The sequence below is a fragment of the Campylobacter concisus genome (assembly GCF_902460845.1).
GTDB classification, from domain to species: domain Bacteria; phylum Campylobacterota; class Campylobacteria; order Campylobacterales; family Campylobacteraceae; genus Campylobacter_A; species Campylobacter_A concisus_X.
The window spans coordinates 115,343-171,145 of record NZ_CABPVS010000001.1; the positions used below are offsets into that span (position 1 = coordinate 115,343).

A 55,803-nucleotide genomic window follows, 5' to 3' on the forward strand; every position below is an offset into this window, starting at 1 on the left:
CCACACCAAGAAGCAAAAGCGCCCTAAAGTGCTTGCCTCCAGCCTTTAGCATAACGCCAAGAGCCTCCTCGTAGTAAGGGTGAAAGCTAGGCGCTTTTGGCAAATTTGTATTTAGAAATTTTACAAAGTTCTCAAGTAGGCTCATTTTGGCACTCTTGCAAAAAACTGAAAGTCATTTCTAGTAAATAGCAGCGTAAAATTTTTTAACTCACCAAGCTTCTCTAAAAGCTCTTCACGACTACTCACGCTTTGTTTATCAAAACCCAAAATTTTATCGCCGGTCTTGATGCCAAAAATTTCTGCATTCGACTTTGGCTCGACCTTGGTAACGACTAAATTTTTATCCACCGTGATACCATAATCCACCAAAATCTTATCATCAAGCATTGTTTGTGGCTCTTTTGGCATGATATTAAAATTTGGTATATCAAGGCTTGAAGGGGCGTCTACATCGAGGCTTTGGTTAAATTTCACATCCCCGCTTACTGGCACTTGAAAGAGCATTTCTTGCTTATCGCGCTTCACAATGATGTCAAGCTTTGCGCCCTTTGGAGCAAAAAGCACCATCTCATTTAGCTCTCTTAGGCTCTTTGGCTTGATACCATTTACACTCACTAGCTCGTCATCAACCATCATCATCTTGCCACGGCCCAAAGGGTCAACAAGACCCACAAAAAATTTATCCTCTTTTTGTAAAAATTTCACGCCGATATCACCGTAATAGACGTCATCATAAGATACAAAGTGCTTTAGATAGCGATTTGGTATAAATTTATCAGCTCCAACAGCTATGCCTATCATTTTGCAACAAGGTGTGTTTATCTCGCCAGTCGCGTTATACTCGAAGCTTAGCGTATCAAAGTCGCCTAAATTTTGCCCCAAAGACTTGATGTGACCCATGACGGTGTTGTTTGCGTCATTTAAGATGCCAACCCAAGTGCTCTTTTTGATGCGCTCCTCGTTGGTTTCATCAGCCATCACAACAGGGCTTAGCTCCTTGCTAGAGCGGACCAAAAAGAGCTGCAAATATGGGTCAAATTTGACATATTCGCCAAGTGGAGCTCCCTCACTTTTTGGTACTGCGATCAAATTTTTAGTGATAGCCACACCAAAGTGTTTATTTACCGAGACGATTGAGTTTTTGTTCTTTTCAAAGCAGGCGTTAAAATCTTCTTGAGTTGGCCTAGGATCGGCGTTTAAGAAAAGAGATGATAGTAAAAAAGCAAGGGCAAATTTATGATCTAGTCTCATTTTATCCCCATCGAAGCAAGGTCACCAAGCATCCTTGAAGCGGTGTTTTTCTTATCGGCCTCAACTGATTTTAGCACATCATTTACGGCGCTTATTAGTAAAATTTGCATACTCTCTTTATCTTCAAGCAAGCTATCATCTATGCTGATATCAAGTATCTCGCCGCTGCCGTTTGCTCTCACGCTTACAAGTCCGCCACCACTTTTTGCGCCAAATTCTTTATTTTTACTCTCTTCTTCCATCTGCTTGGCCTGCTTTTGTACATCCTCAAGCATCTGCCCCATCTTTGAAAAGTCAAATCCCTCAAACATCGCCTACTCCTTTATGATCTCGTTTTTGTTATTTACGTGCACGATGGTTGGCTTAAATTTCTTAGCCTTTTTAAATTTCATGCTAGCGTAAGCCACGATGATGACCACGTCGCCCACGCAGACCTTTCTAGCAGCTGCGCCGTTTAGGCAAATTTCGCCTTTTTTGCCTTTTATCACGTAGGTGGCAAATCTCTCGCCGTTGTTTACATCTAAAATTTCAACCTTTTGATTTTCTATCAAATTTGCAGCCTTTATAAGCTCCTCGCCGATGCTGATCGAGCCAACATAGTTTAAATTTGCGTCTGTTACGACGGCTCTGTGGATCTTGCTAGCTAAAATTTCTATATTCATTTTTACCTCTTTAAAAGCTCTTTTACTACTTCTTTGTCGCTAAATTGGTGTTTGACGCCCTTTATCTCTTGATATGGCTCGTCGCCTTTGCCAAGTATGACAAGCGCCCAGCCAGGCTCAAGCTTGCTAATGGCCAGTGCGATCGCCTCTTTGCGGTTGGCATTTCGTATCAAATTTTCATTTTGGCTCATGCCAGCGCAAATTTCATCTATTATGCTCTCTGGCTCTTCGCTTCTTGGATTGTCACTTGTGACGATACAAATTCTTGCGTATTTTTGGGCTATCGCTCCCATTTTAGGGCGTTTTGTCCTATCCCTGTCACCGCCTGCGCCAAAGACTGCGATCAAATTTAGATGTCTAAGCGAGTTTAGCACCTTTTCGATACCATCTGGCGTATGGGCAAAATCCACGATGACTAGCGGATCGGTACTAACCACCTCCATTCTGCCACTAACCCCTTTAAATTTGCTTATCGCCTTTGAAAGCACGGTCGCCTCTGGACGCTCTAGCAGGCAAACGGCGCCAAGAGCTGCAATTAGGTTGTAAAGATTAAACTCGCCTTGAAGGCTTGAGTCTATCTCCACATCACCATTTGGCGTCTTGATAACCGCGTCTATGCCGTCCTTTAACCCATAAACTATCGGCGCAAAGCTGGCTGGCTTTTTAAGCGAATACGTATAAGCGTTTTTTGGATTAAATTTAATGCCATTATCATCAGCATTTATAAGCTTCATGCAATCATCGTCAAAAAAGCTTGATTTTACCCTAGCGTACTCCTCCATGCTCTTATGGTAGTCGAGGTGGTCTTGAGTCAAATTTGTAAAAATTTTAAGAGCAAATTTTAAGCTCTCGATGCGTTTTTGAGCGATAGCGTGTGAGCTAACCTCCATCACGAAGTACTCGCAGCCTTGCTCGCTGGCTGCTTTGAGGTAAGAAAGCGTCTTTAAAATGGCACTCGTCGTAAGCGCCTTGTCATCTATCTGCTTGCCCTCTACAAATGCCCCTCTAGTACCACTTAGGCCACATTTTTTGCCTAAATTTCGCAAAGTCTCATAGATAGCAGCAGCCGTTGTGGTCTTGCCATTCGTACCTGTGATGCCAACTATCTTTAAGTTTTCGTCTATTTTTAAAAGCTTTTTGCACTCTTCAAGAGTAATTATCTTTGCGCCATTTTTTACCGCAGCCTCTGCAAATCTCGCATTTGCAGCAGTTTGCACAAAAAATGAGCCTTTTTCGCACTCGTTTGAGTCATCTGTTATGAAGCTATTTTCTACTGATATTTTCATCGTTTTGTCTTTTTTGTATCTCTTTAAAAAGCTGATCTATACGCTCGTCACCGCCAAACATCACCGCCGCACTCTCAAGATAGTTTATACTCATTTCGATGAAGTCATTTTTTATCAAATTTCCCAAAAATTCTAAAAAATCATCTTTGTTTGAGATCATAACCTTGGTTGAGAACATGATGTTTTCAAAGACCTTTTTGAAGCTCCCGTCCTTATAAACAGCCTTTTTAAAGTCCTCGTAGCTGATCGCGTCTTGCTCTTCAAAATACTCATCGCTAGCCAATCTTGATTCTAAAATTTTTAAAATTTCATCCATTCCTTCATCATCTTCGCCAGCTCTTAGTTTATCCATAAAATAGTCAAATAAAAGTTTTGCTTCCTCTGCATTTTTCTCGCCAAGGGAGCAAATTTGTATCAAAAATAGTAAATTTTTATCCTGTGTCTTTTCGTAAGCTAGAGAGAAGTAAAAGATCGCTTCTTTAAATTTTGAGCGTTTAAAGTGTTTAATGCCTATTTTTTTATAATCTATCAATGTCAAATTCCTCGCCAATCGGGATATTTACGATCTCAAGCTCTGGGTGAATATCCATACGAAGTTGTCTTTCGAGTCCATATTTTAGTGTAGTTGTGCTAGCCGCACATCCATGACAATGCCCTGTGAGTCTTACGTAAATTTTGCCGTTTTTTATGCCAAGTAGCTCCATGCCACCGCCATCATTTTCAAGCATCGGTAATACCTTTTGCAAACTCGCACTGACTGGTTTTAAAAGTTCTTCATCGCTAAATGGGATCATATCTTTTTCCTATTAATTTTTTGGGCTATTATAGCAAAATAAAAATGCAAAAAATAATGGCTATATTTTTGCTTAGCGCTAATTTTGCTTTGTAATGTAAACCTTTTTGATACGCCTAGTCAGCTTTAGTTTTTAAATATTTGAGCTAAAATTTAGTAAATTTTTGATTATAAGTTTTAGGATAAAAGGGCAAATTTCGCCCTTTTTGTTTAATCTATTAGAAGCGATTTTATATCTACTTTTTGCTCGATCATCTTGCTCTCAAGCATAAATTCTTGCGTAGCCTCAAGTGCTTTTATATCTTCAGGCGTGATCTTTGGACTAAAGTCATACTGCGGATACATACTCTTTACCGCCTCTATGCTAAGCCCGGTCTCTTCAGCTGTAAATTTTAATGCCTCTTCCTCATTTGCTTTCATAAAAGCTAAAATTTCATCTTGAGCCTTTTTAAATTTTTCAACTAGATCTTTATGCTTTTTGTAAAATTCTCCGCTTGTAGCAGTGACGATGACTGGAGTGATGACACCCTTGCCTGTTGTTACGACACTAAGTCCTGATTTTTTAGCATTATAAGCAGCTGGTCCAGCAAGAAGTGCTGCATCGACACTGCCATTTTCAAGTGCAGCTTGTGCAGATGGGATGCCCATAGAAACGAACTCTACGTCATTTATACCAAGTCCGCTAAGAGCAAGATACCTAACCAAAAGCTCATTTAATATCGTACCTTTTGGCCCTGCTATTTTTTTACCTTTTAAGTCTTTAGCGGTTTTTATGCCTTTATCTTTAGCAAATATCGCAAAAGCTTCAGGTGCTCTTGAATAGGCACTTATGATCTTTATGTCAGCTTTGTTCGCTGCGGCAAGTATGACTGAGGTTCCGCCAACACAGTTTAGAAACTGGAGCGAATTTGAAGCTAGAGCTTGAGTCTGCTTTGCACCTGATGTTATCTCAGAGTACTCGACTGGCACGCCAAAAGATTTAGCATAAAAGCCTTTAAATTTATCAACGATTGAGGGGACGTTTAGCGGCGATTTGACATAGGTCATACCGATCTTATCTAGCTCACTTGCGTTTGCTACTAGACAAAGCAAAGAGGCTGCACACAAAATCTTAAAAAACTTTCTCATATTTGCTCCTTTAAAAATTTTTCCAAATTATATAACTTTTTGCTTCGTTTTGGTTTTAATTATCATTTTATAAAATGCTAAATTTCACTTAAAATTTTACGCTTTAAATTTATTAGTTCATCGCAAAGCAAATCTCTTGGCTTAGCTAGATTTGACAGATCATAATTTGATTTTGTCCCACCTTTTTCAAGCAAAATGATCTCATCTGCTAAATATAGAGCTTCATCGACATTATGAGTGACAAAAATGATGGTTTTACCGGCTTGGAGCTTTAAAATTTCAGCCTGCATGCTGGCTCTCGTAAAAGCATCAAGTGCCGCAAATGGCTCATCCATAAGGATCAAATTTGCTTCATATGCAAGCACTCTAGCAAGAGAAACGCGCGAACTCATGCCGCCAGATAGCTGCGAAACAGCGGCAAATTTAAAGTCGCTAAGCCCTATCATCGATATGAGCCTATCTATCTTTACCTCGTCTATCTCATGCTTTTTAAGCGCAAATACGATATTTTCATAGACATTTAAAAAAGGCATGAGCCTAGGCTCTTGAAAGACAAAGCCAATCTTTGCTTGCTCTTTAAATTTTATCTCGCCTAGACTTACACCCTCAAGTCCAGCAATAAGCCTTAAAAGCGTAGTTTTACCGCATCCACTTCTGCCAAGTATAACAGTGATCTTATCTTTTTTTATACTTAAATTTAGCTCTTTTAAAACGTCGATACGCTTGTCATGGATAAAAAAATGCTTTGATAAATTTAAAATTTCTATCATTTTTCACCTCGCAAAAGGCTAAATTTAGCTATCAAAAACAAAAACAGCCTATCTATGAGCACGCCGCAAATGCCGATCGTAAAAATGCCCACAAATATCCTATCTGCGCGTGAAAGCTCCTCAGCGTCAAGTATGAGATAGCCTAGCCCGCTAGAAGCTGCGATCATCTCCGCTCCCACAATCGCTCGCATCGCGTAGCCAAAACCTATGCGCATACCTACAAAAATATCTTTTATGGCATTTTTTAGGATGATTTTGTAAAAAATTTCAAATTTACTAAAACAAAAAATTTTACCAACCTCAATAAGCTTCACATCGCAGCTAGTTAGCCCTTTTGAAATACTTAAAAACATTGGGAAAAACGATGCTAGTATGATAATAATAATTTTTGGTGTTTCGTTTATACCAAACCAAAGTACCAAAATAGCAATAAGGCTAAGTGGCGGAACATTTCTAAAAAATTCTAAAATCCACTCATAATAAATGCTAGCTTTTGGAAATAGCGCCGCCACTCCGCCAAAAGCAAATGCCAAAACAAAAGCCAAAATATAACCAATAAATATGCGCTTAAAGCTAATCATCACATGCGTTATTAACTCGCCACTTAAGCTCATATCAAACATTGTTTTAAGTGTCGTAATAGGACTTGGTAAGATATAAGGTGTGAAAATTTCTAGCTCGCAAACGACCTGCCAAAGGGCAAAGATCGCTAGGATCAAAACGCTCTTTTTAAAAATTTCTATCACAGCCCATCTCCATTGTGACAGCCATTTTCGCAGTATAAAAGCTCGATGATCTGATAGTTTTTAAGCTCGCTAAATTTATATGAAAATGCGTTTTGTATCTTTTTTTTACTGCATAAGCTTAGTGTTTTTATGCCTAAATTTTCAAAAAATCCAGGAGGAATCGGACTTGATTCTATTTTGTTTATTTGTAAATTTATATCGTTTAGCTCTTTAAATTTTTTCCATGTTAAAAATGTAGTTCGCTCTAATTTTAAAGAATTTCCAAGCTCAGCCAAGTCATCGCAAGGCGTTGTTATATAAAGCCACTCATCTTCTTTTAGCTTTGAGCTAAGCTCGATGGCGCTTTCAATTAAAATGGGATTTAAGCTTGAAATATTATTTGAAAATTCTTTGAAATTTGATCTTATAAAATTTACAGCTCTTGGACATCGACTATCTAAAACCATGCCTTTAGAGCATAAATTTTTATATGAATTTTTGACATCACGAACATGATCTTTTTCGCACTCTACTATGTTAAAGCCCTTATTTTGCAAAAGCTCTTTTAGCGTAGAGAAGTCATACATATTTTTTACAACGGGATTTAGCCAAAGTAGCTTTCTCACGAGTTCTCCGTAATTTTAATAATAGAAATCAAGATTCTATCATTTAAAAATTTAAACCAAGTAAAAAGAGCCTCTTATGACTAAAATCATAAAAGATAGGCGGTACAAAAAGCTAAACTTAGCCTACACTTTTATATCTAGTTTATGTTTTTGCTCCACTTTTTCCATTAGTTTTAGTATATCAACTCCGTTTTTCTCAAGCTGCATTAGCTCCTTAAGATAGGCAAATTTCTCATCTTTATTGATGTCGTAAGTAGCCAGTTTCTCACTTCGTCCGATCACTGAAGCATAGACTTTGTTGCCATCGAGTTTGTCCGTATTTTGCACATTATAAAGCGAGAGCACGCCCTCTACCACCTCTTTAAAATCCGCCCCACTCTTCATGCCAGCTTTCATGAGCGTAAGAAATCTCTGTCTGCTCTCTTCATCAGTAAAATTTATACTTTGTAGCGTCTGGTACTCGATTGGCGGCTTATTAGTGCTAGTTAGCATAGAGATGGCCTTTTTGCCTATCGTAATGCTTTCTACGCCGACTCTTTCGCCAAGATACTGCCTAAGTGCATAATCAATCCACTTATCTTTAAACTCATCTATGCTTAGGTCCTTATCAAGTATCTCAAACCCTTCCACGTGGCTCTTGTGACCAAGCCCAAGAAGTGTGTTATCAAGCTTTGATGTATACTCTTTTGCAAAGAGATCGACATCTGTTGGATAATATCCTATGATCTCTTCGTGAGCTCTGCCAAAGCCAAGTGCTTTGGTCTGGTTGATAAAATTTTTGAGATCATTTATCTCATCTTGGCTGACTTGTTTGTCATATCCCATGAGCTTGCCCCAGATGCTTATCTTGCCATTAGCAGCTATGCCTGATAGCGAGAAATTGCTAGCAAATGTTAGATTCTCACTATTTTTTTGAAATTTTGTCGTATTTGTTTCATTTAAATTTATTGGCTCACCTCTAGTATCGGTATGACTTTTTTGCTCATCAACCAAACCGCTAGATAAATTATTTAAAGAATTTTTGTCTATATTGGATTTAGTATTTTTAGTATCAAGCTCTTGCGCTCTACTACTTTGCGAGCCAATATAAAAATTTGTCCCAACTCCATTTACACTACCTATCATCTCAAATCCTTTGAAATTTATTAGATGCCTGAAACAAATATCGTCTTAATAAAATAAAATTTTAGCATAGAGTTCAAAGGTAAAAATTTAAAATATATGATTTTAGATTAAAGGATTTACAACTTTTAACTATTAAATTTATGATTTTTTGGTTAATAAAATTTGATAAATAATTAAAGAAATTTATACTTTAGAAAGCTTTTGAAAGAAGGATTTTATTTTAAAGGTAAGAGAATTTTATATTCAAGAAATTAAAAAAAGAGAGCCGAAGCTCTCTAATAATTATTCAGCTACTAGCTCTATATAAGCCATCTCTGCTGCGTCGCCTCTGCGAACACGAGTTTTGATGATTCTTGTATAGCCGCCATTGCGCTCTTTAAATTTTGGAGCTACTTCAGTAACTAATTTATTTGTTGTTTCTTTATCTTGTAAAGAAGCAAATACTGCTCTGTGAGCGTTAGAGTCACCTTTTCTGGCTCTTGTAATTAGCTTCTCAACATAGCTTCTAAGCTCTTTTGCTTTTGGTAAAGTCGTCTCTATCTTTTCGCTTTTGATGATAGCTATCGCCAAATTTTTAAGCAATGCAGATCTATGAGATGACGTTCTACCAAGTTTGCGATATCCGTGTTTATGTCTCATCTATTGTCCTTTTATTCTTTTACACTCATTTGTGCTTTAAGCTCGGTTATTTTCTTTCTTAGTTGCTCTTTGCCATCTTTTAACACATCGGCACCAACTGGATAGCCTATCTCTTCCATAACCGCTTTAATCTCTTCAAGAGATTTTTTACCTAAATTTTTAAGCTCTTTAAGCTCATTTTCGTCCATTAATGCAAGCTCGCCGATAAATCTAATATCAGCTTTGTCAAGGCAGTTGAAACTTCTAGCACTTAAATTTAGATCTTCTACGCTAGAAAGTAGCTTTGAAAACTCGCCACCTGCACTTGAGCTAGCAACTGGAGTACTAACATCAATATCTAAAATTCCTTTAAATACTGACATTTGTTGATACATAGCTTCTAAACAATTTTTAAAAGCCTCTATCGGACTAACTTGACCATCAGTTGTTATAGTAAATACGATCTTTTCATAGTCTGGATCATCCTCAACCAAGACATTTTGTATATCATAAACTGCTTTTTTAACAGGTGTAAAAAAAGCATCAAGTGCGATATAGTCGTCTTCAATCTCTTCTCTGATCTCTTCACTAGGAACATATCCGATACCTTTTTGAATGATAACTGAAAAATTTAACTCAGCATCTTCGTTTATTGTAGCAAGGTATGCATCTGGGTTAACGATCTCAACTAGATCATTATTTAGATCAGCCCCAGTTATCTCTTTTGGTCCTTTAAAGCTATACTCTATAACTTCGCGCTCACTGGTACTTTTTAATTTAAATCTGATCTTTTTCAAATTTATAATAAAAAAAGCTACGTCTTCTAGCATACCACGCATACTATCAAATTCATGGCTAACGCCTTTTATCTTTACACCAATAGGAGCAAAACCTACTGTGCTTGTGTAAAGAAGACGACGCAATGGGTGAGCCAAGGTAACAGCATAACCCGCCTCAAAAGGATATGCTGTAATGTTAGCAACATTTTCACTAACACTTTTAACTTCAATTTCAGTTGGCATATAAGCTGATGTAGTAATCTTTCTCATCTTTATACCCTCTATTATTTTGAATAAAGCTCTACTATAAATCTTTCCTCAATAGGAATGATAACCTCTTCTCTTTCTGGATTTCTAGTGAAAATTCCAAATTTTTTCTCTTTTTCAACATCTACCCAAGCAACAATACCAGTTTGTGCTGTAAGATCTATTGCACGAACAATTTGTGGATTGTTTTTAGATTTTTCAACAATCTCTACTTTTGCACCTGGCTCAACTCTATAAGATGGTATATCTACTCTTTTGCCATTTACTAAAATATGTCCATGAGTTACTAGCTGACGAGCAAAACGACGAGTTGTTGCAAAGCCCATTCTATAAACAACATTATCTAATCTTTGCTCTAATAGTTGAACCAAAAGAGCACCGGTATTACCTTCGCGGCGTGCTGCTTCTTGAAATAATCTTCTAAATTGTTTCTCAGAAACACCATACATAAATTTAGCTTTTTGCTTCTCGCGAAGTTGTAAGCCATATTCGCTTATTTTTGCTCTTCTTTGTCCATGTTGTCCTGGTGCATAAGGTCTTTTTTCAAAAGCACTTTTACCAGCAAGTCTTCTTTCGCCTTTTAACGCAAGAGACACACCAAGACGTCTTTCTAATTTTTCAACAGGTCCTGTATATCTAGCCATAATAATTTCTCCTATTTTTCTCTAATTATACGCGGCGGCGTTTTGGCGGTCTACAACCATTGTGTGGTAAAGGTGTAATGTCTTTAAAGAAAGATACCTTAATTCCTTCAACAGTTCCTACACTTTTAACAGCCGTTTCACGTCCGCTACCTGGACCTTGAACCTTAATACCAACTTCTTTTATACCATGCTCTTTTGCTTTATTTAGAGCATCTTCAACTGCCTGTTGAGCTGCATAAGGAGTTGATTTTTTACTACCTTTAAAGCCTAAGCCACCTGCACTACTCCATGCAATAGCATTTCCCATTTCATCAGTTACAGTTACCATAGTATTGTTAAATGTTGCACTGATATAAACGATACCTTTGGCTATACTTTTTCTAACTACCTTTTTCTTAACTATTTTTCTTTTTGCCATTTATTATCCTTTAACCCTTGCCTTACTTAGTGGCCGCACCGACAGTTTTACGTCTGCCTTTTCTGGTTCTAGCATTAGTTTTAGTCTTTTGACCACGAACAGGAAGACCTTTTCTGTGGCGAAGACCTCTATAACTTCCAAGATCCATAAGAGCTTTGATATCCATAGCAACTTGTTTTCTCAAATCACCCTCAACGACGTGGTGCTCTTGAATTTCTTTACGGATAGCTGCCGCTTCGTCTTCACTAAGCTCGTAAACTCTCTTATCGTAAGAAATTCCAGCTGCGTCAAGGATTTGACGAGATTTATAAAGACCTATACCATAGATATAAGTCAAACCATACTCAATTCTCTTTTTGTTTGGTAAATCTACACCTGCAATACGTGCCATGCCTTATCCTTGTCTTTGTTTATGTTTTGGATTTTCGCAGATAACACGAATTATGCCACTACGTTTGACAATTTTACATTTGTCACACATCTTCTTTACAGAAGGACGAACTTTCATTTTAGTCTCCTAAAAATTTATTCCACTTTTTTAGGGGCTGCATCAGGTCTAAAGAAAGAATTTAGACCAACTATTTTCAAAATAAGTGGGGAACTTTGAAAATAATTCTTCATACAGCTTTTCGCAAAGCTTGGATTTTATCCAAAACCAGCTTTAAATTTACTTAGCATATTTGCCAAAAGGCTAAATTTACTTATATCTATAAGTGATCCTGCCCTTATCTAGGCTATATGGCGTAAGTTCTACTTTTACGCGGTCGCCAGGCATTATCTTTATATAATGCATTCTCATTTTTCCAGCGATATGACATAAAATTATATGTTTGTTGTCAAGCTCAACTTTAAAAGTTGCATTTGGTAGTGCTTCAACAACATTTCCATCAATCTCAATGACATCGTCTTTTGCCACAAACTCTCCTTTCTTTAAATTTTTGCTATAAATTTTATGCTTGGCTTAAAATTTCGGCTTTACCATTAACTATTGCCATGCAATGCTCATAATGGCTAGTTCTTAAACCATCTTTTGAGGTTACTTTCCAGTTATCGCTTCCTAAAACTGGCGTGCCGTCTTTTTGGCAGATCATTGGCTCTATACAAAATACCATTCCTTCTTTTATCTTTGGTCCAGCTTTTGGGTTATGCCCCTCAAGATAGTTTGGAATTTCTGGCTCTTCGTGTGGCCTTTTTCCTATACCGTGACCGCAATATCCACGTAAAGGCACATAACCTCTACCAAGAATAAATTTCTCAAGCTCATAGCAAATTTCTTTAAAATGCATACCAGCTCTTATATAGTCAATCGCAAAATATAGTGCATCTTTTGAGCAAGCAATCAAAGCCTCATCTTCTTTTGAAATTTTACCAACTCCAAATGTCCTAGCCGAATCACCAAAATAACCATCTAAATTTGAGCCGATATCAACGCTAACGATATCACCCTCTTTTAGTTTGTATTCATTTGGGATTCCGTGGATCACCACTTCATTGACACTTATGCAAGCCGCATTTGGAAAGCCATAAAGACCTTTAAAAGCAGGTTTTGCCCCAGCAGCCCTTATCATATCTTCACAAATTTTATCTATCTCAAGAAGTGAAATTCCAGGTTTTATGATCGTAGAAACGTGATCAAGAGTTCGAGCGACGATCTTGTTCGCCGCTCTCATTTTCTCTATCTCAGCTGGTCTTTTTAGCATGATAGCCATTTTATAGACCTACTGCGCTTAAAGTTTGGTATTTATTTGTATAAGACTGAGCTTCTATACGCCTCATCGTATCAAGTGCTACTGAAACCACAATAAGCACTGATGTGCCACCAAAATAAAATGGAACACCCATAGTCTTTACAAGTACCCAAGGTAGTGTTGAAATGATACCCAAGTACAAAGCTCCACCTAAAGTTAGCCTGCCAGCTACTTCATTTAGATAGCTAGCTGTACTCTCACCTGGTCTAACGCCTGGGATAAATCCGCCTTGTTTCTTTAAATTTTCACTTATATCTTTTGTGTTAAATACGATCGATGCGTAGAAAAACGCAAAGAAGATGATAAATAAAAATGTTAAAAAGTTAAACATATAGCCATTTGGACTCAAAAAGTCATTGATAGCTTGGATGATTGGATTTGTACTAGCCTGTAAAATCGTACTAGGAAACATCAAAATCGCACTAGCAAATATCGGTGGGATAACGCCACTTAAATTTACTTTGATCGGTATATAGTTCATTATACGTTTGTTTTGATTTTCCATTATCACTTTTCTTGAGTAAGAAATAGGAATACGCCTTTCACCCATCTCAACAAATATAATAGCACCGATGGTAGCTAAGATAATCGCCAAAATAGCGATAACTGTTAGGAAATTCATCTCAGAGGTGTTTACTAAATTTACAGTTCCACCGATCGCACTAGGTATGCCAGAGACGATGCCTGCAAAGATGATAAGACTTATACCATTGCCTATGCCACGTTGTGTTATTTGCTCGCCTATCCACATAAGTAGCATAGTTCCAGTTAGCATAGACACAGCAGAGATCGCGATAAATAAATTTATATCTATCATGATAGCTTGTTCGCCACCGCGTCCGCTTAAGCTTTGAAGTCCGATAGAAACACCGATTGATTGCACAAGAGTGATAACAATGGTTGCATAGCGTATGATTTGCATATATTTTTGCATACCGTCACGCTCTTTTTTCATCTGACCTAATTTCGGAAATGTTGCTGCTAAAAGCTCCATAATGATCGAAGCTGTAATGTAAGGCATGATACCTAAAGAGATGATACTTAAACGCTCAGCAGCTTTACCACTAAACATATTAAATAGACCCAAGGCATTGCTGTTGTTTGAATTAAAAAATTCTTTAATTACGTCGACATTAACACCAGGAACTGGCACATAAGCCAGTATCCTGTATGCGAACAAAAATGCCAACGTGATTAAAATCTTGTTGGTCAGTGTTTTATCCATTATTTTGTTCCGCTAACGCTAACGTTCTCGTCTTTAATCTTAGAAGCAAGAGCTTTTGCGCTTGTACCGATTAGTTTTATCTTAGTAACGCTCTTTGAAATTTTATGAACGCTAGCTATTGTTGCTATTGAAATTTCAGCAAGCTCTTTTATAGCTACAATTTTCTCGACATTAATAACATAAGGTTTTTCAAATTTAGAAGTAAAGCCTACTTTTGGAAGACGTCTTTGAAGTGGTTGCTGTCCGCCCTCAAAACCTCTTTTCTCATTGTAGCCTTTTCTTGCTCTTTGACCTTTGTTACCTTTGCCAGCAGTTTTGCCATTGCCACTACCTTGACCACGACCTATTCTTTTAGTTGCATGAGTTGAACCTGCAGCAGGTGTTAATTTTTCTAATGCCATCTTAACTCCTTTCTCTTAGCTTTTTAGCAAACTAAGTGCTTTTATAGTAGCACGAACGACGTTTGCTGAGTTATTTGAGCCAAGTGATTTAGTAAGGATATCCTTAATACCTGCAAGCTCGATAATAGGACGTGCACTACCACCAGCGATAACACCAGTACCCTCGCTAGCTGGGCGAAGTAGCATTCTACTTGCGTTGTATTTTACCTCTACATCGTGAGGGATAGTTGTGCCTTTGATCTTAACGTGGATAATATTTTTAAATGCGTCGTCAATCGCTTTTCTCATCGCATCTGGTACCTCTTTAGCTTTACCATAACCAAAGCCAACTAGACCATTTCTATTACCAACAACAACTAAAGCTGTAAATCTAAATCTACGACCACCTTTAACAACCTTTGTAACCCGACCGATATCGACGATTACTTCTTCAAATTCTTCTCTATTATATTTTTCCATCGATTTTCCTTTGGGTTATAGCTTGATGCCATTTTCTCTTAAAGCTTCAGCAAATGCTGCGATGACGCCATGATACAAATAACCATTTCTATCAAAAACTGCAATATCTATCTTCTTAGCTTTTAAAGCCTTAGCAAATTCTTTAGCTAAAGTGACCGCACCTTCTTTATTTGCTTTTATGCCTATCTTTCTACCATCTACTGCAGCTAGTGTAGTAGCTGTAACGTCGTCAATCGCTTGAACATAAAGAGTTCTGTTTGATTTGAAAATAGAAACTCTTGGGCAAGATGCAACACCAGAAATTTTACCTCTGATTCTTCTTTTTCTCTTAATTCTAAGAGCGATTTTTCTTTTTAGTACTTTTGCTGTCATTTACCGCTCCTTACTTCTTAGATGTCTTGCCCGCTTTGCGGATGATGCGTTCTTCTAGATATTTAACGCCTTTGCCTTTATATGGCTCAGGTGGTCTAAATCCTCTAACTTGAGCAGCCACTTGGCCTACTACTTGTTTGTCATCGCCTTTGATAGTAATAACGTTTTTCTCAACACTAGCTTCAACACCTGCTGGTAGCTCATAGTTGATAAGGTGTGAAAAACCAAGAGAAAGCTCTAAAATTTTACCTTTTGCAGCTGCTTTGTAACCAACGCCGTTGATCTCAAGCTGGCGAGTAAAGCCTGCTGTGATACCAGTTACGATGTTATTAGCAAGTGCTCTATATGTTCCCCAGTAAGCTCTACTTTGGCGATCTTCGCCTTTTGGAGCAAAAACTATATGACCATTTTCTATCTTGACATCAACATGACCTTTTGTGTCAAGCTCTTTTATATGATTGCCCTTTTTAAATTTTAGGACATTATTTTCAACGCTAACGTCTACACCACTTGGGATAGCGATAGGCTGTTTTCCAATACGTGACATTTTTTTCCTTTACTTGTCTAGGGTGTTCCTACATTTACGAATAAACACCACAATGCCGTAAATTTGATCGTCAAATTTGACGAAACCTTCATTTGAATTTCTAAATTTAGCTTTGGCAAAATCTAAAATTTTACCAAGCTAAAAAATTTAACCTTAAAATCATAAGGTTAAATAGCGTTTAATGCAGTTTATTACCAAACCGTACAAAGAACCTCGCCGCCAACGCCAGCTTTACTTGCTTCGATACCGCTCATAACGCCTTTGCTTGTACTAACGATAACCGTTCCGTAACCATTTTTAAAACGCTTAATGTCGTCTTTGCCTTGATAAACACGGCGACCAGGCTTTGAAACCCTTTTAAGCTCGTTTATAACGCTTCTGCCGTACTCATCATACTTTAAAACTACATTTATAAATTTCTTGTTACCTTCTTCGATAACGTTGTAGCTCTCGATATAGCCTTTTGCTGCAAGGATAGAAAGAGTAGCCTCAACAACCTTAGAATGAAGCAATTTCGCAGTTTCAAGCTTTCTCATACTTGCATTTCTAATGCGTGTTAATCCATCTGATATTAAATCGTTTAACATTTCTCTTCCTTACCAACTTGCTTTTTTAAGACCAGGTATCAGGCCTTCGTTAGCCATTTTTCTTAGGCAAACACGGCAAATTCCAAAATCTTTATAAACAGAGTGCGGACGACCGCAAATTTGGCATCTAGTATAGCCACGAACCGCAAATTTTGGCTTGCGTGCAGCTTTTGCTATCATTGATTTCTTTGCCATTTTACTTTCCTTTTGCAAACGGCACACCAAATAGCTCTAGCAATTTGAATGCCTCTTTATCATTTTTAGCCGTAGTAGCAATCGTAATATTCATACCATGAGTTCGTAAAATTTTATCATACTCAACCTCTGGAAACATTAGCTGCTCACTAAGACCGAAGTTATAGTTTCCACGTCCATCAAAACCATTTTTTGGAAGACCACGGAAGTCTTTAACTCTTGGGAGAGCAACGCTGATTAGCTTATCTAAGAAAGCATACATTTGCTCTTTTCTCAAAGTTACTTTGATACCAACAGGAAAACCTTCGCGAACTTTAAAGCCAGCAACTGATTTTTTAGCATCAGTGATAACTGCTTTTTGTCCGGCGATAAGTGAAATGGTATCAGCCATATTTTGAAGCACTTTCTGATCTTTCGCAGAGTCTCCTGCACCTACACTGATCACAATTTTCTCAAGCGCAGGGATAAGCATTGGATTTTTGATGTCAAATTCTTTTACGAGAGCTGGCTTGATAGTTTCGTTAAATTTATCTTTTAATCTACTCATATCTCTTATCCTTCAACTTTCGTGACATTTGATATGTCAATTGGCATCTCTTTATTTACGTGACCACCATTTGGAGTTTTTTCGCTTGGTTTGATAGCTTTTTTAGCTATTTTGCATCCCTCAACTATAACCTGACCTTTTTTTGCAAGAACTGCTAAAATCTTACCAGTTTTGCCTTTATCGTCACCAGCGATGATCTTAACGGTATCGCCTTTTTTGACTTTAAATTTTACATTAGCCATTATAAAACCTCCGGAGCTAGCGAAACAATTTTCATAAAGTTAGCATATCTAACTTCACGTCCAACTGGTCCAAAAATACGAGTGCCGACTGGCTCTTTTTTGCTATCAAGTATAACAGCTGCGTTCTCATCAAAGCGGATTAGCGAACCATTATCTCTTTGAACCTCTTTTTTAGTTCTTACGACAACAGCTTTTACAACCTGTCCTTTTTTGATCTTACCATTTGGAAGAGCTTTTTTAACAGAGCAAACTATGATATCGCCAAGTGTAGCGTATCTTCTTTTGCTGCCGCCAAGAACTTTTATACACATTAACTCTTTTGCACCACTATTATCAGCAACTGCAAGTCTTGTAAAACTTTGAATCATTACTCAACTCCCTTTGCCAATACAGCTTTTAAGCGAAAATTCTTGCGAGCTGAAAGTGGTCTGCACTCAATTGCAACAACTGTATCGCCTGCTCTTGTCTCATTTTTTTCATCATGAACTAAATACTTTTTAAAGCGTTTTACAAATTTATGGTATCTTGGGTGCATAACGCGTCTTTCTACCAAAATAGTAGCTGTTTTATCTCCAGCTTTTTGTAAAACAACACCTTGAATTTCTCTTTTTAATGCCATTTTACGCCCCTTGTCTTGTTGCACTAATTGCAGTGTTGATCTGAGCTATCTCTTTGCGAACAGCACTAATCTCATTAGGGTTGCTTAACTGCATAGTTTTTAGCTTTTGTCTTAAAGTAAATAAAAGCACCTTTTTCTCTTTTAGCAACGCGTTTAATTCTGCAACGCTCTTATCTTTTAACTCAGTATATTTCATTTTCACTCTCTCGCGTTACAAATTTTGATTTGAAAGGAAGTTTGTGTAAAGCCAAAGTTAGAGCTTCACGAGCCAACTCTTCGCTAACACCAGCCATTTCAAATATTATACGACCAGGTTTGATATTCATAACCCACTCTTCAACTCCAGCCTTACCTTTACCCATACGAGTTTGTAGAGGTTTTTTAGTAAGTGGCTTATCAGGGAAAACCCTAATCCAAATTTTAGCCTGTCTTTTTACGTGACGAGTTAGAGCTTGACGAGCAGCTTCTATTTGGCGAGAATTTATTCTGCCAGCTTCAACAGCTTTAAGTGCAAATTCGCCAGTTGCTAAAGATGCTCCACGAGTCGCATAACCACGGTTGCGACCTTTCATTTGCTTACGAAATTTCGTTCTTTTAGGCATCAACATAATTATTTACCTCTTCTTGCTCTACGTGTTTTCTTAGGTGCCTCTTCTTCAGTTTTCTCAGGTTGAACACCTTTTTGAAGAACCTCACCTTTAAAAATCCATACTTTAATACCTATGTTTCCATAAGTCGTATGAGCCTCAGCTACACCGTAATCTATCTTTGCTCTAAGAGTATGAAGCGGAACGCGACCTTCTAGATACCACTCGGTTCTTGCCATCTCAGCACCACCTAAACGACCAGCAACTGAAATTTTAATACCTTTAGCGCCTGATTTTTGAGCACCTTGGATAACTTTTTTCATAGCACGTCTAAATGCGACACGCTTTTCAAGTTGCATAGCTACGTTTTCAGCAGCAAGTTGAGCTGAAGCTTGAGCTTTTCTTTCTTCTTTGATATTTACATTTACTTCTTTACCGATAAGTTTGCTAACTTCGTTCTTTAGGTTTTCAACATCTTGACCTTTTTTGCCGATGATGATACCAGGACGAGCTGCAACTACGGTTACACGAAGTTTTTTAGCCGTTCTTTCGATTAGAATTTGGCTAATTCCTGCATAGTAAAGTTTTTTCTTTAAAAATGCACGAATTTTGTAATCTTCGCCGATGTTTTCAGGAAGACTTTGTTTGGTTGGAAACCATCTAGATTCCCAGTTGCGGTTAATTCCTAGTCTAAGGCCTATTGGATTTACTTTTTGTCCCATATTATGCTTCCTTCTTTTCAGGTTTAGATACTTCTACCATTACATGAGAAGTAGGTTTGCGAATTTTGCTCGCTGTTCCTCTTGCTCTTGGTCTAAATCTCTTTAATACAGGACCAGCGTCAACGCGGCAACTAGTTACTACAACCTCTTCTGGTTCAAATCCGCCATTTGCTACTGCTGAGCTAATAGCATTTGCTATAAATTTAGCACCACGATTTGGCATAAATTGCAAGCTCGCAAGTGCTAGCTCGGCATTCATACCTTGAACTTCTCTTGCTATAAGTCTTGCTTTTGTAGGAGAAAGTCTTACGAATTTTATAATTGCTCTACTCATATCATTTCCCCTTACTTGCCGATTTTCTTTTGCACTGAGCCCTTGTGACCCTTAAATGTGCGTGTTGGAGCAAATTCGCCAAGTTTATAGCCTATATGATTTTCTGTAACATATACAGGAATAAAGCTCTTGCCATTGTGAACGTTAAATGTTAGTCCAATCATTTCAGGTACAATCGTGCTACGTCTTGACCAAGTTTTGATTGGTTTGTTATCGTTTGCATTTTTTGCGGCAATAACTTTTTTCATTACATGATCATCTACGAAAGGACCTTTTTTGAGTGATCTTGCCATCTCTATTTTCCTTTCCTTCTTGAAATTATAAGCTTATCGCTAGCTTTTTTACGGCGAGTCTTAGCACCTTTAGTTGGTTTACCCCATGGAGTAACTGGGTGACGGCCTGAATTTTTCTTACCTTCACCACCACCGTGTGGGTGATCAACTGGGTTCATAGCAGAACCACGTGTTTGTGGTCGGATACCGCGGTGGCGATTACGTCCGGCTTTACCGATAGTGATGTTAGCCCAGTCTTCATTACCAACTACACCAATGCTTGCCATACACTCAGCTAGTACTTGTCTCATCTCACCACTTGGCATTCTTAAGATAACGTACTTCTCTTCTTTACCCATTAGCTGAGCATAACCACCAGCTGAACGAGCTATCTGAGCGCCTTTGCCAGGTTTTAGCTCTACGTTATGAACGATAGTACCAACTGGGATAAATCTTAATTTCATAGCGTTGCCTGGTTTAATATCTAGTGACCCCTCATCGATAGATCCGATAACGTCGCCAACATTTAGGCCATTTGGTCTAATGATATAGCGTTTTTCACCATCTTTATAAGCTATAAGAGCGATACGGCAGTTTCTGTTTGGATCGTACTCGATCGCTTCAACTTTACCTTCTATACCAAATTTGCGACGTTTAAAGTCGATGATACGATAAAGTTTTTTTGCACCTGCTTCTTTATGTCTTGAAGTTATACGACCATTGTTGTTTCTACCGCCAGATGCAGGTAGTTTAACAAGCAAGCTTCTAACACTTGGTTTAGCTGTTATATCTTCAGAGCTTAGTCCAGTCATATATCTACGACTAGGTGTATATGGTTTATATGATTTTATAGCCATCTTACGCCTCCGTACTTTCTAGGCTTACACCTTCAGGCAACTTAACGTAAAATTTCTTTATTTCGTCACGCTGACCTACTCTTCCTCTAAAACGTTTAACCTTGCCGCTAATTCTAAGTGAATTTACGCGAACAGGCGTTACTCCAAAATACTCTTGCAAAACCGCTTTTAAGCTGTTTTTTGTAACTCTTGGTGAAGTTTGGATAACAACAACGCCTTGTTCTTGAAGGCCTAGAGTTTTTTCTGTATAAATAATTGTTTTGATATCAGTTATATCCGCCATTTTAGCCCTCTTTTGTTATAGTTTTTAGTGCAGCTTTTTCAATGATAACCGAACTAAATGTAGAGACAAGATAAGCATTTACCTCATTTGCATCTACTACATAGCAGTTTGCTAAATTTCTAAAAGCAAGTAGTGTTTTATCGTCTAGCAAATCTTTAACGATAAGCGCGTCTTTTACTTTTAAATTTTTGATGATATTAGCTGCATCTTTTGTCTTTCCAGATTCGATTGAGATGCTATCTACTGCGAAAATTTTACCATCTTGTGCTTTTACTGCCAAAGCGTACTCAAGAGCTAGTCTTTTTTGTTTTTTATTGACTTTTTGAAAATAGTTTTTCTCGTTTGTTGGACCAAATGCAACTGCACCACCTACCCAAACGTTAGTTCTAGTTGAACCTGCTCTTGCACCACCACGTCCTTTTTGTCTCCATGGTTTTTTACCACCACCGCTTACAAAAGCACGACTTTTAGTATGAGCCGAATTTGCTCTTATACCAGCAAGGTAAGATTTTACATAAAGATATAGGTTGTGCGGATTTACTTCAGCGTAGCTTGCAGGAAGCTCTAACTCGCCTGAATTTTCAAATTTATCGTTTAATACGTGAATTTTACTCATTTTACAATCCTTATTTTACCCATTGCACCATTGTGACCAGGAACGCAACCTTTTACAACTACGATGCCATTTTGAGCGTCAAAGCTTATTAGCTCGTTTTTAACAGTAACTTTCTCATTTCCCATGTGTCCTGCCATTTTCATACCTGGTTGAACACGACCTGGCCATTCGCAGTTACCAATTGAACCGTGGCGTCTGTGGAAACGTGAGCCGTGGCTTTTTGGACCACCACCGAAACCATGTCTTTTTACCACACCTTGGTAGCCTCTACCTTTTGAGTTAAAGCTAACTTTTAAAATTTTAGCCTCATTTAATGGTGTAAAGTCTAGGTTTCCAACTTCGCTATTAGCTACTTCAAGCGTAGCAAATTTGTTAAATTCTGCAGTCAGATTGTATTTCTTTTGCTGACCAGCGATAGCTTTGTTGTTTGCTTTAGTGTGGGCATACGCTACGATAGCACGTTTATTTTCATCGATCTCACACACTTTAGCCTCAACTAGCTTAAGTAGTGTAACTGGCGTACTCTTCGTGGCAATCGTTCTACTCATGCCTATTTTTTCTACAATATATTCCATACTCTTATCCTTTTGTCCGCTTATTTCATCGCACGAACTTCGACATTAACTTCTGGAGCTAGGTCGAGTTTTGTTAGGCTATCTACAGTTTCTGGAGTAGCGGCTACGATGTCAAGCATACGAGCGTGTATTCTCATCTCAAACTGCTCACGTGAGTCTTTGTTGATGTGTGGAGATTTTAAGACTGTGTAGCGTTTGATCTTTGTAGGCATTGGTACCGGGCCACGAACGTCGGCACCTGTTCGTTTGACAGCTTCTACGATTGCTGCAACAGTGCGGTCTAGAACTCTATGGTCGTAAGCTTTTAGCTTTAACCTGATTCTTTCCATGTGTTTTCCTTTAAAAAGAACTTGTCGCAAACTCGCGACCTCTTTACATCAAAATAACTCGCATAGGATCAAGCGATCGTACGAGCAAAGACGCTTGTCTTTTCGTAAAGAGAACGCGATTTTACAAAAAAGCTATTATAGTTGTCAAGAAAAACGTTATTTTTTGATGAATTTTGATTAATTATTTCCTTTTAATAAGGAAAATATAAAATTTAAAAAGATAAGATTCCAAGAAATTAAAATTTTAAAGAGAAAAGATGCCGATCTTTAATTCAAAATTCTTATTAACTCAAGAACAAGACGAAGAAAAGCTTAAAAAGCGTTATGCAAATTTGCAAATGTATCAGGCAAAAGCTAGCGACATTAAGAGCTTCAAAGAAGAGAAATTTCAAACGCAGTTTCTAAAAGATATCTTTGAAAACTGCCTTGGCTACACTTTGGATACTACTAATCCTACAAATTTTAACCTTGAGCGTGAGAAAAAGAACGAAACTGACGGCAAAAAGGCAGACGGGGCGATACTGATAAATGGCGAAGTTAGATGCGTGATCGAGCTAAAAGATCAGACTACACAGCATCTTGATAAAACTCCATCCAACCGCGAGCTTAGCCCGGTAGATCAAGCTTTTCGCTATTTTATCTCACATGAAAATGCCAAATATGTCGTTGTTTCAAATTTTAACGAACTGCGCTTTTACATCGGCAATAAAACAACATTTGAAAAATTTGACCTTTTTACAGCAAGCTTTGAGGAGTTTAAGAAGCTTCATTTACTGCTTAGCTTTGAGAGCATTAGCACGGATCTGCCACTAAAGCTAAAAGAGAAATTTGCCACTCACGAGTGTGAAATTTCAAACAAATTTTATAAAGACTTTAGCGCATTTAGGCTCACTCTTTTTAAAAATATTTGCAAAAACAATGCTAGTGATAAAAATAGGCTTTTAAGCCTTACGCAAAAACTATGTGATAGGTTTGTCTTTATACTATTTGCCGAAGACCGCGGACTACTAAGACTTCGCACGATAGCCGAGATAAAAGATAAATTTCAAAACCAAGTTACTGAGCTTAGTTTTTATGACTTTTACAAAATTTACTTTAAAGCCATTGATGAAGGCAGTGAACGTCTTGATATCAAACGCTACAATGGCGGACTTTTTGCCACAGATACTGAGCTTGATGCACTAAAGATAGACGATAGCGTGCTTGAAGCACAGTTTTTAAGCGACTATGACTTTTTAAGCGACATCGGTGTAAATATCCTAGGACATATCTTTGAAAGCTCACTAAACGACCTTGAAGAGCTAAATGCGCAAATAAATGGTAATGAATTTGATGCCAAACAGAGCAAACGTAAAAAAGATGGCATATTTTATACACCAGAGTTTATAACAGAATTTATAGTTGAAAATTCACTTGGCATGCTTTGTAAAGCTAAAAAAGATGAGCTAGGGCTTGATCTAAATGAGCTATTAGCACCAAAAAACCCAAAAAAATTAACCAAAGCAGAAAGTGAGATCAAAGACAAAATTTATGCTTACCGCGAGTGGCTCTTATCTCTTAAGATACTTGATCCAGCTTGTGGCTCTGGTGCGTTTTTAAACCAAGCTTTAGAATTTCTCATTGCCGAGCATGGCGCATTAGACACTTACCGCAAAGTATATGAGGGCGAGGGCTTGGGACTTTACGATATAGAAAGCACGATTTTAGAAAACAATCTTTACGGCGTAGATATAAATGCCGATGCGGTCGAGATCGCTAGGCTATCTCTTTGGCTCCGCACAGCTGCAAAGGGGCGAGTTTTGACAGATCTTAGTAAAAATTTAGTAGCAGCAAACTCGCTTTTAGAATTTCCTTTTGACTTTAAATTTGATGTCGTTATAGGCAATCCTCCCTATGTCAGACAAGAGGCGATAAAAGAGCAAAAGCCAGCTCTACAAAAATATAAAGTTTATAGCGGCACGGCTGATTTGTTTGTCTATTTTTATGAGCTTGGCATTACACATCTAAAAGAAAATGGGCTTTTAGGTTTTATATGTTCAAATAAATTTTTCCGTACCAGCTATGGTGAAAATTTGCGTAAATTTATACTAGAAAATACGCAAATAACACATATTATCGATTTTGCTGGGGTTAAAGTTTTTGAAGATGCGAGCGTAGATAGTGCGGTTACTATTTTTAGAAAAATAAGAGCTGGTGAAAATTCAAAATTTAATTTCCTAGCCTCAAGCACCATAAATTTAAAAACGCAAAAATTTATCCAAATACCACAATCCACGCTAAACGAAACAAATTTTACTTTCCTTGATAAGAGCAAATTTGAGCTAAAAAATAAAATCGAAAAAGTTGCAGAGCCATTAAAAAATTGGGGCATAAAAATTCATTCTGGTATCAAAACAGGACTAAATGAAGTATTTATTATTGATAGTGACACCCGTGATAAAATTTTAAATAACTGCACTGGAGAAGAAAGAGAGCGGACGCAAAAGCTCATTAGGCCGATCTTACGAGGTCAAGATATAAAGCGTTATGACTATGAGTGGGCTGGGCTGTGGCTCATTTGCACTTTTCCAGCATTAAAGATAGATATTGAAATTTTTCCAAGTCTTAAGGAATATTTACAAAATTTTTTGCCTTATATAGCACAAAGTGGTGAAACCATAAATGGTAAAAAATGCCGCAAAAAAACATCAAATAAATGGTTTGAGACGCAAGACAACATCGCTTATTATGAAGAATTCGAAAAAGAGAAAATTTTATGTGCAAAAATTGTGCAAAGTCCAAAATTTGCTTACGATACAAATAATAATATTCCAAACAATACTGCATATTGCATAACTGGCGAAAATCTAAAATTTTTATTAGCCTTTTTAAATTCAACAGCTGTTTATAAAATTTTTAACTTTTTCTATGCTGGAGGCGGACTTGAAGGCGAAATAACAACAAATCGCTTAGAAATTTTGCCTATCCCACAAATCACGCCACAAAATAAAAATTTATCAAACGAGATAATAAATTTGGTTGATGAAATTTTAAAAGCAAATGAAAAGATCAAGCTTTACGAGAAGCATATGCCTACTTTAACTCTTGATGAAAAGCTAGAAGTCAAAGAAAATATCAACGCGCTAAACGACAAAATCAAGGCAAGTGACGAAAAAATAGACAAACTTGTTTTTGAGCTTTATGAACTAACAAGCGATGAGATCACGCTTATAACAGGGGGGGGGGAGATTGACGGTATAACAAAAATTTACATATACATCTTACAAAGGGGAGAAAATGAACCAATTAGAGCTTTATTACAATCAGCCGCTTAAATCAAGTAAATTTATCCCCAGAAAATACGAAATCATCTCGCCAAAAACGCTTATAATAGGCGCCATTTCAAGTGGCAAAACAGCCCTTGTTTATGAGTTTTTGAGCCATTATAAAAGCGAAGATAGACTTTATGTAAATTTGGACGATCTAAGGATAGACAGAGCCTTACTTTTAGCAAATTTAAAAGAATTTTTAGAAAAAAATGCTCATATAAAGGTGCTCGCAGTTGAAAATTTACAAGCTGCTGACCTTGCAAATTTAGACTTTTTAAAGGGCGCAACACTTGAAAATATCATCCTTACAAGCAAGGAATTTTCACTAACGATTGACGGCTTTGCTCGCATAAATTTAAACTATCTCGACTACGAGGAATTTATACTATTTTTTAAGAAAAATTTGGACCAAGACCTGCTTTTTAGCTACTTTTTGGCTCACGGCAACGAGATAGCAAGTGCTTTTTTGGACTCTAGCGAGGTCACAGCGCACTTGCAACAACTCTTAAGAGCAAATTTAAGCGAGCAAAGCATTGCGATTTTAAAAGAATGTGCTCCAAAATGCCACGATGTGCTTAGTACTTTTGGTATCTATAAAAATCTAAAAGAGCATATGAAAATCTCAAAAGATAGTGTCTATAACACAGTAGCCAGCCTTAATGAAAATAGCTTTATAGAATTAGTACCAAATTTAGATGAGAGCAGCACGAGCAAAAAGCTCTACTTTACAAATTTTGCACTTCGTAACGCTTTATACCTAAAAAAGGACTTTTTGGCCGTCTTTGCAAATGTCGTTTTTTGCGAGTTGCTTAAATTTAAAGATGAAATTTACTACACAAAAGAGATTGATTTCTTCCTTAATAAAAGGAAGATCGCGATCATCTGTGTGCCGTTTTCTGCACCAGAGATCATCTTTTTGAAATTTAAAAAACTCCACGCAAGCTTAAAAGAGCTGGGTGTAAGTAAGCTTCAAATAATTAGCGTCGCAAACCAAGCTGAGCTTAGCTTTGAGGGCATAAAATGCGAAATTTTACCATTTTCTAGGTGGAGTCTAGGTTTATAAATTTAAACCTTTATTTGATTATTGTTTTAAAAGCTTAAAGTAAAGAAGCTATAATCAACAAAACTATGAAGGATGGACATGAGAGCATTTATTGGGATTTTTATACTTATAGTAAGCCTATTTGGCTATGAGATAAATCACGAAAACTGGGCAAAATTTTATAAATTTATTGATGAGGCAAATGGTATAAAATTTGAAGTTTATATGAACTATTTTAAAGATGAATTTGAAAATTTTAAGCAAAGTAAGAGCTTTAAAGTGCCGGCCAAGATAAGCGGACATATCTTTTTTGATGGTACAAAATACGACTACGAAAAAGGTAATCTTGAGCAAAATAGCAGTGAAATTTCATCGCTAAATGCTGTATCTGATAAGATAAATTTAGACGTTAAAAATGAAAATGGCGAGCTAAAGGGCAAAATAATCGTTAAAAACAAAGCCTATAATGCGACTATCAAAAAAGAAAAAGAGTATGAAATGCTAAACATTGGCATCCAAATGACCGAAGCAAATGGTACGAGATACGAAGCTATAATTAACGATATATTTGCCAAAGAATCGGCTAAAAAAAATAAAAATAAATTACTCTCGACACTTTATGACCTAAAAAGCGAGCGTAAAAAATGGCCAAATAACCAATTTGAGAGCCTAGATAACATCTACTATATAAATGACAAAATAAAAAGTATCTGCACCTATAAAAATAACAAAACTAGCTGCGATGTTGTCTTGCTTAAAACCAACAAAAAGCTAAAATTAAAGCAGATTTTTAAAGATATAAACGATCCTCATCTAAAAGCAATCCTCGCAACAGCAGGCGTTAGTGAAAATTTTGTACTTTCGCCACTTGGGCTTACCTTTTTAAACGAGGAGCAAATTAACGTGCCACTTGATGAGCTAAGACCTTACTTTAGCGATGAAATCGGACTTTAATGGCAAAAATTTGTGGCATAGATGAGGCTGGACGTGGGGCTTTAGCTGGGCCTTTAAGCGTAGCGGCCTGCGTGCTTAATAAAGAAATTTCAGGTCTAAACGACTCCAAAAAACTAACCGCAAAAAAGCGTGAGGAGCTTTTTAAAGAGATTATAAAAAGCTCAAATTTTCTCATCATCTACTTCTCAAATGCGCAAATAGACGAACTTGGGCTAAGTGAGTGCTTAAGGCGAGCGCTCAAAATTTTTAAGGCGCATTTTGAGGGCTTTGAGATCATTTATGATGGAAATTTAGACTATGGCGTTGGTATCACAACGATGATAAAAGCTGACAGCAAAGTCGCTGGGGTAAGCGCTGCTAGCATATTAGCAAAGGTTAGTCGTGATAGTTTGATGAAAGGCTGGGATAAAATTTACTCAAAGTATGGCTTTGCTGGGCACAAAGGATACGGCACAAAGGCACATCTAGAAGCCATTGCTAAGTTTGGCTATTCAAGCCTTCATAGAAAAAGCTTTGTAGTAAAATCTTTTGAAAAATCTCTATTTGACTAAGATTAATTATCTAAGCATCAAATAGATGCCTAGATAACGTCCTTTTTAATGGCAGCCACAACCGCAACTACCGCTACTTTTAATAGCATCAAATACAGCATCGTAGTTTGGCTCTTCTGTCACTTCAGGGACGATTTGTTTGTGAATTATTACGCCATCATTGATGACAAATACCGCTCTTGCAAGTAGTCCTTTTAGTGGGCCATCGCTCATTAAAACGCCATAGTTTTTAGCAAATTCTCCGTATCTAAAGTCGCTTCCAACATGTAAATTTGCTATGCCTTCAGTCGTGCAAAATCTCCCCATCGCAAATGGCAAATCATTTGAGATGATGCTAAGTTTTACACCATGTTTTCCAGCTACTTTTTCGTTAAATTTACGTGCTTCTGCCGCGCAAACGCCAGTATCAAGTGACGGCAGGCAAACAAGTACTTCTACGCCATTATTTCCGCCTACGCTAAACTCGCTAAGATCTTGCGCTACGACTTTTGCTTCAGGCGCATAAGAGCCTACGAAAACCTCATTTCCACTTAAATTTACCTCACTACCTTTAAATTTTGTAGTTGCCATATCTATCTCCTTTATTATTTTTTTGCTTTTTTAAATGCTTGATCAAGATCTGCTATTAGATCATCAGCGTTTTCGATACCGATTGCTAAACGAAGCAAGTTTTGCTTTATGCCGATCTTATCTAGCACCTCTTTTGGATATGCCTCATGCGTCATAGTTGCAGGCCTGCAAATAAGGCTTTCTACACCTCCAAGACTTACTGCTAGATCAAAAATTTCTAGCGATTTTACAAATTTATTTACATCATATTTTTCATCAAGCTCAAATGAGATAAGAGCACCGATGTCGCTTGCTTGAGCCGCTTGCATCTTTGCCTCTTGCTCGCTATATGAGCCGGCAAAATGCACAACGCTAACAGCGTCATTATTCTGCAAAAATTTGATTATTTTATGTGTATTTTGCGTTTGCCTATCAAACCTAACGCTAAGCGTTTTAAGCCCACGTATTAGGTAGTATGCGTCCATCGGGCTTATGATGCCACCAAGTGTGTTTTTGGCAAATTTTATCTTCTCAGCCAAAGCATCATCGTTTAGTGTGACGATACCAGCGATCACATCAGCGTGTCCGCCGATATACTTTGTAGCGCTATAAACCACGATATCAGCTCCATAATCAAGTACTCTTTGATAGTAAGGCGTCAAAAATGTGTTATCCACGATGACTAGAGCGCCCTTTTTGTGAGCGATCTTTGAAATTCTAGCGATATCTGTCACTCTTAAGAGGGGATTTGACGGAGTTTCGATAAATATCGCTGCTACATCGTCACTTATATCATCTTCGCTTAAAAAATTTAGATCATCTATAAATTCGCTCTTTATGCCGTGGCTTTCAAAAACAGTTGTGACATATCTATAAGTGCCACCATAGACATTGCTATTTAGTAGGACCTTTTGCCCTGTTTTTATAAGGCTAAGTGCGGCTGCTGTTGCTGCCATGCCTGAGCCAAAGCTAAAAGCGTATTTGCTACCTTCAACCTTTGCAAAAATTTCATCAAATGCTTTTTTGGTTGGGTTGCTACCACGCGAATATGCAAATTCTTGAAAATTTTCAAGATCATCTTGCACAAATGTACTTGCTAAAAAAATAGGCGGAATGACCGCTTTATTTGGATTATTTTTAGCTTCAATGCCCTTTACGATCAAGGTGTCAAGTTTCATAAATTTCCTTTTAAAATTTTATGAAATCTTACATAATAAAGATTAATCTTCCCCAAACCCACCCAAAACGTAGCTAAATCAGTAAGTGGTAGTAACATTTATTTTTAAGAATGCATTTTTTAAATTGCTGGGATAAATTTAAACTTTTACTCTCTCCCCGCAAGCCTAATAAATTTTTCTTTTTACTCGCCTTTAGCTACATTTTCACCATAAATTTTACTCTACAAGATCAACTTGCCAGTTTGCCTCTTGTAGCTTCATATCTAGCTCTCTGATCTCTTTGGATAGCTCGTCTATTTGCTTTTGAAGCATAGCCACATCAACACTACTTAAAATTTTTATCTCGCTATTTGAGTAAAGATCGACCTTTTGGCTTGCGCTTTTGGCAAATTCCCTAAGCACGCTTGCTTTTTGGTTTAGCGTATCTTTTTTAGCGATCATTTCAGTTAGACTCGCACCTTCAAATTTTGCACTTGAGTTTGTTAAATTTATAGCCAAGATCAGTCTAAATAGCTCATCGCTTAGCCTATCAAGCTCTTTTAAAAGAAGCTTTGGATCTTCGCTAGGTCTTTCATTTTCTTGCATTTTTGCATTATTGAGCAATCTACCTTTTAGCTGCTCTAAACGTTTTTGTGTATCGGCTCTTAAAATGAGAGCCTGAGCTAATTTCATCATTTTTCCTTTTGAAATATTAAATTGAGAGAAAATTTCAAATTATATTAGTATCTTTTGGGTTATAATTGATTTAAAATTTTATTTTAAGGAAAAGCTATGAAGTACGATTTTGATACGCTTATTAGCAGAGATGGCACTAACTCATCAAAATGGCGAATGAAAAACGATGTTTTGCCAATGTGGGTTGCTGATATGGATTTTAAGGCTGCACCTGAAATTTTAAATGCCCTACAAAAGCGTCTTGATAATGGCGTCTTTGGCTACTCATTTATCCCAAAAGAGTGGAACGAAGCGATTAAAGGCTGGTGGGAAAGGCGTCATGATGTTAGCTTTGAAAACGATTGGATGTGCTTTTGTACTGGCGTTATACCAGCGATTTCTACTGCGATTAGAAGATTTAGTAATCCAGGAGATCAAATTTTAGTTCAAGCTCCCGTCTATCACGTATTTTTTAACTGCATCAAAAATAATGGCCGTGAAATTTTATCAAATGACCTTGTCTATAAAGATGGCTCTTATGAGATTGATTTTGAGGACCTTGAGGCAAAGCTAGCGCAGCCGCTAACAACTATGATGCTTCTTTGCAATCCTCACAATCCAATAGGTAAAATTTGGGACAAAGAGACGCTTAAAAAGATAGGCGAGCTTTGCTATAAGCACGATGTTTTGGTTATCAGCGATGAGATCCACTGCGACATAACTGATCCTGGGCTAAGCTACGTGCCATTTATCAGCGTTAGCGAAGAGTGCAAAAATAACTCAATCACATGCGTCTCACCTACAAAAGCCTTTAATATAGCTGGACTTCAAAGCTCAGCCATCGTCACACCAAATGAACAGATACGTGCCAGAATAAATGCAGCTGTAAATTATGATGAGATAGGTGAGGCAAACGCATTTGCAATAACTGCGACAATAGCGGCATTTAACGATAGTCAAACATGGCTTGATGAGCTTAGGGATTATCTCTTTGAAAACAAAAAAATCGTTATAAATTTCATAAAAGAGCAAAATTTGCCAGTAAAACTTCTGCCATCAAATGCGACTTATCTTTTATGGCTTGATTGCAGTGCGTTTTGCGAGGATTCAAGCGACTTTATGAATTTCTTGCGTGATAAAGCTGGACTATGGCTAAATGACGGTAATGCTTACAGGGGAGATAGATTTTTCCTCCGTATGAATATCGCAACCCAAAGAGCCAGAGTGCTTGAAGGGTTAAAACGCTTACAAAATGGTATAAATTTATACACTTCAAAAAGATAAATTGAGTAAATTTGGCTGAGTAGCTTTAAAATTTAAAGCTACTCCTACCTGATATTGATACAGCTCGAAGAATTTTTGAAGCAGTAAATATTGCCCCAACATTTTTAAATATCAAATCAAGTTTTACTAATAAATTTAAAGACAAGATGACCTACGCTAGTTTGTATTTGATTGCTTTAAATTTAAGCATAAAACCGCTTAGCCATAATAGGGCAGATCGATAAAATGAGTAATTTGTACCTTTTTGAATTGGTAAAGATCGTGTTCATAGCTCATAAATTTAGCAGTGGATTTAAAATTTTCAACAAAGTAGAAATTTGAAGTTGAGATAGCTCACACTGGCTTTAAATTTAAGAGAAATTGTTTGCTAAAACAAAATTTTGAGCCATTTTTGAAGTTACACTTTCTTTTAAAACAAGGTAGTTCTTGCTGATAAATTTGATGACTTTAAAAATTTAGATAAAAGTAGAAATTTAAAGGCGGGAAAGCCCCGCCAGATATTATTTATGAAGCTCTTTTGTGTAAAACTCAACTGAGCCAAGACCCTCTTTTAGTGCCCACTCGTAAGCTTTGCTTACAAATTCCCAGTTTATGTTCTCATAAAAAGTCTCTAGGTATTTTGGGCGAGCGTTGAAGTTGTCGATGTAGTAAGCATGCTCCCAAACATCAACGACTAGAAGTGGTACTTTGCCGTCGCTCACTGGAGTTTTTGCGTTGCTAGTTTGTACGATCTCTAGCTTTTTACTGCTTGGATCAAATACAAGCCACGCCCAGCCTGAGCCAAAAAGCGTTGTAGCTGCTTTTAAAAATTCCTCTTTGAAATTTGCGAAATTTGCCTCGATCGCAGCTTTTAGCTCGCTTGACATCTCGCTTTTTTTAGCGATGCAGTCCCAGTAAAAGTCGTGGTTATAAACTTGAGCAACGTTGTTGTAAAGCCCACCTTCGCTATTTTTTAGGATCTCGTAAAATGATGCGTCAGCAAATTTTGTATCTTTTATAAGATTGTTTAAATTTGCTACGTAAGTTGCATGATGCTTGCCGTAGTGGTATTCACAGGTTTTTGCACTAACTACTGCATTGCTATTTGCATCAAATGGAAGTTTTCTAAGTTCAAACATAATAATTCCTTAATAATAAAATTTGTTGTTTCGTATTATAGCCATAAAAAATTAATAAATAAAAATCTTTTAAATTTAGCCGCAAAATATAGGCTAAATTTAAGCAAGACTAAACTTACATTTTTGGAGGGCTTTTAAACTTATAGAAAAGAAAAATTTAGAGCAAAAATATCCCATACATTTGGTTAAATGGATTCAAAAATTTATTAAAAGTAAAAATAAAATAAATTTTTATGTGTAAAAAAGTAACAAATATACTTTAAAAGTTTAGTTATCGAAAAATTATAAAAATTTTTCAAAAATATAAATTAGCCTTTAAGAGCATAATTGTTACTAAAATACACATATAAAAATAAATAGCTGTGAATTTACGAAACAAAATTTCTAAATTTTTATTTTTGAAATTTATAATGCGTTTAACAAAACCATTACAAAGGATAAAAGATGAAATTCTTACAAGCTTTACTTTTTACTTGTGCCATCAGTGGCTTAGCATTTGGTGCTGATAAGGTCTATACGATCAAATTTGCTCACGTTGTCGCAGCTTCTACGCCAAAGGGCAAGGCGGCTGACTTTTTTGCAAAGCGTGCTGAGGAGCTAAGTGGCGGTAAATTAAAAGTTCAAGTCTTCCCATCAGCTCAGCTACTTGATGATGATAGAGTTTTTGGTGCGCTAAAGCTTGGCAACGTCCAAATGGCAGCTCCTAGTTTTTCTAAATTTACACCTATCGTGCCGCAGTTTCAGCTATTTGACCTGCCTTTCATCTTTAAAGATGCAGACCATCTACATAAGGTCCAAGACGGCGAGGTCGGCGAGGAGCTAAAAGGCCTTGTGACTAAGAAGGGCTTTGTGGCGCTTGATTATTGGGATGCTGGATTTAAGCATTTTAGCTCAAGCAAAAAACCAGTTCTTGTACCGGAAGATGCAAAAGGACAAAAATTTAGAATCCAAAGCTCAAAAGTGCTAGAAGAGCAGATCAAAGTAGTTGGTGGTAACCCACAAGTTCTACCATTTTCAGAAGTTTACTCTGCACTTCAACAAGGCGTAGTTGATGCGACAGAAAACCCACTTTCAAATTTCTATAACTCAAAATTTCACGAAGTTCAAAGCTCGCTTACACTTTCAAGTCATGGATATTTGGGCTATTTAGTCGTTATGAGCGATAAATTTTGGAGCAAGCTACCAGATGATCTAAAAGCAAATGTAAAACAAGCTCTAAGCGAAGCAACAGCTTTTGAGAGAGAAGAGACAGCAAAAGAGGACGCTCACGTCATAGCTGAGCTTGAAAAATACATCGCTGCTAGTAAAAAACTAGAAATTTATAAAATCGATGACGCACAAAAGGCCGAATGGCAAAAGGTTATGCAGTCAATCTATCCTAAATTTTATGATGTTATCGGTAAAGACCTCATAGAAAAGACTCTTGGGACAAAATGATGAAGAGCTTTTTTAATGTCCTTGATATAGCGATAGCCTCACTAAATAAAACTATCGCAGTAGTTGGGCTCGCAAGTGGAACATTGCTAGCCTTTGCAAATGTTATGGCTAGATATTTTTTCGATAAAAGCTGGTCATGGGCAAGCGAGCTATCAAACTATCTTTTTATCTGGTCGGCGTTTTTTGCCGCGGCATATGGCTTTAATAAGGGCATTCACGTCAGTGTAACTATTTTGGTGGAAAAATTTCCACCAGCCCTTGCAAAAGCGTGTTTAATCTTTTCTCATGTACTAACTACTGTGTTTTTGTTATTTATCGCAGTCTATTCGATTGATTATCTACAAATTCTTCACGAGATCGAGCAGATGATAATAGACCTTGGCATACCACAATGGGTACCTATGGTAGTACTTCCAATAGCCTTCGTTACAGCTAGCTACCGCTCGACTGAAAAAGCCATAAAAGTAGCTCTAACGCCTGCAGAAAACGTTGTGAGCAACGAAGCACATGAGCTAGCTCATGGTAGCGTAGTCAAAGATTAAGGAGAAAAAAGATGACAATAGCATTTTTATTTATCCTACTTTTTGCGCTGATGCTAATAGGCGTGCCAGTCGCGGTTTCACTGGGAACTAGCACCGTTTTAACGATGATATTTTTTACAGATATCGACATCGCTACGATCCCACAGCTAATTTTTGATGGTATCAATAAATTTTCGCTAATGGCGATACCGATGTTTATCTTGGCTGGAAATTTATTAAGTAAAGGTGGCTCAGCAAGACGTATCATCGACTTTGCAAAGTCTATGGTAGGACACTTGCCTGGCGGCTTGCCTATGAGTGCGATATTTGCCTGCATCATCTTTGCAGCAGTCTCTGGAAGCTCACCTGCGACGGTTGTAGCTATTGGCTCAATTATGTTTGCAGCTATAAAAGAGGCTGGCTATCCAAAAGAGTACGCAGTAGGCGGCATAACTACGGCTGGCTCACTTGGAATTTTGATCCCACCTTCAGTTGTTATGATAGTTTATGGTGTAACAGCTGAGGTAAGTATTGGCAAGCTTTTTATGGCAGGCGTTGTGCCTGGTCTTATGCTTGGCGCTTTTATGCTCGTGCAGACCTATGTAGGTGCAAAAAAGCTTGGATTTAAAGCGACTAAGGCTGAGCCGCTTAAAGTAAGAGTGCAGAAATTTGCAAAAGCATTTTGGGCTCTTTTGATCGTTGTTGTGGTCATCGGCGGAATTTATGGAGGAATTTTTACTCCAACTGAAGCTGCTGCGGCAAGCGCGGTCTATGCGTTATTTATCTCGCTTTTTATCTATAGAGATATAAAGATAAAAGACCTTTGGGATATCTGCCTAGACTCAGCCCTTACAACAGCTATGATATTTTTCATCATCGCAAACGCCGTTGTTTTTGCATATTTGCTAACTAGCGAACAGATCCCTCAAGCGATCGCATCAATGATACTTGACGCAAATATCGGTATGATAGGATTTTTGATATTTGTAAATATCTTGCTCTTTATCATGGGTCAGTTTATGGAGCCTTCAAGCGTCATCATGATCATGGTGCCACTATTGCTTCCGATTTCAACGCAACTTGGCATAGACCCGATACATTTTGGCATTATCTTAGTTGTAAATATGGAGATAGGTATGGTGACTCCGCCTGTTGGACTAAATTTATTTGTCGCAAGCGGTCTTACAAATATGAACTTAAAAGAGGTCATCATGGCGTGCTTGCCGTGGACGCTGACTCTCTTCTTTGGTCTTATCTTGGTTACATATATACCGCAAATTTCACTTTGGTTGCCAAACCTAATGTATGGACATTAAAATTTAGAGGCTCTTGCCTCTAAATTTATCCTTTTGGATCGTAATCCGCACTCATAACGATATTTTTACCATTTCGCTTACCAGCATAAAGTAGATTATCAGCTTGTTTTATCATCTTTTCTAAGCTAAATTCTCCCGTACCATCATGAGCAACTACTCCAAAAGTCATAGTTGCGTTGATCTTTATGTTTTCAAACTCAACTATATTTTTACTCAAGCTCTCTCTAACACGCTCTACGATACTTACAGCTGCATCTTTTTTTACGCCCAAGACGACTGCTAAAAATTCTTCTCCGCCAAATCTAGCTACTCTATCTTTATCTCTAAATGTGTTTTTAAATATGCCTGATAAGCTTTTTAAAACAGCATCTCCTGCACCGTGTCCATAAGTATCGTTTATTTTTTTAAAATTATCAATATCACACATAACGATAGCAAAGTCCCTATTTTTATATAGATCGTTTTGACTTAAAATTTTCTGCATCGAAGTACGATTTAAAAGCCCTGTTAATGGATCGTGATTTAATATATTTTCAGCCATCTCTTTTTCCTCTAAGATGCTTAAAAATATAAATAAATTTGAGCTTTCCAAAAGGTACGAAACAATAACCGAGAATACGCAAACCATACTTAAGTTAAAAACAAAAAGTAGATCTTTAAAACCGCCAAAATCTTTTACAGGCTGTCCGTCTAAATATACATAGCAGACTATAGATAAAATTATTTGCACTGCAACTATTATGTAGTTAAAAAATTTATAGGTAAATGAAGTAAAAAATAGTATTAGTGACGACGCTAAAAACAATAACCCAAATCCATATCCCCATCCAAGTGTCAGCATACAAACTAATGCATGAAATAAAATTTCAAGCTGGACTATCAGCATTGTTATCTTGTTATTTTCAGGGCTATCGTAAATAAGCCTTAAAAGAAAAAGATAGGTTGCTACTGAAAATACATTCGTAACTGCTAGAATTTCTTCTTTCATAAATAAAAAAATAAAAAAATAACAGACGTGAGTTAATAATATTGAAAATATGATAATTTTTTGAGCCGTATAGAGTGAAATTCTACGCATCCAAGCCCTTTTTTAAAATTTCTAATTCGATGCGGTCTTTGCCATTTAGCTTTCCTTCATAAAGCAGCTTATCTACTAAAGTTATGGCTTGCTCAAAATTCACCTCAATACCATTTGCACATATTAGCATGCCAAAGGTCATAGTAACTGGAGTTTTATCTGGAAGTTTTGCGTTGTTTATCTGTTTTTTAAGCCTTTTGCTCACTTCGTGGATAAATTCTATCTTTGTATCGGGCAAGATTATCAAAAATTCTTCTCCGCCCCAGCGGCAAACATAGTCTTTACTTCTAAATGATTTCTTTAAAGCGCTAGCTACATCTTTTAAGACCTCGTCGCCACAGTCATGCCCGTATGTATCGTTTATTTTTTTAAAATTATCAATATCGCCTAGCATTATGACTAAATTTGTATTACCACTTCTTTCCTTATTAGCAACTAGTTCAAATCTTAAAGTTTTTTCTATTGTTCTTCTATTTAAAAGCTGCGTTAAAAAATCATGCTTTGAGTCCTTTTCAAGCTCTTCTGTCTCTTTTCTTATTTGCTGATATCCACTAGACGTGATAACATCTGCAAACATTGAAAGTCTTAAAACAATAAAAAAAGCAAAAACAATACTGCACACGACTATCGCCCCTCGTATAGCAGATGGGATCAGCGGTGCCTCATCTTTGTGAATAAAATAAAGAAGTATAAGCAAGATTAATTCTAAAAATGCCATTATATAAGTAAGACTCTTTGAATCAAACGCTAGGAAGTAGTTTATAAAAATTACACCAACAAGTATTATCCAAATTCCAGTATTCCAACCCATAGTAGTAACAATAATAGTAACAAGCAATATGATATTTAGGTGAAATGCAAGGGATATTAATACTCTATATTTTATGTCAAATTTTATTCTAAGCAATATTCCAGCTGCTATAAAAAACAAGCACATAAAAAGTAGCGGTGTAGCTATGATCATAAAAAGCAACAAAGATAGTGCATTTGCAGCTATCATAACGTCTAATATCGTTTTATAGATATCATCGATCGCTTTATAACTACTTTGATCTACAAAATCGTGTGTCAAACAAAACTCCCTGTAAATTTATTCCATTAAATTTTATTAAGTCATTCTAATAAGAGTCGTAACTATCTTCGTCCTCGTCACTGTCTTCGTAGTTGTAGTCATTTTCATCGTAATTATAGTCATAACTATCGCTACTATCGTCCTCATCGTCATTAAATTCAGAGTAGTCTTCTTCTACTTCTTCATAATCAAATTCATCACTCATTGTTTTCTCCTTAAATTTTATCTTTGACGCTTTCAATATACAAGCTTTGGCTTGGGAATGCGAAATTTAGACCATTTTGCTTTAAAATATCCATAATCTTTAGCATTACATCTTGTTTGACATCTAAAAATTCTCCCCAAACAATAGTCTTTGCAAAACAATAAACTAAGATATTTATCGAGCTATCTGCAAAATCATCAACTACGACAAATAAATTTGATTTATATCCAGCATAATCATCAACTGAAACTATACTTTGTCTATATTTTAGCCCTTTTTTCTTTGCTGTTATATCCTCACTTTTGGCAATATCTGGATGATTTATCAACATAGTTTTTATATCATCTACACATTTTTTAATCTCATCAGTTGTCGCTCCATACTCAATGCCTATTAGCATTCTGATACGTCTACCGACTTTTCTTCTGCTCCAGTTTCTAACAGGATCACTTGCCAGTTTTGAGTTTGGCACAAAGATTAAAGCATTATCAAAACTTCTGATAGTCGTCTTTCTAAAGCCAACCTCAACGACAGTGCCCTCTATATCGCCACAAACTATCCAGTCTCCTTGTGAAAATGAGTTATCAAAGAGCATCATAACAGAAGCAAAGAAGTTTGCGATGATGTCTTTTGCCGCAAATGCAACAGCAAGACCACCGATACCAAGTGAAGCTATGAGCGCTGATATATCAAAGCCAAGCTTTTGAAGAATTAGTAAAAGTGCGATTATTAATACAATTACATAGACCACTTTTAAAACTAAATTTACAACCTCTTTTCGTCTACTCTTTTGAGCAATTTTATCGATTATTACTATGCCATAACCATTTAGGATGGTTAAAACAAGCCATGAAAATGCGACTATATAGACGATCGAAAAAATATTTGCTAGAGTTAGTGGCACTGGTACTGGATAAAAGGCAACACCGATACAAATATTTAGTGCATAAATGATAAGAAGCGCAGAGATAGGCTTTTTAACGATATCTACTATCTGATCCTTTGCCTCCTTTACGCCTTCGCCAGAAGCAATGAGTGACATAAGCCAATATGTGAGTTTGGCAAGAATTCTTGTAAGTGAGACAAAAAATAAAAATACTACGATTATAACTACGATCTTGCCAACGTTAAATTTTGCCGAATTTATAGGAATTAGCTTATTTATATATTCGACCGTATCGACTAAATTTAGCTCTGATAAGATCATGCTTGAGCTTAGAAGATCGGCATTGTTTTTAAGATAGATTAAAATTTCCTCATCAGTCTCTTTTTTTAGATCAAGCTCGGCAAATGCGTTATCGTAAGAGCTTGAAGTCTCATTTAGAGAATCTTTTAGCTCTTTTATACTGACGTAAGAATTTGTTTGTAGATTTAAAAGTCCATTATCTATCACCTCTTTTATAGAGTTTGCTTTAGCGCCTTTTTTAAATATCTCTTCAAGATTAATTAAAGCTGAGAAATATGCATAATCTATCTTCATTTTTTCAAGCTCAATAGCACTTTGAACGTAAGCATCTTTATTTAATTGCTTCTCTAATCTAGCTACTTTTTTTTCTAAATTATTTTTTTGCAAAATAAATTTATCAATATCGTTTTGAGTTACCTCAATCTGCATAACATATAGTGGAATTTTTTCCAAAAGGTCATTTTTTTTCTTTTGAAGTCCAGCTAAATTTGAGTTATCAGCTTTTGTTGAGTTTGTATCTTTTTGCTGTGCTTTTATGATTTGGATTTGATTATTTAAAGTTAAAATTTGATTTGTTAGGCTTAGTATATTTTCTTCTTGTGTTTTATTATTTTCAGCACCAAAAAGCATTATAAATGAGAGAAAGACGATGGTTAAAATTTTATGCATTTTCACCCCTTTTATCTGCTAAAAGTTTGAATGTGCCCTCTTTTAAATCGTAGCTGAAAATTTCGCCGGTTTCTATAATGTAGTGCCAGCCATAAATTTGAAGATTCCCTCTTTCATACTCCTCTTTTACATTTGGATAAGTCATTATATTTTCGATCGAATTTATCACATTTAATCTCTCAGTTAGCCACGCCATCTTTGCTGGATCGTCGCTTGTAAATTTAAGTACTTCTCTCTTAATTGGTTCTATTAGCTTTATCCAATTTCTAACATTTGGCGTGGTTTTAAGCTTTTTTTCATCCATATAAAGCGCTGCACATCCGCCACAGTCAGAGTGCCCGCAAATAATGATATTTTTGATATTTAAAAGCTCTAATGCATATTCGATAGCCGAAGTCGTTGCCAAAAACTCTTCGCTCACTCTATAAGGTGGCACGATGTTTGCGATATTTCGTACCATAAAAAGCTCGCCTGGAAGGCAGTTTGTTATCAAATTTGGTACTACTCTTGAATCAACACAGGATATAAAAAGGGTATGTGGGTCTTGTCTATTTTGTAGACTTTTAAAGAGCTCTTCATGCTCTAAAAAGCCATCTTCCATAAATTTTACCGCACCTTCAAGTAGCGAGTCATCCATAGGAATTTATCTCCATTTTTTATATTTTTACGCGATTATAGCAACTTTTATTTAATCTAAAAAATACTTTAATATATAAATTTTTAACTAATATAATTTGTTAAAATTCTTTTTATTCATTGTTTAATTATTTTAGGCTAAACTCATTCAAAAATTCATAAGGAGATAAAATGAGTCTGTATGATAGGAACTACGCAAAACAAAATCAAGAAGAACTTGCGTACTCTCAAAGCTCACTAAGCACTTTTATAAAACAAACTTATCAACTTTTTGCAGCATCACTACTTTCAGCAACAGCTGGCGCCTATGTAGGTATTAGCATTGCTGGCGTTTTTGCGGCAAATAGATTTTTGTTTTGGGGGCTTGTTATAGTCGAGTTTGCACTACTTTTTGGTTTAATGGCAGCTAAACGTAAAGAGGGATTGAATTTAATACTTCTATTTGCATTTACTTTTATAAGTGGCCTTACACTAACTCCGCTACTTTCAGCGATCTTGGCTATGCCAAGTGGAGCTGGTATCGTAGCTCAAGCATTTGGACTAACAACAGTTGCTTTTGGTGCGTTAAGCGTCTTTGCGATGAATACAAAACGTGACTTTACAACAATGGGTAAAATGTTATTCATAACCTTAATTATTATCATTGCAGCAGCTATTATCAATATCTTTATTAAAAGTACAATGTTTCAACTTGTAATCGCAAGTATTTCATCGATCTTATTTAGCGCATATATACTTTTTGATACGCAAAATATTATCCGTGGAAACTATGAAACACCAGTTGAAGGCGCAGTTGCTTTGTATCTTGATTTTGTAAATCTATTTACATCATTACTACAAATTTTAGGAATTTTTAATAGAAACGACTAAAGATGAGCGCATCTACCGAGTAATAGATGCGAATCTAAATAGGCTAAAAGAAGGGCTTCGCGTTGTTGAAGATATAAAAAGATATGTCTTTGATGACGCCAAGCTCGCCTATAAGATAAAATCCCTCCGCCACAAGGCAAAGATCCCGCAAAAAGAATTTTTAAAATTTAGAAATTCTCAAAACGACGTTTTAAAAACTAGCACAAAAAGCGAGCAAGCTAGAGAAAATTTAGACGAGATCATCACTGCAAATTTCAAGCGCGCCCAGGAAAGCGCTCGCGTGCTTGAAGAGTGCTTTAAGCTCATAAATTTAGAACAAGCTGAGCTTTTTAAAAGCATAAGATACGAGCTTTATGAGATTGAAAAAGAACTTTAACTAAAAATTTAAATCTTTTCTTGTATAATCGCAACCAATTATTTTTAAAAATTTAAAGGAAATTTCGTGAGTTTAATATTTTTGATCTTGCAGTTTGCTCTAGCTGTCATCATAACTATCGCTGTTTTACTTCAAAAAAGCTCATCTATCGGACTTGGGGCATATAGCGGAAGTAACGAGAGTCTTTTTGGAGCAAAAGGACCAGCTGGATTTTTAGCTAAATTTACTTTTATCGTAGGTATTTTATTTATCTTAAATACACTTGCACTTGGATACTTCTACAATAAAGATCTAAAGCGCTCTATCGTTGATAGCGTCGATAGTAAATCTCTAGTCATACCAAAGTCAAACGACGTACCATCAGCTCCTAGTGCACCACAAACTCCAGCAAAATAACAATGATAAAAACACTTTTAGCGTTATTCTTGACGCTAACATTTGCTTTAGCAGACGCTCATATTTTAGTCTATCATCGCTTTGATGACCCAAGACACATAAGCACTGATATTTCTATTAAAAATTTAAGAGAGCAGTTTGAATATTTCAAAAATAATGGCTATGAAGTCGTTAAACTTTCAAAGTTAGTCGATGCTGTAAACGCTGGCGAAAAAATACCTGATAACTGGATCGTCATCACTGTAGATGATGGTTATAAAAGTTTCTATGACAAGGCCCTTAGTGTATTTAAAGAGTACAACTATCCATTTGCGCTAATGCTTTATGTGGAAGCCAGCGCAAATAAATATGGCGATTATTTGGACTTTGATCAGATTAAAGAACTTGAGGCTTATGGCGAGATTGGGTACCACTCGTACGCTCATCCAAGGATGACAAAGCTTAGCGATGAGGCCTTAAGAGAGGATTTTCAAAAGGGTGTAGAGACCTTTGAAAAACATATGGGTTATAAGCCAAAATTCTTTGCAGTACCTTATGGTGAGATCGATAGTCGAGTCGTAAAACTTGCAAAAGAATTTGGTTTTTTAGCACTTTTAAATCAAAACTCAGGTGCAGTTTCAGACAAGAGTGATGTTTACGATCTTTATAGAACGCCCGTAATGAACGGTACCAAAATAGCACTAACGTTTAATAGCAAATTTTTAAATGCCCAGTGGATATTTCCGGATAGCTATCCACAAAATAATGCAATAGACAAACTTATTATAAAAACTGATACAAATGCTAGCGAAGGTAGTTTTTTTATGACTGGCTTTAATGGCTTTAAAAAGGTACCTATGACAAATGGTGTTTTTGAGTGTAAATTTAACCCACCGCTCGACGAACGCAAAGTTTTAATATCACTAAAAGTAGATCATCAACGAAGTACAAAACTTCTAATAAAGGACATCAATGCTAAATAAAATTTACGAAACACAAAAAGAAGGCTGCGAGAAAGCAATAGCTTCATTAAAACGCGACTTTACAACGCTTAGAACGGGCAAGGTAAACATTAATATTGTAGATCATGTAATGGTTGATTATTACGGCTCGCCAACTCCGCTCAACCAAGTAGCCACTGTGCTTACAAGCGACGCTTCAACTATCGCTATCACACCTTGGGAAAAGAGCATGATAAAAGCGATCTCTTCAGCTATCCAAGCAGCAAATATCGGTGTCAATCCAAATAGTGATGGTGAGAGTGTCAAGCTATTTTTTCCACCTATGACCGTCGAGCAACGCCAAGAAAATGCAAAACATGCAAAATCAATGGGAGAAAAAGCCAAAGTTAGTATAAGAAACGTAAGAAAAGATGCAAATGATGAAGTCAAAAAGCTTGAAAAAGATAAAGCTATAACTGAGGACGAGAGCAAAAAGGGGCAGGATGAGGTTCAAAAGATAACTGACACCTACACTGCAAAAATCGATACTCTTGTAAAAGAAAAAGAAGCTGAGCTTTTAAAAATCTAAAATTTTTAGAAATTTTCCTTATCTAGCTACTTTTATGTAGCTAGATATTCTCTCAAAATAATATTTCAGAAAAATATTTATCAGCAAGTAGTTTAATTTTTTGTCTGTTGTGATTTTACCTATTAAATATAAATAGATCCTGACTACATAAAAGATAGCCACCACTTTGTCTTTAAACTATTTCCATGGATTACTTTTATTTAAATTTTTATTTTAGGTTCGTCTTAAATTCTTTATTCAATATTATTAATTTTACATATATTTATACACAGGATTACTACCTATTATGTATTTTGGATGTGCTACTACAAATATTATTTTGAGGATTTAAGGTAGCTAAAAATAAAATACCCTTAAATTTTTCATTACCTTACAGTGTCTTACTTTGAATAAAAAATTTGCTACTATTTTTAGTTTTAGTAAATTTTGGACTGAATATTTAAAGAAATTTTCTTATAGGCATTATGAATAATAAATTAGATGGATGGCCGGGAGATAGGGACACCTAGAGTGTAAAAACATTTTTTATTACTACAAGTACCTAAAAATGGGATTTCTATGGCATTTTTAAGAGTATAAATTTTGACTCTTTCTGGGTAAAAAGATGTAACAAGCCTATGTAACAAGTCTAGCACCATTAATTCCTTTCCTCTGCGATATTTTATATAAAATTTCGTCCAAAATTTTAGACGATTTTTATTTAAATATATTAATCGACAACCGCCAGGTTACCTAGATACTTAGTCTTTTGCCTGACGCTATCGCACCTTCAAGCGTGCTTAGCGTTAGCGAATCGTTGTCTGGGTTTAGTAGTCTATCGAGAGTGGCGCAACTGGTTTTCATGAGCTTAGTCATCTTTGTTTTGGTTGCACATTCCAGCTTTAAGCTAACCTCCGATATAACCAACAAAAGGCTTTGTATTTACCGTATATTATATCAAATGCTCCAATTTTCCATCCTAAGCTCGCTTATATCTTTAAAATCTTTTTCGTTATTCGTAACCAAAACAAGATCATTACTAAGCGCTACGGCGGCAATCAGCATGTCCATATCGCCTATCCTTCTGTTTTTATTTCTCATCTCAAGCCTTATTTTGCCGTAGCTTGCCGCGCATTTGCTCGTAAAATCCAAAACGCCGAAATTTGAGATAAAATCGCTCATGAGTCTTAAATTTAGCTCTTTTTGAGTGGAATTTTCTATACCGTAAAACATTTCGGCTATCGTTATGCTTGAAATAAAAATATCTTTTTTGCCATGTTTGGTCAAATGGCTTAGTATATTTTGACTGTAAGGCTCGGTGCTAGAAATCAAGTAACTACAAATATTAGTATCGAGCAAAAACATTATTTAAATCCAAAATTTCGCTCTTGAGGCAAGCTTGGCTCGGCTCTTTCAAATTTAACTCCAGCATCTTTTAGCTCGTTTAAAGTCTTAAATAGTCCGCTCCATTCATCATCTTTAACCGGAGTCAAAATCACTTCGTTATTATCAAAGCTCTTTAATATAAATTCTTTTACGTTGTCTAAATTTAGGCTTTTTGGAAGCCTTAGTGCCAAAGAGTTACCGCTTTTAAATACTTTTAATCTAACCTGCATTATTACAACCTCTCGTATATACTTTTCTAAGTATATACTGAACAAGATAAAAATATTCTTATATTTTGCTCGTTTATAGTGTCGACTTGCAATGCCGGAGGTCGGGAGTTCAAGTCTCCCCCGTGACACCAAAACACCCTATTTTAGGCACTAGCAGTGATGCTTTTGTTCTTTCCCTTTCTTTAAAATTTCCTTTAAGAGTGGAACACTTAGTTACTAAAGTGGGACAGTTTCTTAAAAATTCCAATGATTATAAAACCATCACCCTTTTAATACCATAAAAAATAGATTTGCTTTAAATTTTTACTTCTAGCTTTTTATCTATAATCCCCATAAATACGCACTTTTGGCATTTATCCTTTTACTATTTTTAATTTATTCTTTTTCTAATTATGAATTTTTTTACAAAAATTTGCATTTCTAGCGCAGATTTTTTCCAAAATTGGTGTAATTACTATAAATATCTTTTTAAAAGGAAGAAAATGAAAAAATTTTCATTAATAGTAACTAGCACTGCTAGCACGGAAGAAAGTTTGTGTAGTGAGGTGATTTGCCATGGCTAATGCATATATAGTAAACGACCACAACCTAGTTTTAAACGTGAGGTCGGATTTTTTAACATATGGTAGAGCCATAGGTAGATTTGCACATGCGTGCCGTGAGAAAAATCAAACTGAGCATATAAAGTATCTCAACAAGAATCCAACCACTATTAATCGTTACAAACTTCTAAGCGAGTTTAATGGTAATGGCAATATGAAAGATGCCAATAGCAAAGATGATGAACTACATAATATGGCCTTTGTAAAGAATTTCCTTAAAGGCTTTCAAGAAAGCTTTAAAAAGGACTATACCGCGCAGTCCTACACACAAAAACGACAAGGTAAAGATATAGTTATACGTAGAACTTGGCGCAAAGATATGGCTAGTTTTTGTGAAGTCATCATCACATTTGGTACAGATAGGAAGAAAGAGCCAAAAGAAGGGCTAAACGACGAAGAGTCAAAATTTATAAATGAAAACATACATATGGATAGAGTAATGAGATTTGTAAATGCATACTGCGCGAAGTATGGCGTAAAGTGTCTACTTATAGCTGAGCATAATGACGAAAAGACCAAGCACTATCACATCATCTTTACAAACTACAACTTTGAGAAGCATGCAAATTTGAGATTTAGCGGCAGGTCAAAAACAGCAAAATTTGGTAAAGAGCTACAAGATATGGGAGCGGAGGCATTTGAAGGTCAGGTACTTCGTGGTAAGCCAAGTAGAAATAGACACAAGAATTTAACCCAAATGCACCAAATAGCAAGTGAATATAAGAGTGAGAAAGAGTTAAAGGGTAAGATTAGAGAGTTTGTGGAAAAGAGAGTAAATAAGTATATGACAAAGGAAAAATTTTTATGGTTTGATGAGCATTTTAGGCTAGAAGCTAACAAGAAAGAGGCTTACTTATCTAGTCTTACAAATTTAGTTTATGAACAAATGCAAGAAAATATAACCATCACATCAGACGAGCAGCTAAAAGAAAAAGTAGAGCTTCTTGATGAGCAAGTAACAGAACAAAACAAGATCATAGAGGAAGATAAAAAGAAAAGCATAGAAGTCTTAAAAGAAAAAGAACAGCTAGAAAAAGAGCTAGATGATTTAAAAGAGACCAAAGCTGAGCAAGATAATGAGATAACGCATCTTAAAAACAGACTAAAAGCACATACCAATCAGCAAAGAAAGATAGATGAACAAAATGCATTGTTAAAGAGCAAGGATAAAGAAAACCAATCTCTAACTCGTAAAAGCGAAAGCTTGCAAAAAGAAAATATCAGGCTAAGAGACTTTAATGACAAAAGTTTAGGTCTTTTACTTGAAATAGCAAATATCAACCTAGAGCTAAGAGATATGATAGCAAATGAAATTCCAAGGCTAAGAGGTAAATTTACAAAAGATGATGCTTTGATGGAGATGTGGTAGCTAGCATCCTTTAAATTTTACAATGCGAAGTCTATAAATTTAAGCCACCAAAGTAAGCTAGTCGTGTAAATTTTACTAAGTAAATTTACACTGGCTTGCTTACAAACTTAGGGCAAAACAAAAGTCAATAGGAGTTAAGAATATAGCCCTTTGAATGCACATTTTTTATATCAAGATTTAAATTTCTTTTTAACACGCCTACTAAATTTTGCATAGCTATTTTTGAACTCATTTTATTATGATACACTATCTCTTCTATCATTGAAAAGGTGGTTATATTATTTACGTTTTGGGCTAGGAGCAAGATCAGCTTATGTTGTAAATTTGTTAGAAAAATTTGTTCGTTATTTTTATAAATTTGCTCTTTTTCGAGATTTATCTTAATTTCTTTGTTTAGCATTAAAAAGCTTGCCTCTTGGCTAGGAGATAGCATATCGATACTATCGAGCAAAACGCTTGTTTTAATAGGCTTAAATAATATAGCAGAACTTCCGCCGCGAAAATTTTTTAAAATTTTAGAATAGACTTTTTTGTTTTTTGCTAAAAATATAAATTTTTGATTCGGCGAGATGGATGAAATATTAAAGAAATCAATTTCTTCTTTATTCTCAAACAAAGGGTCCAGGTCGATAATTATGACATCTAAATTTGTATTGCAATTAAGATAAAATTCAAAAAGTAATCAAAATCTATAAAATATAAATTTAAGAATTTATCCTTGTTTAGCCTTATTTTTCGATTAAATTTTCGTCGCTACAAACAACTAACACACAGAGCTTTTGAAGTCTTTTTATTCTTGATGTAATTTAAAATCCTTATAAGTTTAATTTGATTTATTATCCAATAAATAAGCTAAATTTAATTTTAAAAATGAAATTAAAATGAATTTATTTAATATAATGGCGGCGAAATTTTGAAATTTAAGGAGACAAGATGTCAATTTCAAGACGAGATTTTTTAAAGACATCTGCTGCGGCTACGGCAGTAGTTTGCTCAAATCCCCTTATGGCCAAGGAGAGTAAGATTAAAAGCATACCGCACGCTTCAAATTTAGGTGCGTTTTACGCCGACGCCGATGAAAACGGAAAGATAGTGAAAATTAGACCGCAGGTATCTGATAAAGACCCCAAATATCCCGGAAACTAGGCATGGATAGATAGGGTTTATTCTGATACAAGAATAAAATATCCTTGCGTTAGAAAAAAGCTACCTAGAAGGTAAAAACGCTCCCGGGCTTCGCGGCAAAGAGGAATTTGTGCGAGTAAGCTGGGATGAGGCGATGAAGCTAATAGTTAAAAAGCTTCAAAGCGTAAAGACGGATGAAATTTATAATGCAAGCTATGGCGGCTGGGGACATCCAGGTCTTCTTCACAACTGCAACTCCGTGGCGGGCAGATTTTTTAATACCGCTTTTGTCGGAGCGGTAGGAACTGACGGCGAGTATAGTAACGGCGCTGCAGGCAGAGTAAATGCAACTATCGTTGGAGATTTGGAAGTTTATTCTCCTCAAACCGCACATGAAGTAATGCTTGAAAATACGAAAGTTTACGTAATGTGGGGCGCTGATTTATTTAAATGCAATCAAATCGACTGCAAAATAGCAAATCGCGGAAATAATCCTTATTTTGAAAAATATGCAAAATCGGGAATAAAATTTATCACGATTGATCCGCAATACACGGAAATAGCAAAGAAATTTAACGCCAAGTGGATTAAAATTCGCCCAAATACCGACGTGGCGCTTATGCTTGGAATGCGCCATTATCTATATACAAGCAACCAATATGATAAAGAATTTATCGAAAAATACACTTTTGGATTTGATAAATTCCTGCCTTATCTACTTGGTAAGAGCGAAGATATGATAGAAAAAACTCCTGCATGGGCAGCAAAGATAACAGGCATTGAAGAGGGCGTTATAAAAGCGCTTGTCGATACTTTTGTAAAAAATCGCACATTTTTAGCGGGCAACTGGGCTATGCAAAGAGCTCAGCACGGAGAGCAGGCCGACTGGATGCTTATGGTGCTAGCTTCGATGATAGGGCAAGTCGGACTTCCCGGCGGCGGATTTGGATTTTCTATGCATTATAGCGGCGGCGGACAAGCGTTTTCAGGCGTTAGTTTGCCGGTAGGCTTGCTGCAAGGTAAAAACAAAGTAGATGCGAATATCCCAGCCTCAAGAGTTAGCGAAGCTTTGCTAAATCCTGGTAAAAAGATTAAATTTAAAGGCTCTGAGATAACCTATCCAGATATCAAAGTCATGTATATAACGGGCGCAACCGTTTTGGGACACCATCCAGATACAAATGAACTTATAAAGGCTATCCGCAAGCTTGATACCTTGGTAGTTCATGAGCCTTGGTGGACGTCAATGGCAAAGATGGCCGATATAGTGCTTCCTTCTACGACCACGCTTGAAAGAGACGATATAAGCTATGGCGGCTCTTACTCGCAAGATTATGTTTATGCGATGAGAAAGGTTATAGAGCCGCTTTTTGAAGCCAGAAACGATTATGACGTTTTTGCTCAGATGGCAAAAATGGTGGGCGAAAAAGAGCATCGTAAATTTACAAGCGGCAAGAGCAAAGAGGAGATCATAAGAAGCTTTTATGAAAGAAGCGATTGCGTTAATTACGTAAGTTTTGATGAATTTTGGGAAAAAGGATACGTGTACTTTGAGCCTGGCGAAGAGGCAAAGAAATTTGTTCGTCACTCCGCATTTAGAGCTGATCCGGTAGCAAATAAACTGGCTACGGAAACGGGTAAAATTCAAATTTTCTCGCAAAAATTTGCTGATTATAAACTTGATGATTTTAAGGGGCATCCTGTGTGGTTTGAGCCTGCAGAATGGCTTGGCAGTGGCGAACTTACAAAACAATATCCGCTTCATTTGCTAAGTCCTCACCCAAAATATCGCATCCACTCTCAGCTTGATAACTCTTTTGTAAGAAAAGCATATAAAGTAGGAAATAGAGAGCCAGTGCTTATAAACGATGAAGATGCTAAAAAATTTGGCATAAAAGACGGCGATACGGTTGAAGTCTATAACGACAGGGGTAGAATTTTAGCAGGAGCCGTCGTAAGCAAAGATATTATGAGGGGCGTCGTTTCGATAAGCGAAGGTGCTTGGTATGATCCTGAAAATTTAACAGATAAAAACCCAAGATGTAACGCAGGACATGTAAATTTATTAACCAGCTCAAGACCTACTTCGACTATGGCTCAGGCGACTTCTATAAATACTTGCTTGGTGGCTATCAAAAAAGCTGATGCTAAGGCTTATGCCGGCATCAAAACACCAACAATAAAAGGAGCATAAATGAGAAAAATTCTATTTTTAGCGGCAGTATTGGCAAATTTTGTTTTTGCAAAAGATATGTTTATCTTTGATATCAAGGCCGATTTGCTTGATCCTAAAACAAAAGAGGTCGTAGGTGAAATTTACGAAGGTACGCCCGTAAAATTTATAAAGCAAGAGGGTGATTTATCGCTTATCGAAGTTAGCGGAGAGGTTACCGATAACAAAAATATCTTAGCCTACAAAAAGGATCCGTTGATAACCTTTTTGATGCTTAAAAATCAGGAGGCAAAGCCGAAGGCGCAGTACCTAATAGACGGCAAAAAATTAAATGAGAATAGCTACGCTTCATGGGAAGAGGCCGAGCTTGTTTATTATGACACTTGCAGCTCATGCCACGCGGCTCATAAACCAAAAGAGCATTTGATGAACGAATGGGATGCATATCTAACCGCTATGCAAACATTTGCCAAAATAAACGATGAAGAAAAAGCTAGAATCCTACGCTTTTTGCAAGCCTTTGCAAAAGATGGGATCGCAAAAGAAGAAGATTAAAATTTTAGGCCAAATTTGGAAAAAATCTAAATTTGGCCTATTATAAAATCAAATATTTGCTAGCTTCAAACAAAAAAGAGTTTGGTTGGCAACTTTATATCTTCAAATAAGCTTCCAAAAAAACTTATACATTTTATAGACAAAGGTTATCTTGAATGGATAAAGTTTTGTTTAAGCTGTATCTTTCCAAATAAAAATTTTGCCCGTCTGGCCAAGACCTTACAGCAAGCTCGGCCCGAGCTTGCTAAGTAAGTTTATCAACATATAAAAATGTTGATGTTTAATAGAAGTGAATCTAGATAATTAAAGTGTATGGTAGCATAATTTTACGTAATGTTACATAAGGTAAAACCACGTAAAACACGTATAGTGAAGTACAGTAAGGTAAAACACGTATACTAAAGTAAAACTACGTAAAATAGGTATACTTAAGTATAGTAACGTAAATTACATATAGTAAAGTAAGTATACGTATTTTACGTATAGTGAAGTTAGGTTAAGTATGGTAAGGCATAGTGAAGTAAAACACGTATACCTAAGTAAAGTTACGTAATAAAATGTATTATGAGATATATTAGTAACTTACCATTTCAACTTTTGCTTTTAACACACTAGCATTTATATTTGTAGCATAGGTTCCAAGTAAAATTTTATACTGTTTCTCATGTCCTACTATTTGAGCTATGATATTTGGCTCTACTTCTTGTTGGACAAGCGTATCTATAAAATAGTGTCTAAAAGAGTAAAAAGTCTTTTGCTTATCGTTGCTTATTAGTTTTCGTTGTATTTGAGATCTAAAAATTTCAGAAAAGTCTTTATTGCTTACTTTAAAGATGCTTTTGTTTGAGCTAGCTCTTTGTTTTACAAACTCCATTAGTCCAAGCTCTATTAGCTTACTATGAACTGATACAAGCCTTATGGAATTTATATTTTTAGTACTCTTGCCATCATCTCTATTTATACTAAAGCAAAGCACGTTATTGTGCTGCACGATGTCACGTGCTCTTAGCCGAACTATCTCATTTATCCTCATACCACTATATGCTGCTATCATGGTTATATAGTATAAATCATTTGCACTTATGCGTTTGCTAGGTGTTGTGTTAGTCTCTTTAAAATTTTGGACTATTTTAAAGATAGTGTTGGCTTCATCCTTGCTGTAAGGTAGCACCTTAAGCCGAATTTAGAGCTAAATTTAGCGCTCACCTAGCAAAGCATCCGATCGACTACGTCCTTTGCGACGAGACACAGGATATGCCGGCCAGATTTATGGGGGTTATTTACGAGGAGATAAAGGACTGCGTGTTTTTTTATAGATGAGGCGCAGAAATTTTACCCCCATACGATGAATAGCATCGCAGATATCTTTCATCATCCAAAATTTGAGCGCATAGACATGAGAGGGCGGGTAAAAAATCTAAAAAAAACGTCTACCGAATACCATCAAATATCGCTAGATGCGCATTTGAAATCTTGCAAAACGATAGTACCATAAATACCTACTATAAAAACAGCTTTTACCTAGATAAAAGCTTTTTGAAAGATATCGAATGCGTACTGCAAGACGGAAGCGTGAATATAAAGGCGATGGATGACTTTGCGCAACTTAGAGGCGTTTTAGAGTCCTTGCCCGTAAACGAAACTAGCGTAGTTTTAAGCAATAGTAAGAAATCGGTCGAGGGCATAAAAGAATACGCCTTACCAAAAGATAAAAACATAGATGTGCTTACGATGCAATCTATCAAAGGCCTTGAAGCGCAAAACGTCGTTATACACAACTTTTTGCCGTTTCTGCAAACGACGCTAAAAAACGACCGCAAGCTATTTTATAGAAAAATTTATGTTTTATTAACTAGAAGCAAGGAAAATTTATACGTTTCGATTCCAGAAAAGCTTGACGAAAATTTGCCTGCTGAGATAAAAGCATAATAGAAACGATAAAAAAATACGCAAGCATAGCAAAAGCTGCCGAAGGGCCGAGCAAAGACGAGAAAACCGCAAGCTCAAAAATAAAACTAGCCTCCATAAAACCCGTGCTAAGAGATATAAAAGACGGAGCCGAGCTAGTGATAGCCGGAAGCGAACTGTTTGCCATAATAGCGGGGCTATTTGGGTATAGCTTTAAATTTGGGCTTGCGACTACCAGTCAAACCGAAAAACCGATTTTATACCCATGTCTACATACTAAGTTTTATCAAAATTCGGCAGATTACGGTGTCTTATCTTATTTTGCAATCATGGCGATGGGTTTATTTTTTGTTTTTCTAGATTTTCTAGGCTTTACGTGTCCGATTTGATTTTTTGGGATATTCAAATATTCAAAAATATCTTCAAAGACATTAAGCCCTCGTATTGCTAATATTTTTGGATCCGCATACTCGGATTGCGAGTATGTACCCTGTGTCATATCGGGTGCATAACCAAGTATAGTTTTGGTTATTTTATATTTTACTTGATCTTCGATATCGTCTTTCCTTAGCCTTTTCGAATGTCCCATTAAATTTTTTAAAGTGTCTTGATATTCGATAAAATCCCTAGAATACAAATACTCATCAATCGCGTTAGCAAAATTTCCCCTAAGTCTATGGACGCTTACCGTATTATCTTTTATTACCTTATCTATTTCGGCATTGAGAGCTTTGGACAAAGTTCCTTTATTTGAATATATTTTTTTAATTTTTGCAATCCAGTCGTATTTGTAGAGATCTTTTAATAATGTATGCAATGGTATGTTTCTATAAAATATCTTATCGGCACCTTGCTTCGCGGTTTTTACCTTCAAAAACGGATGATCGCAATCCGTATAAAAACTATCTTTATTTAAATTATAAAATTCCTCCGTCCTGACACCCGTTAATAATAAAAATCTTAAACAATCTAATAGCTCTTTTCGTATGCCGCTATTTTTACCGCTAAATAATTCTTTTAACTCATCGAGAGTAAAATTTCTTTTATCCGTTGTATTTTTATCCACTTTATAGTTGCTAAGTTTTTCAAACGGATTACAACTCACATATTTTTCTTGCACTGCGTAATTAAAAAATTTTCTTAGTCTGCCTATTATATTATTTGCATTTCCCTTACTGGTTTTATCTTTTATATGCTTTTGAAAATTTTGTGCACGCAGTTGCTTTAATTCATAGATATTGTTGTTTTTCATATATTCTACTAATCTTTCAACGTCCTTTTTGTATCTCCCCAACGTATCATCAGAATACATCTGTTTATCCCCTTCGTGCATCTCATACAACTCATATGTTTCAAGCAAATCTATCTCTGGCTTAAGTTCATTATTTGCAGGCAATAGTTGTTTTTTACTTTTTGGTATTTTTTTAAGTGTTTCGCTCTCTAAGTACCCCGCAATATTGTCGGGTACAAATTGATTATTGATAAATCTGCCGCCTTTTACTTTTTCATCCGTTAAAATGCCGTACTTTATTACTTCTTCTGGTATATCGTAATTTTTAAGATCTATTACGCCTGTTTTTGGCTCATTTTGCACATCAAGTTCGTTAACCGAATTCATGACGCTTTGAATTTTCATTGCAGTATCTTTGAAAACGACTTGAAGGTAATATTTGGTAGGTATTGAGTTGTTTAATTTTTTTAAAATATTCGCTCTTTTTCGCCATTTATCTTTGTCTTTTTTATTTCTGTCATAATTCTTTACGCAATAGTCCATATCTCTCTCAAGCTGCTCCTTATCTAGGGTGTTTCCGATAAAGCCCATCTTGATATTGTCTGTTTTGTTTATAAAAGCCTTTTCTATGCCAGAGTAAAACTCATAAAGCCTACCGAAGTCTGCGTTTTCTTCGTCAAGTAAATTTAAAATCTCTTTCTTCATATTTCACCTCTTTTTGCCAAAT

Annotated in this window: 71 protein-coding genes and 1 pseudogene (1 of these 72 running past the window's edge); 17 read left to right on the top strand and 55 right to left on the bottom strand. The window is 36.3% G+C overall.

Features of this window, described 5'->3' with window-relative positions; all coding sequences use genetic code 11:
- The 41 genes from F3H00_RS00570 to rpsJ all read right to left on the bottom strand — a co-directional run.
- Positions 1-145 carry the 5' end (the start) of a polyprenyl synthetase family protein gene (locus tag F3H00_RS00570; protein WP_148799593.1) on the bottom strand. It extends 755 nt beyond the left edge of the window, so only the first 145 of its 900 coding nucleotides appear in the window; its start codon is at positions 143-145; the stop codon falls past the left edge of the window.
- A complete protein-coding gene (locus F3H00_RS00575; protein ID WP_149703647.1) occupies positions 142-1,251 on the bottom strand; it encodes a DUF7488 domain-containing protein in 1,110 nt (369 codons plus the stop codon). The genes F3H00_RS00570 and F3H00_RS00575 overlap by 4 nt, the downstream gene beginning before the upstream one ends.
- Positions 1,248-1,562 carry a YbaB/EbfC family nucleoid-associated protein gene (locus F3H00_RS00580; protein WP_021087263.1) on the bottom strand — a complete coding sequence of 105 codons (315 nt, stop codon included), beginning with the start codon at positions 1,560-1,562 and terminating at the stop codon, positions 1,248-1,250. Before F3H00_RS00580 ends, F3H00_RS00575 begins: the two co-directional genes overlap by 4 nt.
- A 3-nt stretch (positions 1,563-1,565) precedes the next feature.
- The gene (panD, locus tag F3H00_RS00585) at positions 1,566-1,913 is read right to left on the bottom strand and encodes an aspartate 1-decarboxylase (protein ID WP_002941539.1); all 348 of its coding nucleotides are present in this window, start codon (positions 1,911-1,913) and stop codon (positions 1,566-1,568) included.
- 2 nt (positions 1,914-1,915) lie between these two features.
- Positions 1,916-3,199, bottom strand: coding sequence for a UDP-N-acetylmuramoyl-L-alanyl-D-glutamate--2,6-diaminopimelate ligase (locus F3H00_RS00590; RefSeq protein WP_149703648.1), 1,284 nt, complete (start codon positions 3,197-3,199; stop codon positions 1,916-1,918).
- A complete protein-coding gene (locus tag F3H00_RS00595; RefSeq protein ID WP_021091130.1) occupies positions 3,177-3,731 on the bottom strand; it encodes a hypothetical protein in 555 nt (184 codons plus the stop codon). Before F3H00_RS00595 ends, F3H00_RS00590 begins: the two co-directional genes overlap by 23 nt.
- The gene (locus tag F3H00_RS00600) at positions 3,718-3,993 is read right to left on the bottom strand and encodes a NifU family protein (RefSeq protein ID WP_148799588.1); all 276 of its coding nucleotides are present in this window, start codon (positions 3,991-3,993) and stop codon (positions 3,718-3,720) included. Before F3H00_RS00600 ends, F3H00_RS00595 begins: the two co-directional genes overlap by 14 nt.
- A 209-nt stretch (positions 3,994-4,202) precedes the next feature.
- On the bottom strand, positions 4,203-5,120 hold the full coding sequence (locus tag F3H00_RS00605; protein WP_148799586.1) for an NrtA/SsuA/CpmA family ABC transporter substrate-binding protein: 918 nt from the start codon (positions 5,118-5,120) through the stop codon (positions 4,203-4,205).
- A gap of 77 nt (positions 5,121-5,197) precedes the next feature.
- Entirely contained in the window at positions 5,198-5,890 is a 693-nt protein-coding gene (locus F3H00_RS00610; protein WP_148799584.1) for an ABC transporter ATP-binding protein, read from the bottom strand.
- Positions 5,887-6,636 (bottom strand): ABC transporter permease, encoded by a 750-nt coding sequence (locus F3H00_RS00615; RefSeq protein ID WP_148799582.1) that lies wholly within the window; start codon positions 6,634-6,636, stop codon positions 5,887-5,889. Before F3H00_RS00615 ends, F3H00_RS00610 begins: the two co-directional genes overlap by 4 nt.
- A complete protein-coding gene (locus F3H00_RS00620; protein WP_148799580.1) occupies positions 6,633-7,241 on the bottom strand; it encodes a hypothetical protein in 609 nt (202 codons plus the stop codon). The genes F3H00_RS00615 and F3H00_RS00620 overlap by 4 nt, the downstream gene beginning before the upstream one ends.
- Before the next feature lie 123 nt (positions 7,242-7,364).
- A complete protein-coding gene (locus tag F3H00_RS00625) occupies positions 7,365-8,366 on the bottom strand; it encodes a Cj0814-related protein (protein ID WP_148799578.1) in 1,002 nt (333 codons plus the stop codon).
- A gap of 282 nt (positions 8,367-8,648) precedes the next feature.
- On the bottom strand, positions 8,649-9,005 hold the full coding sequence (gene rplQ / locus F3H00_RS00630) for a 50S ribosomal protein L17 (protein WP_002941584.1): 357 nt from the start codon (positions 9,003-9,005) through the stop codon (positions 8,649-8,651).
- An 11-nt stretch (positions 9,006-9,016) separates the two neighbouring features.
- Positions 9,017-10,033, bottom strand: a complete 1,017-nt coding sequence (locus tag F3H00_RS00635; RefSeq protein ID WP_087578016.1) for a DNA-directed RNA polymerase subunit alpha — start codon at positions 10,031-10,033, stop codon at positions 9,017-9,019.
- 14 nt (positions 10,034-10,047) lie between these two features.
- Entirely contained in the window at positions 10,048-10,674 is a 627-nt protein-coding gene (gene rpsD, locus F3H00_RS00640) for a 30S ribosomal protein S4 (RefSeq protein WP_148799576.1), read from the bottom strand.
- Between the two features lie 25 nt (positions 10,675-10,699).
- Complete coding sequence (rpsK, locus tag F3H00_RS00645; RefSeq protein ID WP_021091081.1) at positions 10,700-11,092, bottom strand: 30S ribosomal protein S11; 393 nt, start codon at positions 11,090-11,092, stop codon at positions 10,700-10,702.
- A 22-nt stretch (positions 11,093-11,114) separates the two neighbouring features.
- Positions 11,115-11,483 carry a 30S ribosomal protein S13 gene (gene rpsM / locus F3H00_RS00650; protein WP_012140556.1) on the bottom strand — a complete coding sequence of 123 codons (369 nt, stop codon included), beginning with the start codon at positions 11,481-11,483 and terminating at the stop codon, positions 11,115-11,117.
- 3 nt (positions 11,484-11,486) lie between these two features.
- Complete coding sequence (gene rpmJ / locus F3H00_RS00655) at positions 11,487-11,600, bottom strand: 50S ribosomal protein L36 (RefSeq protein ID WP_002941545.1); 114 nt, start codon at positions 11,598-11,600, stop codon at positions 11,487-11,489.
- Positions 11,601-11,789: 189 nt separating this feature from the next.
- Entirely contained in the window at positions 11,790-12,008 is a 219-nt protein-coding gene (gene infA / locus F3H00_RS00660) for a translation initiation factor IF-1 (RefSeq protein ID WP_002848031.1), read from the bottom strand.
- Positions 12,009-12,042: 34 nt separating this feature from the next.
- The gene (map, locus tag F3H00_RS00665; protein ID WP_148799574.1) at positions 12,043-12,801 is read right to left on the bottom strand and encodes a type I methionyl aminopeptidase; all 759 of its coding nucleotides are present in this window, start codon (positions 12,799-12,801) and stop codon (positions 12,043-12,045) included.
- Position 12,802: 1 nt separating this feature from the next.
- Positions 12,803-14,065: a preprotein translocase subunit SecY gene (gene secY, locus F3H00_RS00670; protein WP_103604570.1), complete on the bottom strand. Its 1,263-nt coding sequence runs from the start codon at positions 14,063-14,065 to the stop codon at positions 12,803-12,805.
- A complete protein-coding gene (gene rplO / locus F3H00_RS00675) occupies positions 14,065-14,466 on the bottom strand; it encodes a 50S ribosomal protein L15 (protein WP_148799572.1) in 402 nt (133 codons plus the stop codon). The genes secY and rplO overlap by 1 nt, the downstream gene beginning before the upstream one ends.
- Positions 14,467-14,481: 15 nt before the next feature.
- A complete protein-coding gene (gene rpsE / locus F3H00_RS00680; protein WP_002941646.1) occupies positions 14,482-14,925 on the bottom strand; it encodes a 30S ribosomal protein S5 in 444 nt (147 codons plus the stop codon).
- A gap of 15 nt (positions 14,926-14,940) precedes the next feature.
- A complete protein-coding gene (gene rplR / locus F3H00_RS00685; RefSeq protein WP_148799570.1) occupies positions 14,941-15,297 on the bottom strand; it encodes a 50S ribosomal protein L18 in 357 nt (118 codons plus the stop codon).
- Between the two features lie 10 nt (positions 15,298-15,307).
- The gene (rplF, locus tag F3H00_RS00690; protein ID WP_021091127.1) at positions 15,308-15,844 is read right to left on the bottom strand and encodes a 50S ribosomal protein L6; all 537 of its coding nucleotides are present in this window, start codon (positions 15,842-15,844) and stop codon (positions 15,308-15,310) included.
- A gap of 191 nt (positions 15,845-16,035) precedes the next feature.
- Positions 16,036-16,431, bottom strand: a complete 396-nt coding sequence (gene rpsH / locus F3H00_RS00695; RefSeq protein WP_084041205.1) for a 30S ribosomal protein S8 — start codon at positions 16,429-16,431, stop codon at positions 16,036-16,038.
- A 9-nt stretch (positions 16,432-16,440) separates the two neighbouring features.
- Complete coding sequence (locus tag F3H00_RS00700; RefSeq protein ID WP_002941532.1) at positions 16,441-16,626, bottom strand: type Z 30S ribosomal protein S14; 186 nt, start codon at positions 16,624-16,626, stop codon at positions 16,441-16,443.
- Between the two features lies 1 nt (position 16,627).
- Positions 16,628-17,173 (bottom strand): 50S ribosomal protein L5, encoded by a 546-nt coding sequence (gene rplE / locus F3H00_RS00705; RefSeq protein ID WP_002941643.1) that lies wholly within the window; start codon positions 17,171-17,173, stop codon positions 16,628-16,630.
- 5 nt (positions 17,174-17,178) lie between these two features.
- Positions 17,179-17,415, bottom strand: coding sequence for a 50S ribosomal protein L24 (rplX, locus tag F3H00_RS00710; protein ID WP_148799568.1), 237 nt, complete (start codon positions 17,413-17,415; stop codon positions 17,179-17,181).
- Complete coding sequence (rplN, locus tag F3H00_RS00715) at positions 17,415-17,783, bottom strand: 50S ribosomal protein L14 (protein WP_021091075.1); 369 nt, start codon at positions 17,781-17,783, stop codon at positions 17,415-17,417. Before rplN ends, rplX begins: the two co-directional genes overlap by 1 nt.
- Entirely contained in the window at positions 17,783-18,034 is a 252-nt protein-coding gene (gene rpsQ / locus F3H00_RS00720; protein ID WP_021091107.1) for a 30S ribosomal protein S17, read from the bottom strand. The genes rplN and rpsQ overlap by 1 nt, the downstream gene beginning before the upstream one ends.
- 1 nt (position 18,035) lies before the next feature.
- The gene (rpmC, locus tag F3H00_RS00725; RefSeq protein ID WP_002941625.1) at positions 18,036-18,230 is read right to left on the bottom strand and encodes a 50S ribosomal protein L29; all 195 of its coding nucleotides are present in this window, start codon (positions 18,228-18,230) and stop codon (positions 18,036-18,038) included.
- Positions 18,217-18,642: a 50S ribosomal protein L16 gene (gene rplP, locus F3H00_RS00730; protein ID WP_021091116.1), complete on the bottom strand. Its 426-nt coding sequence runs from the start codon at positions 18,640-18,642 to the stop codon at positions 18,217-18,219. The genes rpmC and rplP overlap by 14 nt, the downstream gene beginning before the upstream one ends.
- 2 nt (positions 18,643-18,644) lie before the next feature.
- Positions 18,645-19,343: a 30S ribosomal protein S3 gene (rpsC, locus tag F3H00_RS00735; RefSeq protein ID WP_002941650.1), complete on the bottom strand. Its 699-nt coding sequence runs from the start codon at positions 19,341-19,343 to the stop codon at positions 18,645-18,647.
- Position 19,344: 1 nt separating this feature from the next.
- Entirely contained in the window at positions 19,345-19,677 is a 333-nt protein-coding gene (rplV, locus tag F3H00_RS00740) for a 50S ribosomal protein L22 (RefSeq protein ID WP_002941544.1), read from the bottom strand.
- Between the two features lie 11 nt (positions 19,678-19,688).
- Positions 19,689-19,970: a 30S ribosomal protein S19 gene (rpsS, locus tag F3H00_RS00745; protein ID WP_002941639.1), complete on the bottom strand. Its 282-nt coding sequence runs from the start codon at positions 19,968-19,970 to the stop codon at positions 19,689-19,691.
- Positions 19,971-19,972: 2 nt separating this feature from the next.
- Positions 19,973-20,806 carry a 50S ribosomal protein L2 gene (gene rplB, locus F3H00_RS00750; protein ID WP_148799566.1) on the bottom strand — a complete coding sequence of 278 codons (834 nt, stop codon included), beginning with the start codon at positions 20,804-20,806 and terminating at the stop codon, positions 19,973-19,975.
- 1 nt (position 20,807) lies between these two features.
- Positions 20,808-21,089 (bottom strand): 50S ribosomal protein L23, encoded by a 282-nt coding sequence (locus F3H00_RS00755; protein ID WP_103628652.1) that lies wholly within the window; start codon positions 21,087-21,089, stop codon positions 20,808-20,810.
- A 1-nt stretch (position 21,090) separates the two neighbouring features.
- Complete coding sequence (gene rplD, locus F3H00_RS00760) at positions 21,091-21,705, bottom strand: 50S ribosomal protein L4 (RefSeq protein WP_012140561.1); 615 nt, start codon at positions 21,703-21,705, stop codon at positions 21,091-21,093.
- The gene (gene rplC, locus F3H00_RS00765; RefSeq protein WP_002941563.1) at positions 21,702-22,280 is read right to left on the bottom strand and encodes a 50S ribosomal protein L3; all 579 of its coding nucleotides are present in this window, start codon (positions 22,278-22,280) and stop codon (positions 21,702-21,704) included. The genes rplD and rplC overlap by 4 nt, the downstream gene beginning before the upstream one ends.
- A 20-nt stretch (positions 22,281-22,300) precedes the next feature.
- Positions 22,301-22,609, bottom strand: a complete 309-nt coding sequence (gene rpsJ / locus F3H00_RS00770; RefSeq protein ID WP_009295257.1) for a 30S ribosomal protein S10 — start codon at positions 22,607-22,609, stop codon at positions 22,301-22,303.
- Positions 22,610-22,866: 257 nt separating this feature from the next.
- On the opposite strand from rpsJ, the gene F3H00_RS00775 reads away from it, so the two are divergent.
- From F3H00_RS00775 to rnhB, 4 genes are all read left to right on the top strand, one after another.
- Positions 22,867-25,923: an Eco57I restriction-modification methylase domain-containing protein gene (locus F3H00_RS00775; RefSeq protein ID WP_148799564.1), complete on the top strand. Its 3,057-nt coding sequence runs from the start codon at positions 22,867-22,869 to the stop codon at positions 25,921-25,923.
- Complete coding sequence (locus F3H00_RS00780; RefSeq protein ID WP_148799561.1) at positions 25,886-26,980, top strand: ATP-binding protein; 1,095 nt, start codon at positions 25,886-25,888, stop codon at positions 26,978-26,980. The genes F3H00_RS00775 and F3H00_RS00780 overlap by 38 nt, the downstream gene beginning before the upstream one ends.
- Before the next feature lie 78 nt (positions 26,981-27,058).
- A complete protein-coding gene (locus tag F3H00_RS00785) occupies positions 27,059-27,913 on the top strand; it encodes an S-adenosylmethionine tRNA ribosyltransferase (protein WP_148799559.1) in 855 nt (284 codons plus the stop codon).
- Positions 27,913-28,464: a ribonuclease HII gene (rnhB, locus tag F3H00_RS00790; RefSeq protein ID WP_148799557.1), complete on the top strand. Its 552-nt coding sequence runs from the start codon at positions 27,913-27,915 to the stop codon at positions 28,462-28,464. The genes F3H00_RS00785 and rnhB overlap by 1 nt, the downstream gene beginning before the upstream one ends.
- A 45-nt stretch (positions 28,465-28,509) precedes the next feature.
- Here rnhB and tpx read toward each other — a convergent pair whose 3' ends face one another.
- The 3 genes from tpx to F3H00_RS00805 all read right to left on the bottom strand — a co-directional run bounded on the left by tpx (position 28,510) and on the right by F3H00_RS00805 (position 30,863).
- The gene (tpx, locus tag F3H00_RS00795; RefSeq protein WP_084109897.1) at positions 28,510-29,034 is read right to left on the bottom strand and encodes a thiol peroxidase; all 525 of its coding nucleotides are present in this window, start codon (positions 29,032-29,034) and stop codon (positions 28,510-28,512) included.
- A gap of 14 nt (positions 29,035-29,048) precedes the next feature.
- Positions 29,049-30,191: a trans-sulfuration enzyme family protein gene (locus F3H00_RS00800; protein ID WP_148799555.1), complete on the bottom strand. Its 1,143-nt coding sequence runs from the start codon at positions 30,189-30,191 to the stop codon at positions 29,049-29,051.
- A 216-nt stretch (positions 30,192-30,407) separates the two neighbouring features.
- Positions 30,408-30,863, bottom strand: a complete 456-nt coding sequence (locus tag F3H00_RS00805) for a DIP1984 family protein (RefSeq protein ID WP_148799553.1) — start codon at positions 30,861-30,863, stop codon at positions 30,408-30,410.
- A 99-nt stretch (positions 30,864-30,962) separates the two neighbouring features.
- On the opposite strand from F3H00_RS00805, the gene F3H00_RS00810 reads away from it, so the two are divergent.
- A complete protein-coding gene (locus F3H00_RS00810) occupies positions 30,963-32,129 on the top strand; it encodes a MalY/PatB family protein (RefSeq protein ID WP_148799551.1) in 1,167 nt (388 codons plus the stop codon).
- A 500-nt stretch (positions 32,130-32,629) separates the two neighbouring features.
- Here F3H00_RS00810 and sodB read toward each other — a convergent pair whose 3' ends face one another.
- Positions 32,630-33,247, bottom strand: coding sequence for a superoxide dismutase [Fe] (gene sodB, locus F3H00_RS00815; RefSeq protein WP_148799549.1), 618 nt, complete (start codon positions 33,245-33,247; stop codon positions 32,630-32,632).
- A 444-nt stretch (positions 33,248-33,691) separates the two neighbouring features.
- Between sodB and F3H00_RS00820 the strand changes: the two genes are divergently transcribed.
- Genes F3H00_RS00820 through F3H00_RS00830 form a run of 3 tightly spaced genes read left to right on the top strand, consistent with a single transcriptional unit; the run spans position 33,692 to position 36,521 of the window.
- Positions 33,692-34,684, top strand: a complete 993-nt coding sequence (locus F3H00_RS00820; RefSeq protein WP_148799547.1) for a DctP family TRAP transporter solute-binding subunit — start codon at positions 33,692-33,694, stop codon at positions 34,682-34,684.
- Positions 34,684-35,226: a TRAP transporter small permease gene (locus tag F3H00_RS00825; RefSeq protein WP_084041037.1), complete on the top strand. Its 543-nt coding sequence runs from the start codon at positions 34,684-34,686 to the stop codon at positions 35,224-35,226. The genes F3H00_RS00820 and F3H00_RS00825 overlap by 1 nt, the downstream gene beginning before the upstream one ends.
- 11 nt (positions 35,227-35,237) lie before the next feature.
- Positions 35,238-36,521, top strand: coding sequence for a TRAP transporter large permease (locus F3H00_RS00830; RefSeq protein ID WP_103624348.1), 1,284 nt, complete (start codon positions 35,238-35,240; stop codon positions 36,519-36,521).
- Between the two features lie 25 nt (positions 36,522-36,546).
- Here the strand turns inward: F3H00_RS00830 and F3H00_RS00835 are convergent, their stop codons facing one another.
- From F3H00_RS00835 to F3H00_RS00850, 5 genes are read right to left on the bottom strand one after another with little or no spacing between them, the layout of a single operon-like run.
- Positions 36,547-37,599 (bottom strand): GGDEF domain-containing protein, encoded by a 1,053-nt coding sequence (locus F3H00_RS00835; RefSeq protein WP_103624347.1) that lies wholly within the window; start codon positions 37,597-37,599, stop codon positions 36,547-36,549.
- Positions 37,592-38,671: a GGDEF domain-containing protein gene (locus tag F3H00_RS00840; protein ID WP_223155212.1), complete on the bottom strand. Its 1,080-nt coding sequence runs from the start codon at positions 38,669-38,671 to the stop codon at positions 37,592-37,594. Before F3H00_RS00840 ends, F3H00_RS00835 begins: the two co-directional genes overlap by 8 nt.
- Before the next feature lie 46 nt (positions 38,672-38,717).
- Positions 38,718-38,876, bottom strand: coding sequence for a hypothetical protein (locus tag F3H00_RS10255; RefSeq protein WP_180997316.1), 159 nt, complete (start codon positions 38,874-38,876; stop codon positions 38,718-38,720).
- A 10-nt stretch (positions 38,877-38,886) separates the two neighbouring features.
- Positions 38,887-40,731: a mechanosensitive ion channel family protein gene (locus F3H00_RS00845; protein WP_148799545.1), complete on the bottom strand. Its 1,845-nt coding sequence runs from the start codon at positions 40,729-40,731 to the stop codon at positions 38,887-38,889.
- Complete coding sequence (locus F3H00_RS00850; RefSeq protein ID WP_072595207.1) at positions 40,724-41,368, bottom strand: carbonic anhydrase; 645 nt, start codon at positions 41,366-41,368, stop codon at positions 40,724-40,726. The genes F3H00_RS00845 and F3H00_RS00850 overlap by 8 nt, the downstream gene beginning before the upstream one ends.
- Before the next feature lie 170 nt (positions 41,369-41,538).
- Here F3H00_RS00850 and F3H00_RS00855 point away from each other — a divergent pair, with 170 nt between their 5' ends.
- From F3H00_RS00855 to frr, 5 genes are all read left to right on the top strand, one after another.
- The gene (locus tag F3H00_RS00855; RefSeq protein WP_148799543.1) at positions 41,539-42,237 is read left to right on the top strand and encodes a Bax inhibitor-1/YccA family protein; all 699 of its coding nucleotides are present in this window, start codon (positions 41,539-41,541) and stop codon (positions 42,235-42,237) included.
- Entirely contained in the window at positions 42,224-42,613 is a 390-nt protein-coding gene (locus F3H00_RS00860) for a thiamine-phosphate pyrophosphorylase (RefSeq protein WP_148799542.1), read from the top strand. Before F3H00_RS00855 ends, F3H00_RS00860 begins: the two co-directional genes overlap by 14 nt.
- A 66-nt stretch (positions 42,614-42,679) precedes the next feature.
- The gene (secG, locus tag F3H00_RS00865; RefSeq protein WP_021091090.1) at positions 42,680-43,009 is read left to right on the top strand and encodes a preprotein translocase subunit SecG; all 330 of its coding nucleotides are present in this window, start codon (positions 42,680-42,682) and stop codon (positions 43,007-43,009) included.
- A 2-nt stretch (positions 43,010-43,011) separates the two neighbouring features.
- Entirely contained in the window at positions 43,012-43,971 is a 960-nt protein-coding gene (locus F3H00_RS00870; RefSeq protein ID WP_148799540.1) for a polysaccharide deacetylase family protein, read from the top strand.
- Complete coding sequence (frr, locus tag F3H00_RS00875) at positions 43,961-44,518, top strand: ribosome recycling factor (protein ID WP_072595202.1); 558 nt, start codon at positions 43,961-43,963, stop codon at positions 44,516-44,518. Before F3H00_RS00870 ends, frr begins: the two co-directional genes overlap by 11 nt.
- A 936-nt stretch (positions 44,519-45,454) precedes the next feature.
- On the opposite strand, the gene vapC is transcribed toward frr, so the two are convergent.
- Positions 45,455-45,862: a type II toxin-antitoxin system tRNA(fMet)-specific endonuclease VapC gene (gene vapC / locus F3H00_RS00880; RefSeq protein ID WP_018137147.1), complete on the bottom strand. Its 408-nt coding sequence runs from the start codon at positions 45,860-45,862 to the stop codon at positions 45,455-45,457.
- Positions 45,862-46,113, bottom strand: coding sequence for an antitoxin (locus F3H00_RS00885; protein ID WP_018137148.1), 252 nt, complete (start codon positions 46,111-46,113; stop codon positions 45,862-45,864). The genes vapC and F3H00_RS00885 overlap by 1 nt, the downstream gene beginning before the upstream one ends.
- A 555-nt stretch (positions 46,114-46,668) precedes the next feature.
- Here F3H00_RS00885 and F3H00_RS00890 point away from each other — a divergent pair.
- Positions 46,669-48,084, top strand: coding sequence for a hypothetical protein (locus F3H00_RS00890; RefSeq protein ID WP_149703649.1), 1,416 nt, complete (start codon positions 46,669-46,671; stop codon positions 48,082-48,084).
- 124 nt (positions 48,085-48,208) lie between these two features.
- Here the strand turns inward: F3H00_RS00890 and F3H00_RS00895 are convergent, their stop codons facing one another.
- A complete protein-coding gene (locus tag F3H00_RS00895) occupies positions 48,209-48,700 on the bottom strand; it encodes a response regulator (protein WP_223155213.1) in 492 nt (163 codons plus the stop codon).
- Positions 48,701-49,017: 317 nt separating this feature from the next.
- On the opposite strand from F3H00_RS00895, the pseudogene F3H00_RS00900 reads away from it, so the two are divergent.
- A pseudogene (locus F3H00_RS00900) lies at positions 49,018-51,403 on the top strand (molybdopterin-dependent oxidoreductase).
- Positions 51,404-51,937 (top strand): hypothetical protein, encoded by a 534-nt coding sequence (locus tag F3H00_RS00905; RefSeq protein ID WP_149703651.1) that lies wholly within the window; start codon positions 51,404-51,406, stop codon positions 51,935-51,937.
- Positions 51,938-52,511: 574 nt separating this feature from the next.
- Here the strand turns inward: F3H00_RS00905 and F3H00_RS00910 are convergent.
- On the bottom strand, positions 52,512-53,108 hold the full coding sequence (locus F3H00_RS00910; RefSeq protein WP_223155214.1) for a site-specific integrase: 597 nt from the start codon (positions 53,106-53,108) through the stop codon (positions 52,512-52,514).
- A gap of 302 nt (positions 53,109-53,410) precedes the next feature.
- Between F3H00_RS00910 and F3H00_RS10260 the strand changes: the two genes are divergently transcribed.
- Positions 53,411-53,866, top strand: coding sequence for a hypothetical protein (locus F3H00_RS10260; protein ID WP_018137156.1), 456 nt, complete (start codon positions 53,411-53,413; stop codon positions 53,864-53,866).
- Between the two features lie 295 nt (positions 53,867-54,161).
- Here the strand turns inward: F3H00_RS10260 and F3H00_RS00920 are convergent, their stop codons facing one another.
- Entirely contained in the window at positions 54,162-55,781 is a 1,620-nt protein-coding gene (locus F3H00_RS00920) for a tyrosine-type recombinase/integrase (protein ID WP_018137157.1), read from the bottom strand.
- Between the last annotated feature and the right edge of the window lie 22 nt (positions 55,782-55,803).

Coding starts and splice junctions, on each gene's coding strand:
- panD (WP_002941539.1), bottom strand. CDS start 1,913: ATGAATATAGAAATTTTAGCTAGCAAGATCCACAGAGCCGTCGTAACA.
- F3H00_RS00600 (WP_148799588.1), bottom strand. CDS start 3,993: ATGATCCCATTTAGCGATGAAGAACTTTTAAAACCAGTCAGTGCGAGT.
- F3H00_RS00835 (WP_103624347.1), bottom strand. CDS start 37,599: ATGCGTAGAATTTCACTCTATACGGCTCAAAAAATTATCATATTTTCA.
- rpsH (WP_084041205.1), bottom strand. CDS start 16,431: ATGTTAAACGATTTAATATCAGATGGATTAACACGCATTAGAAATGCA.
- F3H00_RS00755 (WP_103628652.1), bottom strand. CDS start 21,089: ATGGCGGATATAACTGATATCAAAACAATTATTTATACAGAAAAAACT.
- secY (WP_103604570.1), bottom strand. CDS start 14,065: ATGGATAAAACACTGACCAACAAGATTTTAATCACGTTGGCATTTTTG.
- rplD (WP_012140561.1), bottom strand. CDS start 21,705: ATGAGTAAAATTCACGTATTAAACGATAAATTTGAAAATTCAGGCGAG.
- F3H00_RS00575 (WP_149703647.1), bottom strand. CDS start 1,251: ATGAGACTAGATCATAAATTTGCCCTTGCTTTTTTACTATCATCTCTT.
- F3H00_RS00885 (WP_018137148.1), bottom strand. CDS start 46,113: ATGCAGGTTAGATTAAAAGTATTTAAAAGCGGTAACTCTTTGGCACTA.
- rplR (WP_148799570.1), bottom strand. CDS start 15,297: ATGACAGCAAAAGTACTAAAAAGAAAAATCGCTCTTAGAATTAAGAGA.
- rplV (WP_002941544.1), bottom strand. CDS start 19,677: ATGAGTAGAGCAATTATAAAATTCGTAAGACTTTCTCCTACAAAAGCA.
- F3H00_RS00785 (WP_148799559.1), top strand. CDS start 27,059: ATGAGAGCATTTATTGGGATTTTTATACTTATAGTAAGCCTATTTGGC.
- F3H00_RS00845 (WP_148799545.1), bottom strand. CDS start 40,731: ATGCATAAAATTTTAACCATCGTCTTTCTCTCATTTATAATGCTTTTT.
- map (WP_148799574.1), bottom strand. CDS start 12,801: ATGGCTATCATGCTAAAAAGACCAGCTGAGATAGAGAAAATGAGAGCG.
- rplN (WP_021091075.1), bottom strand. CDS start 17,783: ATGATTCAAAGTTTTACAAGACTTGCAGTTGCTGATAATAGTGGTGCA.
- rpsJ (WP_009295257.1), bottom strand. CDS start 22,609: ATGGAAAGAATCAGGTTAAAGCTAAAAGCTTACGACCATAGAGTTCTA.
- F3H00_RS00855 (WP_148799543.1), top strand. CDS start 41,539: ATGAGTCTGTATGATAGGAACTACGCAAAACAAAATCAAGAAGAACTT.
- F3H00_RS00580 (WP_021087263.1), bottom strand. CDS start 1,562: ATGTTTGAGGGATTTGACTTTTCAAAGATGGGGCAGATGCTTGAGGAT.
- F3H00_RS00635 (WP_087578016.1), bottom strand. CDS start 10,033: ATGAGAAAGATTACTACATCAGCTTATATGCCAACTGAAATTGAAGTT.
- vapC (WP_018137147.1), bottom strand. CDS start 45,862: ATGTTTTTGCTCGATACTAATATTTGTAGTTACTTGATTTCTAGCACC.
- F3H00_RS00850 (WP_072595207.1), bottom strand. CDS start 41,368: ATGGATGACTCGCTACTTGAAGGTGCGGTAAAATTTATGGAAGATGGC.
- rpsK (WP_021091081.1), bottom strand. CDS start 11,092: ATGGCAAAAAGAAAAATAGTTAAGAAAAAGGTAGTTAGAAAAAGTATA.
- F3H00_RS00805 (WP_148799553.1), bottom strand. CDS start 30,863: ATGAAATTAGCTCAGGCTCTCATTTTAAGAGCCGATACACAAAAACGT.
- F3H00_RS00610 (WP_148799584.1), bottom strand. CDS start 5,890: ATGATAGAAATTTTAAATTTATCAAAGCATTTTTTTATCCATGACAAG.
- rpsS (WP_002941639.1), bottom strand. CDS start 19,970: ATGGCAAGATCACTCAAAAAAGGTCCTTTCGTAGATGATCATGTAATG.
- rpsD (WP_148799576.1), bottom strand. CDS start 10,674: ATGGCTAGATATACAGGACCTGTTGAAAAATTAGAAAGACGTCTTGGT.
- rnhB (WP_148799557.1), top strand. CDS start 27,913: ATGGCAAAAATTTGTGGCATAGATGAGGCTGGACGTGGGGCTTTAGCT.
- F3H00_RS10255 (WP_180997316.1), bottom strand. CDS start 38,876: ATGAGTGATGAATTTGATTATGAAGAAGTAGAAGAAGACTACTCTGAA.
- rpsQ (WP_021091107.1), bottom strand. CDS start 18,034: ATGGCATTAAAAAGAGAAATTCAAGGTGTTGTTTTACAAAAAGCTGGA.
- rpmC (WP_002941625.1), bottom strand. CDS start 18,230: ATGAAATATACTGAGTTAAAAGATAAGAGCGTTGCAGAATTAAACGCG.
- rplQ (WP_002941584.1), bottom strand. CDS start 9,005: ATGAGACATAAACACGGATATCGCAAACTTGGTAGAACGTCATCTCAT.
- F3H00_RS00700 (WP_002941532.1), bottom strand. CDS start 16,626: ATGGCAAAGAAATCAATGATAGCAAAAGCTGCACGCAAGCCAAAATTT.
- F3H00_RS00905 (WP_149703651.1), top strand. CDS start 51,404: ATGAGAAAAATTCTATTTTTAGCGGCAGTATTGGCAAATTTTGTTTTT.
- rplB (WP_148799566.1), bottom strand. CDS start 20,806: ATGGCTATAAAATCATATAAACCATATACACCTAGTCGTAGATATATG.
- rpsM (WP_012140556.1), bottom strand. CDS start 11,483: ATGGCACGTATTGCAGGTGTAGATTTACCAAACAAAAAGAGAATTGAG.
- rplE (WP_002941643.1), bottom strand. CDS start 17,173: ATGAGTAGATTAAAAGATAAATTTAACGAAACTATCAAGCCAGCTCTC.
- F3H00_RS00830 (WP_103624348.1), top strand. CDS start 35,238: ATGACAATAGCATTTTTATTTATCCTACTTTTTGCGCTGATGCTAATA.
- rpmJ (WP_002941545.1), bottom strand. CDS start 11,600: ATGAAAGTTCGTCCTTCTGTAAAGAAGATGTGTGACAAATGTAAAATT.
- F3H00_RS00780 (WP_148799561.1), top strand. CDS start 25,886: ATGAACCAATTAGAGCTTTATTACAATCAGCCGCTTAAATCAAGTAAA.
- F3H00_RS00810 (WP_148799551.1), top strand. CDS start 30,963: ATGAAGTACGATTTTGATACGCTTATTAGCAGAGATGGCACTAACTCA.
- rpsE (WP_002941646.1), bottom strand. CDS start 14,925: ATGGAAAAATATAATAGAGAAGAATTTGAAGAAGTAATCGTCGATATC.
- rplP (WP_021091116.1), bottom strand. CDS start 18,642: ATGTTGATGCCTAAAAGAACGAAATTTCGTAAGCAAATGAAAGGTCGC.
- F3H00_RS00920 (WP_018137157.1), bottom strand. CDS start 55,781: ATGAAGAAAGAGATTTTAAATTTACTTGACGAAGAAAACGCAGACTTC.
- rplC (WP_002941563.1), bottom strand. CDS start 22,280: ATGGAATATATTGTAGAAAAAATAGGCATGAGTAGAACGATTGCCACG.
- rplF (WP_021091127.1), bottom strand. CDS start 15,844: ATGTCACGTATTGGAAAACAGCCTATCGCTATCCCAAGTGGTGTAGAC.
- sodB (WP_148799549.1), bottom strand. CDS start 33,247: ATGTTTGAACTTAGAAAACTTCCATTTGATGCAAATAGCAATGCAGTA.
- F3H00_RS00870 (WP_148799540.1), top strand. CDS start 43,012: ATGATAAAAACACTTTTAGCGTTATTCTTGACGCTAACATTTGCTTTA.
- F3H00_RS00775 (WP_148799564.1), top strand. CDS start 22,867: ATGCCGATCTTTAATTCAAAATTCTTATTAACTCAAGAACAAGACGAA.
- F3H00_RS00800 (WP_148799555.1), bottom strand. CDS start 30,191: ATGAAACTTGACACCTTGATCGTAAAGGGCATTGAAGCTAAAAATAAT.
- F3H00_RS00825 (WP_084041037.1), top strand. CDS start 34,684: ATGAAGAGCTTTTTTAATGTCCTTGATATAGCGATAGCCTCACTAAAT.
- F3H00_RS00890 (WP_149703649.1), top strand. CDS start 46,669: ATGGCTAATGCATATATAGTAAACGACCACAACCTAGTTTTAAACGTG.
- rpsC (WP_002941650.1), bottom strand. CDS start 19,343: ATGGGACAAAAAGTAAATCCAATAGGCCTTAGACTAGGAATTAACCGC.
- F3H00_RS00605 (WP_148799586.1), bottom strand. CDS start 5,120: ATGAGAAAGTTTTTTAAGATTTTGTGTGCAGCCTCTTTGCTTTGTCTA.
- rplO (WP_148799572.1), bottom strand. CDS start 14,466: ATGGCATTAGAAAAATTAACACCTGCTGCAGGTTCAACTCATGCAACT.
- F3H00_RS00625 (WP_148799578.1), bottom strand. CDS start 8,366: ATGATAGGTAGTGTAAATGGAGTTGGGACAAATTTTTATATTGGCTCG.
- tpx (WP_084109897.1), bottom strand. CDS start 29,034: ATGGCAACTACAAAATTTAAAGGTAGTGAGGTAAATTTAAGTGGAAAT.
- frr (WP_072595202.1), top strand. CDS start 43,961: ATGCTAAATAAAATTTACGAAACACAAAAAGAAGGCTGCGAGAAAGCA.
- F3H00_RS00590 (WP_149703648.1), bottom strand. CDS start 3,199: ATGAAAATATCAGTAGAAAATAGCTTCATAACAGATGACTCAAACGAG.
- F3H00_RS00820 (WP_148799547.1), top strand. CDS start 33,692: ATGAAATTCTTACAAGCTTTACTTTTTACTTGTGCCATCAGTGGCTTA.
- rplX (WP_148799568.1), bottom strand. CDS start 17,415: ATGGCTAATGTAAAATTTAAAGTCAAAAAAGGCGATACCGTTAAGATC.